The organism is Streptomyces sp. NPDC098781 (assembly GCF_044759995.1).
Classification (GTDB): domain Bacteria; phylum Actinomycetota; class Actinomycetes; order Streptomycetales; family Streptomycetaceae; genus Streptomyces.
The window spans coordinates 57,672-112,787 of sequence record NZ_JBIWAK010000004.1 but is presented as its reverse complement, the minus strand read 5'-3'; the positions used below and the strand labels follow the sequence as shown (position 1 = coordinate 112,787).

Sequence of the window (55,116 nt, the reverse complement as noted above, 5' to 3'; positions counted from 1 at the left end):
GATATGGGGCAGGCGGCGGCACAGAGTAAGGAGTTGGCGTGGGGGATGTGGCGGTTGGCGCACGGTCCGGGCACGACGGCGAGGAGCACCGCGGACACCCCGTGGGAGCAGCCGACCCGGCCGCGGACGGCGCCGTGACCTCCGGGAATGAGCCCGGGGAGACCGGCGGCGGCGCAGGGTCCGGCGGGCAGCCGCCGACCGACGGTCAGGGGTCCGGGGCGGCCCCCGCGCCGAAGAAGCAGCGCTCCTTCTGGAAGGAGCTGCCCATCCTGGTCGGTATCGCGCTGGTCCTCGCGCTGCTGATCAAGACCTTCCTGGTACAGGCGTTCTCGATCCCCTCCGACTCGATGCAGAACACCCTTCAGCAGGGTGACCGCGTCCTGGTCGACAAGCTCACCCCCTGGTTCGGCTCCGAGCCCGAGCGCGGCGAGGTCGTCGTCTTCCACGACCCCGACAACTGGCTGGCGGGTGAGCCCACCCCGGACCCCAACGCCCTTCAGACCTTCCTCAGCTGGATCGGCCTGATGCCGTCCGCGGAGGAGAAGGACCTGATCAAGCGCGTGGTCGGGGTCGGCGGTGACACGATCGAGTGCAAGAAGACCGGCCCGCTGCTGGTCAACGGCAAGGCGCTGAACGAGCCGTACGTCTACCCCGGCAACACGCCGTGCAGCATGGACGACCAGGGCGGCCAGTTCAAGGTCAAGGTCCCCGAGGGCTTCATCTGGGTCATGGGCGACCACCGCCAGAACTCCCGGGACTCGCGCTACAACCAGTCCGACAAGAACCACGGCATGGTCCCCGTCGACGAGGTCGTCGGCCGCGCCGTCGTGATCGCCTGGCCGGTGAACCGCTGGGACAACCTGCCGGTTCCGGACACCTTCGAGCAGAACCTGAACGCCCGGTCGGCCGCGCTGACGGTCGCGCCGCAGGGCCTCGCCCTGATGGGCGCGGTTCCGCTGGTGCTGTGGCGTCGGCAGCGGAACAAGGCGGCCCAGACGCGCTGAACGTCCTCGTGCCCGCTCGGCGCGCAATCGCTGGGCAAAGCTTTGCCGAGCCCCTGACCTCGGGGCCCGGGGAGGGGCTGCCCGGTGTCGGTACCGCCGGGTAGGGTGCGGATCCATGGGTGGCGAGAGCACGACACGTACGGCGCCGCGTGACAGCGGTGCGAGCAGGGGCCCGGCGGGCAGCCGGCTCGGACAGCGGTTGTCCGGGCTGGCCGTGGCGCTGGGCCTGGTGCTGTTCCTGGGCGGGTTCGCCTGGGGAGCGGTGGTCTACCGGCCGTACACCGTGCCCACCAGTTCGATGGCGCCGACGATCGGCGCCGGTGACCGGGTGCTGGCCGAGCGCGTCGAGGGCGCGGACGTACGCCGTGGTGACGTCGTCGTCTTCACCGACAAGACCTGGGTGACCAACGCGCCCGTCGTCAAGCGCGTGGTCGCGGTCGGCGGTGACACGGTCGCCGGCACCAACGGCAAGCTGACCGTCAACGGCAAGCGGATCGACGAGCCGTACCTGGCCCAGGACGACCTTGCCGAGCTCCAGAACTTCCCGACCGTGACGGTGCCGAAGGACCGGCTCTTCCTCCTCGGCGACGAGCGCAGCGGCTCCCTGGACTCCTCGGCGCACCTCACGGACGCCGCGAGCGGCACGGTGGCGCGCAGCGCCGTGTCGGCCCGCGTGGACGCCGTCGTCTGGCCCATGGACGGCATGCTGGAGCGTCCCACCGGCTTCGAGAAGCTCGGCGCGCTGTCCTCGCCGGGGCCGCTCGGCACGGTCGGCGTCCTGATCGTCGTGGGCGCGGTGCTGGTCCTGGGCGGCGGGGCGTACGGCCCGATCGCGCAGCGGCTGGGCAGCCGCAGCGGCAGTCGGACGGAGCCCGCGAGTGCCCGCTGAAGCGGCGCGGGACCAGGCGCGCGAGCTCCGGAAGGTCGCCCGGGTGGTGCTGCTCGACCCCGACGACCGCATCCTGCTCCTGCACGGCCATGAGCCGGAGGATCCGGCCGACGACTGGTGGTTCACGCCCGGCGGGGGACTGGAGGGCGACGAGACGCGCGAAGAGGCCGCGCTGCGGGAACTCGCCGAGGAGACCGGCATCACGGAGGTCGAACTCGGCCCCGTGCTGTGGCGGCGGATGTGCTCGTTCCCGTTCGCGGGCCGTCGCTGGGACCAGGACGAGTGGTACTACCTGGCCCGTACGACACAGACGGCGACCCGGGCCATGGGCCTCACCGAACTGGAGCGGCGCAGCGTCGCCGGTGCGCGCTGGTGGACGTGTCAGGAACTTGCCCGAGCACATGAGACGGTGTATCCGACCAGACTCGCCGAGCTGCTGCGCACACTGCTCGACGAAGGTCCCCCCGCCGGGCCCGTGACCCTTGACACCGAAATTGTCTAGGTGCTGACGGGACTGGCGCACAATGGGTGGATCGCACGGCTGAAGGGGAACATGCCATGAGCGCCGAGGACCTCGAGAAGTACGAGACCGAGATGGAGCTCAAGCTCTATCGGGAGTACCGCGATGTCGTCGGTCTGTTCAAGTATGTGATCGAGACCGAGCGGCGCTTCTACCTGACCAACGACTACGAGATGCAGGTGCATTCGGTCCAGGGTGAGGTGTTTTTTGAAGTGTCCATGGCCGACGCCTGGGTGTGGGACATGTACCGGCCGGCGCGCTTCGTGAAGCAGGTGCGGGTGTTGACGTTCAAGGACGTGAACATCGAGGAGCTGAACAAGAGTGACCTGGAGTTGCCGGGCGGGTGACGGTCGGCTGGGCGTGCGGACGCTTGTGTGCGGACTGCGGGTGGAGGCTTGTGTGCGGACTCGTGTGCGCTGACTCGTTGTGCTGGGACTCGAATGCACGGACTCGTGTGTGCCGACTCGTGTGGGTGACGGGTTTTTCCACAACCGGTAGGTAGTCCACCAAGATCAACTCGGTGGGCCGGTTCGCGTGATCGTTGGCGCCGGAGGTGGTGCCGACATGAACGCACGAAATGCACTCGGCAGGTACGGCGAGACCCTGGCCGCGCGGCGGCTGGTCGAGGCCGGGATGACGGTTCTGGAACGCAACTGGCGCTCGGGCCGGACCGGAGAGATCGACATCGTGGCGCGGGACGGCGACGTCCTGGTCGTGTGCGAGGTCAAGACCCGCAGGAAGGGTGCCTTCGAGCATCCGATGGCCGCGGTGACCCCGGAGAAGGCGCAGCGCCTGCGGGGCCTCGCGGAGAGCTGGCTGCACACCCACGGAGGCGCCCCACCGGGAGGCGTCCGCATCGATCTGGTCGGCGTCCTGCTGCCGGAGCGGGGCGCGCCCGTCGTGGAGCACGCGCGGGGGGTGGCCTGACATGGGCTTCGCTCGTACGTGCTCGGTGGCGCTGGTCGGCGTCGAGGGTGTGGTGGTCGAGGTCCAGGCGGATCTGGAGCCCGGCGTCGCGGCCTTCACCTTGGTGGGACTGCCGGACAAGAGCCTGACGGAGAGCCGGGACCGGGTCCGGGCCGCGGTCGTGAACTCGGGCGGTGAGTGGCCGCAGAAGAAGCTCACGGTCGGGCTCAGCCCGGCCTCGGTGCCCAAGGCGGGCAGCGGATTCGACCTGGCCGTCGCGTGTGCCGTCCTCGGTGCCGCGGAGCGCATCGATCCACGGGTTCTCGCCGACATCGTGATGATCGGCGAACTGGGACTGGACGGACGCGTGCGCCCCGTCCGGGGCATCCTCCCGGCCGTGCTGGCCGCCGCGGACGCCGGATACGAGCAGGTGGTCGTGCCGGAGTGCGCCGCCGCCGAGGCGTCCCTGGTGCCGGGGGTGTCGGTCCTCGGAGTGCGCAGTCTGCGCCAGCTGATCGCCGTTCTCGCCGACGAACCCGTGCCCGACGAGGAACCCGAGGAACAGGGCCGTCCGGACCCGCTCCTCGCGGGCCTGCGGATGCCGGGGACGGGCGCGGCCACGGGGATGCACAGCATGGGCGCGACCCAGCTCGACCAAGGGCACGACATGGCCGACGTGGTGGGCCAGATCTCGGCCCGTACGGCCGTGGAGGTGGCCGCGGCGGGCGGACATCACCTGTTCCTGGAGGGGCCGCCCGGCGCCGGCAAGACGATGCTCGCGGAGCGGCTGCCGGCCGTCCTGCCGCGGCTCAGGAGGGAGGAGTCGCTGGAGGTCACGGCGGTCCACTCGGTGGCGGGCCTGCTGCCCCCGGGCAAGCCCCTGATCGACGTCGCCCCCTACTGCGCCCCGCACCACTCGGCGACCATGCAGGCACTCGTCGGCGGCGGACCCGGCATCGCACGGCCCGGCGCGGTCTCCCTCTCCCACCGGGGCGTGCTGTTTCTCGACGAGACGCCGGAGTTCAACAGCCGAGCCCTCGACGCGCTGCGGCAGCCCCTGGAGGCCGGGCATGTCGTGATCGCGCGCAGTGCGGGCGTGGTGCGGTTCCCGGCGAAGTTCCAGATGGTGCTCGCCGCGAACCCCTGCCCCTGCGGCCGCTTCTCGCAGAACGACGCCCTGTGCGAATGCCCGTCCTCGGCGATCCGCCGCTACCAGGCGAGGCTGTCCGGGCCGCTGCTCGACCGGGTCGACCTCCGGGTCGAGGTGGACCGGGTCACCCGGGCCCAGCTGACCGAGCGCGGAGCCAGAGGCGAGTCCACGGCCACGGTCGCCGAGCGGGTCCGCGCCGCCCGCGAGCGAGCGGCCGCCCGGCTCGCCGGCACCCCGTGGCGGACCAACGCCGAGATCCCCGGACGGGAACTGCGCAGCCGCTGGTACGCGACGGTCGGCGCCATGGACGAGGCGGAACGCAACCTGGAACGGGGCGTACTGACCGCCCGCGGACTCGACCGAGTCCTGCGCGTCGCCTGGACCGTCGCCGACCTGGCCGGCCACGACCGGCCCGACGCGACGGACGTCGCCCTGGCCCTGCAACTGCGCACCGGTGTGCCGCGCGGCGTGCCCATGGCCATCGGGGCGCCGGCATGAGCCGGAACGAGGACCCGGACGGCGAAGTGCTCGGCCGGGTCTTCCTCAGCCGCGTGCTCGAACCGGGCGACGAACTCGCCGGGCGGTGGGTCCGGGAATTCGGGGTGGGCGAGGTGGTGCGGCGCTTGCGGGACGGGGCGGAGCCCTTGCCCGGGGTGACCTTCAAGCGGTGGGAGGGAATGCGGGCCCGGGCGGCGCACGCCCAGCCCGGCCGGGATCTTGAGGTGGCTCGGGACGCCGGGGTGCGGTTCCTGTGCCCACGGGACGTCGAGTGGCCCGGGCAGCTCGACGACCTGGGGGACGCGCGGCCCCTGGGGTTGTGGGTGCGGGGACGGGCCGCTCTGCGCATGTGGGCCCTGCGGTCCGTGGCCGTCGTCGGGGCCCGCGCCTGCACCGAGTACGGCGCCCATATGGCCGCCACCCTCGCCGCCGGGCTCGCCGAGCGGGGCTGGGTGGTCGTCTCCGGCGGCGCCTACGGGGTCGACGGCGCCGCACACCGGGGTGCCCTCGGCGCCGGCGGAGCCACCGTCGCCGTGCTCGCCTGCGGGGTCGACCGGCCCTATCCGCGTGGACACACGCAGTTGATCAACAGGATCGCCGAACAGGGACTCGTGATCGGGGAGCTGCCGCCCGGGGACCATCCCACGCCCAGCAGATTCATCGTGCGGAACCGGGTGATCGCCGCGCTGACCCGGGGCACGGTCGTCGTCGAGGCGGCCCATCGCAGCGGCTCACTGGTCACCGCACGGGCGGCCCAGCGGTTTGGCCGCCACACGATGGGCGTTCCCGGCGCGGCCACCAGCGGCCTCTCGGCAGGCGTCCACGAACTGCTGCGCGGGGACGCCGTCCTCGTCACCAACGCCGCCGAGGTCGTCGAACTGGTCGGCGACATGGGAGAGCTGGCCCCCGAGCGCCGCGGACCCGTCCTGCCGCGCGATCTGCTGGAGCCGGCGGCCCGGCGGATCCTGGCCGCGCTGCCCGGCCGACGCGCGGCGCGAGCCGACGAGATCGCGCGCGGCGCGCAGACCACCGAGGACGACGCGATCGCGAGACTGTACGAACTCCGCTCACTTGGCTACGTCGAACGACACGGCGACAGCTGGAAGTTGACACGCCAGGCGTTGATGTCCGTTCGGGCCGGTCGCGGCGGCCGCTGACCGAGCGTGTTCGGCCGTACGGGGGAACACGGACGCCCTTGAGAATTCCCCCAGTTGGGGTGTTCGGGTGATCACGCAGCGCGATCGCCATGCCCCGCCGGGGCGTCCGGCGGAACGTATCTCCGTACGGCATGCGCTCCGCTCTTCGCGCACCGCGACACCGCAGTCACGCTACGCTCACGAGGATTCCGGCTCAGACCGGCACCTCGGCACCGGAAGGTCCCCAGAACGGCACCAGAACGACATCAGACCGACAGCTCCCCCAAAGCACCCCCGCACTTCACGGCAGAACGGCACTAGGCAACGAATGCCCCAGCACACCTCCGGGTCCGACCGGGCGGCGATCCCCCCAGCCGCCCGTGACGATGGCAGCGTGCGGCCGCCCGCTCCCTCGACGCTCGACGAGCTGTGGCGGTCGTACAAGGCGACGGGGGACGAGCGATTGCGCGAGCAGCTGATCCTGCACTACTCGCCGCTCGTCAAGTACGTGGCGGGGCGGGTGAGCGTCGGTCTGCCGCCCAATGTGGAGCAGGCGGACTTCGTGTCGTCGGGGGTGTTCGGACTGATCGACGCGATCGAGAAGTTCGACATCGACCGGGAGATCAAGTTCGAGACGTACGCGATCACGCGGATCCGAGGCGCGATGATCGACGAGCTCAGGGCGCTGGACTGGATCCCGCGCTCGGTGCGGCAGAAGGCCCGCAACGTGGAGCGGGCGTACGCGACCCTGGAGGCGCGGCTGCGACGGACGCCGACGGAGGCCGAGGTGGCCGTCGAGATGGGGATCGCGGTGGAGGAACTCCACTCGGTCTTCAGCCAGCTGTCCCTGGCGAACGTGGTGGCGCTGGAGGAGTTGCTGCACGTCGGCGGGGAGGGCGGCGACGGGCTGAGCGTCATGGACACGCTGGAGGACCACGCCGCGGACAATCCCGTGGAGGTGGCCGAGGACCGGGAACTGCGCAGGTTCCTGGCGCGGGCGATCAACACCCTGCCCGAGCGGGAGAAGACCGTGGTGACCCTGTACTACTACGAGGGGCTCACGCTCGCCGAGATCGGGAACGTACTCGGGGTGACCGAGAGCCGGGTCAGTCAGATCCACACCAAGTCCGTGCTCCAGTTGCGGGCGAAGCTGGCTGGGTTCGGTCGCTGACCTGGCCGGACGGCGTGGGTTGCGGGGCGGGGTTCGGCGGAGACACTCCCGTCCGCCAGGGCACGTCCGTAAAGTGGTTGGCGTGCCAAGGATTCGAGCGGCCTCCGTGGCCGAGCACCGGTCGATGCAGCGAGCCGCCCTGCTGGACGCGGCTCGGTCCCTGTTGTCCGAGGGCGGGACGGAGGCGTTGACCTTCCCGGCTCTCGCCGAGCGGACGGGGCTCGCGCGCTCGTCCGTGTACGAGTACTTCCGGTCCCGGGCCGCGGTGGTCGAGGAACTGTGCGAGGTCGACTTCCCCGTCTGGGCAGCGGAGGTCTCCGCGGCCATGGAGCGTGAGGCGACGCCCGAGGGCAAGGTCGAGGCGTATGTGCGCCGGCAACTCTCGCTGGTGGGGGACCGGCGGCATCGGGCCGTGGTGGCGATCTCGGCGAGCGAACTGGACGCCGGCGCCCGGGAGAAGATCCGGGCGGCGCACGGCGGACTGGTCGCGATGATCGTCGAGGCCCTGGCTGAGATGGGCCACGCGGAACCCCGGCTGGCGGCGATGCTGCTCCAGGGGGTCGTGGACGCGGCGGTGCGCCGCATCGAACTGGGCGCGGCGGAGGAGCCTTCGGCGATCACGGAGGCGGCTGTGGCTATGGCGTTGAGGGGCGTTCGGGGCTGAGGTCGCGGTAGCGAGCGACCGACCGGGTGTTGGCTGGTTCCTGGCGGTGCGGGGTGGGGCCTGGGGGAGATGCGTGTGTCGCCAGGCGCGGGGTGGTGTCAGGCGGCGCGGTTGAGATCGGGGCGTCGAGTGGCCCGGTGTAGGCGGGTGCCGCTACTCCCGGTCGTGCAGCTCGACTGTGCTGGCCAGTGCCCGGCGGCGCGGGTAAGGCCGGGGCGTCACGCAGCCAGGTGTCGGCGGTGTGACGCTGCGCCCGACCGTGCCTCCCGGCGGCGCGACTGCCCGGAGCTACGCCGGCTGAAAGGCTGCGCACGCTCGATGGCCCCCACGCCGTCCGTGGCCGTGCCGCCTAGGTCGGCACCGGCACCCCCAGCACAGGCAGCAGCCTCGACGGTCCCCTGTACAGCAGCCACGGCGGCATGAGCGACAGCGGATCCAGGTATGTCTCGCCCCTCCGTACGCCCCAGTGCACGCATGTTCCCGTGCAGTGCGAGCCGCTCGCCTCCACCGTCCCCACCACCTCCCCGGCCTCCACCTCGTCGCCCTTCTTCAGTTCCGCCCGCACCGGTTCGTACGTCGTGCGCAACGGTGGATCGCCCGTCCCCGTCAGTTCCACCGACACGACGCCCTTCCCCGCCACCCGGCCCGCGAAGGAGACGCGCCCCGCCGCCACCGCCCTGACCGGTGTCCCGGCCGGCGCCGCCAGGTCCACGCCGCGGTGGCCTCGGCCGTACGTCGTCGCCGGAGGCTCCCAGCCGCGCAGGACCGGAGGGCGTACTCCCACGGGCCACGCCCGGGCGACCGGGGACAAGGCGGGATCCTGGGCCGGTGCGGTGGGCGCGCTCATGGACGTCGGGGTCAGTCGAGGGACCGGTGACAGCAGGGCGATCGCCGTCAACAGCAGCAGTGACACCAGCCGCCCGCATGCCCTCGCGACCCCTGCCGTCCTCGCGCATCGCTTCATTCGCATGCGAGAACCGTCCCGCACCCCCACGGATCATGGCCGGTATCTGTGGATAACTCCTGGGTTGTGGACAGCGGCGTCACCCGGTGCCTCCCGGGTCCCGTACACTTCTTCTGGCGATCCGGGTCACCGGGTCGACTTCGCACGCCCCGATACGAGGCCACCACCAGGCTCGTATCAGCGCCCCTCGGTCCTTTGTGGCACGGCGCATGTGGGCGTCAGGCGCGGGAGCCGTCCGGCACCTGCGGCACAACCGAGAAATTCAAGGAGATGCGGCCATGGCCGTCGTCACGATGCGGGAGCTGCTGGAGAGCGGCGTCCACTTCGGTCACCAGACCCGCCGTTGGAACCCGAAGATGAAGCGCTTCATCTTCACGGAGCGCAACGGCATCTACATCATCGACCTGCTCCAGTCGCTGTCGTACATCGACCGCGCCTACGAGTTCGTCAAGGAGACCGTCGCCCACGGCGGCACGGTCATGTTCGTCGGCACGAAGAAGCAGGCGCAGGAGGCCATCGCCGAGCAGGCCACCCGTGTCGGCATGCCCTTCGTGAACCAGCGCTGGCTGGGCGGCATGCTCACCAACTTCTCGACCGTCTACAAGCGCCTTCAGCGCCTGAAGGAGCTCGAGCAGATCGACTTCGAGGACGTGGCCGCCTCCGGCCTCACCAAGAAGGAGCTGCTGGTCCTCTCGCGCGAGAAGGCCAAGCTGGAGAAGACCCTCGGCGGTATCCGCGAGATGTCCAAGGTGCCCAGCGCCGTCTGGATCGTGGACACCAAGAAGGAGCACATCGCGGTCGGCGAGGCCCGGAAGCTCAACATTCCGGTTGTCGCCATCCTCGACACCAACTGTGACCCCGACGAGGTCGACTACAAGATCCCGGGCAACGACGACGCGATCCGCTCCGTCACCCTGCTCACCCGTGTGATCGCCGACGCTGTCGCCGAGGGCCTCATCGCCCGTTCCGGCGTGGCGACGGAGGGCAAGGGCGAGAAGGCCGCGGGCGAGCCGCTCGCCGAGTGGGAGCGCGACCTGCTCGAGGGCGAGAAGAAGGCCGACGAGGCTGCCGAGAAGCCGGCCGAGGCCGCTGCTGCCGAGGCCCCCGCCGCTGAGGCTGCTCCGGCCGCCGAGGCTGCCCCGGCCGACGAGGCTCCCGCTGCCGAGGCTCCGGCCGCCGAGGCTCCGGCCGCCGAGGGCGAGCAGGCCTGACACCGTCGGTGTTGACGGCGGGAGCGGCAACCGTGCCCGCGGCGCGGTGAAGTCCGCTCCCGCCGTTCACCCGTAGGTCGACGGAAGGTCAGCGGCCCCGGCTAATCCATGGGGCCGTAGACCCCCTAGATCTTCGATCTTCCAGACTTCGAGAAAGATTCACAGACTCATGGCGAACTACACCGCCGCTGACGTCAAGAAGCTCCGTGAGCTCACCGGCGCCGGCATGATGGACTGCAAGAAGGCGCTGGACGAGGCCGAGGGCAACGTCGAGAAGGCCGTCGAGGCGCTGCGCATCAAGGGCCAGAAGGGCGTCGCCAAGCGCGAGGGCCGCTCCGCCGAGAACGGCGCCGTGGTCTCGATCATCGCTGACGACAACTCCTCCGGTGTCCTCGTCGAGCTGAAGTGCGAGACGGACTTCGTCGCCAAGGGCGAGAAGTTCCAGGCCGTCGCCACCGCGATCGCCGAGCACGTCGCGAAGACCTCCCCGGCCGACATCGAGGCCCTGCTCGCCTCCGAGATCGAGGCCGGCAAGACCGTCCAGGCGTTCGTGGACGAGGCCAACGCCAACCTCGGCGAGAAGATCGTCCTGGACCGCTTCGCACAGTTCACCGACGGCTTCGTCCTCGCGTACATGCACCGCACGATGCCCGACCTGCCCCCGCAGATCGGTGTCCTCGTCGAGCTGGACAAGCCGAACGCCGAGGTCGCCAAGGGCATCGCCCAGCACATCGCCGCCTTCGCGCCGAAGTACCTCTCCAAGGAGGACGTCCCGGCCGAGGTCGTCGAGTCCGAGCGCCGCGTCGCCGAGGAGACCACCCGCGCCGAGGGCAAGCCCGAGGCCGCCCTGCCGAAGATCGTCGAGGGTCGCCTCAACGGCTTCTTCAAGGACGCCACGCTGCTCGGTCAGCCGTACGCGCTCGACAACAAGAAGTCCGTCCAGAAGGTCCTGGACGAGGCCGGTGTCACCCTGAAGCGCTTCTCGCGCATCAAGGTCGGCATCTGAGTCCGTGCCGCGATCGGCGCCCGACACCGATAGGGTCGAAGGCAGTCGTTGGCGGACTCCGGCACCGCGCACGCGCGCGTGACGGACGACAGCAGATCTGACGAGGAGGCCATTGCCGCGCATGGGATGCGAAACCCACCCCGCCCGGCAATGGCCTTCTTCGTATGTGCACCACGTAACAAAGGCGGGATCTCGATGACCACCAAGGCCCAGAAGAGCGACGACGGCAAAGTACGCGGCCGGTTTCTGCTGAAGCTGTCCGGAGAAGCCTTCTCCGGTGGCGGGGGCCTCGGCGTCGACCCGGACGTGGTGCACAAGATCGCCCGTGAGATCGCGGCCGTCGTGCGCGACGGCGCGGAGGTCGCGGTCGTCATCGGCGGCGGCAACTTCTTCCGCGGCGCCGAACTCCAGCAGCGCGGCATGGACCGGGCCCGCTCCGACTACATGGGCATGCTCGGCACCGTGATGAACTGCCTCGCCCTCCAGGACTTCCTGGAGAAGGAGGGCATCGACAGCCGGGTCCAGACCGCCATCACCATGGGCCAGGTCGCCGAGCCGTACATCCCGCTGCGCGCCGTAAGGCACCTGGAGAAGGGCCGTGTGGTCATCTTCGGCGCCGGTATGGGCATGCCGTACTTCTCCACCGACACCACCGCCGCGCAGCGCGCCCTGGAGATCGACGCCGAGGCGCTGCTGATGGGCAAGAACGGTGTCGACGGGGTCTACGACTCCGACCCGAAGACCAACCCGGACGCCGTCAAGTTCGACTCTCTCGGCTACGGCGAGGTCATCACGCGCGAACTCAAGGTCGCCGACGCCACGGCGATCACCCTGTGCCGCGACAACAAGCTCCCGATCCTCGTCTTCGAGCTTCTGGCGGAGGGCAATATCGCCCGCGCCGTCAAGGGTGAGAAGATCGGCACGCTCGTGGGTGAGCAGGGCGGTCGGGGCTGACGCTCCGACAACTCCGACAACAAACCCGTCCGGGGGACGGACGGGGCGGACCCTGACCGGGGGATGGACAATGTCCTGCCGGTCGGGAACCGTGCAGGAAGAAGACGCGACGCAGCCGGCCGCCGCCCCACCGAGGAACCGCAGCCGGGCCTTACTCAAGACGCAGGAGCAAGTGGTGATCGAAGAGACCCTCCTCGAGGCCGAGGAGAAGATGGAGAAGGCCGTCGTGGTCGCCAAGGAGGACTTCGCCGCGATCCGCACCGGCCGTGCGCACCCGGCGATGTTCAACAAGATCGTGGCCGACTACTACGGCGCACTGACGCCGATCAACCAGCTGGCTTCGTTCTCCGTGCCGGAGCCGCGCATGGCGGTCGTGACCCCGTTCGACAAGAGCGCGCTGCGCAACATCGAGCAGGCCATCCGCGACTCGGACCTGGGCGTCAACCCGAGCAACGACGGCAACATCATCCGAGTGGTGTTCCCCGAGCTCACCGAGGAGCGCCGGCGCGACTACATCAAGGTCGCCAAGGCCAAGGCCGAGGACTCGCGCGTGTCCATCCGCTCCGTCCGCCGCAAGGCCAAGGACGCCATCGACAAGCTGATCAAGGACGGCGAGATCGGCGAGGACGAAGGCCGCCGTGCGGAGAAGGAGCTCGACGACACCACGCACAAGTACGTCGCTCAGGTGGACGAGCTCCTCAAGCACAAGGAAGCAGAGCTGCTCGAGGTCTGATGAACGACTCTTCCTGGGGGGCGCCGACCGGGTCCGGGCAAGCCGGGTACTGGGGGGCCACCGCGCGTGGACCTGTCCAGGGGGCTGCCCCGGCGGGTCCCGCGTACGATGCGCCTGAGGCGCAGCAGACTCGCCCCATGCCCATCGTGCCCGACGTGCCCGCGTATGGCGGAGACCAGGATGACGACCGGGGGGCCGCGCGGACGGGCGGCCCCTTGTTCCACGGCCGGCCACCGCAGACGCGGTCTCACGACATGCCGCAGGCGCGGCCCTTCGAAGCGGCGCCGCAGAATCCGGAGCCCATGCCCGACGCACCACAGCCGGCGCCCCCGCCGCAGAAGAAGAGCGCGGGGCGCGACCTGAGTGCGGCCATAGGGGTCGGGGTCGGGCTGGGCGTGGTGATCGTCGCGTCGCTGTTCGTCGTCAAGGCCGTGTTCGTCGGCGTGGTCGCGGTCGCCGTGGTGGTGGGCCTGTGGGAGCTGACCAAGCGGCTGGAGGAGCGCAAGGGCATCAAGGCGCCGCTCGTGCCACTGGCGCTCGGCGGTGCGGCCATGGTCGTATCCGGATACGTCCGGGGTGCCGAGGGTGCCTGGGTGGCGATGGCGCTGACCGCGCTCGCCGTGCTGGTCTGGCGGATGACCGAACCGCCGGAGGGCTACCTCAGAGACGTCACCGCGGGTGTCTTCGCGGCGTTCTACGTGCCGTTCCTGGCGACCTTCGTCGCGATGATGCTCACCGCCGACGACGGCCCCTGGCGGGTCCTGACGTTCCTGCTCCTCACGGTCGTCAGCGACACCGGCGCGTACGCCGTCGGATGGCGCTTCGGCAGGACCAAGCTCGCCCCGCGCATCAGCCCCGGCAAGACCCGTGAGGGCCTGCTCGGCGCGGTGAGCTTCGCGATGGTGGCCGGCGCGCTGTGCATGCAGTTCCTGATCGACGACGGCACCTGGTGGCAGGGCCTGCTGCTGGGTCTCGCGGTGGCGGCCAGCGCGACGCTCGGTGACCTCGGCGAGTCGATGATCAAGCGGGACCTCGGCATCAAGGACATGGGCACCCTGCTGCCGGGTCACGGCGGGATCATGGACCGGCTGGACTCACTGCTGCCGACGGCACCGGTGGTGTGGCTGCTGCTGGTGCTGTTCGTGGGCTCGGGCTGACGTATCGGTCGTATCCGGGGAGCCTCCGCTCGTGCAGAGCGGAGGCTCCTTGGCATGTGGGACGATTTCGACGTACGCCCGAAAGGCATCAAAAGGGGGTCATCATGACCGCCATCCGAGAGATCATCGACGTCGACCGCCCCCCGAACGAGGTCTGCGCCTATCTCACCGACCCCTCCCACCTGCCGGAATGGCAGCTGAGCGCAGTCTCGACCGAACGCCTCGACGCGGGCCCGATCCGCCCCGGGTCCCAGGTGCGGGTCACCCGGCGGGTGGGCACCCGGCAGATCCCGACGACCGTGCAGTTCGACGACCTCGACCCTCCGCACAGCTGGGATCTGCACGGCATCGACGGCCCCGTCCGGACCCGTACCCACGGAGAGATCGAACCGCTCGACGACGGCCGCCGCAGCCGTGTGACGATCGACATCGACTTCGAGGGGCACGGTGCCGGCAAGATCCTTCTCCCTCTGGTGGTCCTCCCACAGGTCCGCAAGGAACTGCCACGCGACGAGCGGCTCCTCAAGGACCGGCTGGAGGGTGGGGCGGCCTAGTCCGGACCTCGGGCACGGCGGACCGGGGCGGTACGAGGTGGAGTCCTTTCGGGCGGCGACGAACGACTCGATGGGCTGGGCGGGGACGCCCGTGACGCGCTCGACGCCGTCAGCCGTGCCGTCGTCAGCGGTTGGCGCGGTGCGACCGGGCCGTGGTGGCCCGGGAGAATTCAGCGGCCGGCTCCGTCATGTCGACCGAGCCGGGTCCCGTCAGCTCGAAGACCTGCCCGATCTGCCGAGCGGGGTCGCGGAGCACGGTCGCGATGACCCGGGCGACGTCGGCGACCGGCGAGGTGCGTCCGGTGCCGAACGACACGAGCACCGCGGTCAACGGCGGGCACAATAGCGGCCACAGCGCGACCCCCTTCGTGCCCTTTTCCGCAGGTCAGCTCCCCCCTTTCTTCAGATCGCGCGGTGATTCCCCAGCTCAGAGCGCGGGTTCTGACGGAGTCCCGCTAACCGACACCGGCGGCCGTACCGGACCTCAGCGCCGGGCCAGCGTGAGCACGCTCAGACCGAACATCGCGACACCCAGGGGGAGATGGACCGACGGGACGTGAGCGATGCCCAGCACAACCTGGACCGAGGCGAGTACGAGAAAACCCAACGCGTGCCAGATGGGCCGGGGCGAGCCGCCGCCCGGCTTCCACGCCAGCACCGCCGCGAGCACATACAGCATCGAAGCCCCGTACATCACACGGGCGCCGACACTGTGCAGCACCTCTCCGTAGGACGAGGTCAGCAGCAGTCCGGCGGAGACCGCCTGAAGGAAGATGGTCAGCGTCTGAAGGGCGATCGCGATCTGGAGGAAAGAGGAGCTGCGCTGTGCGTTCGCCGTCGCCGTCACCTGAATGGCCATGCCACAGTCCCCTTTTCCGCCCTCGGGCAGTAGATCGATAAGGTCTCACCAGCCCGACGACGCGGGCCCGCGAAAGGTAAGGCGAGGGGGCGGCCGAAGGCATGGGGAGAGTCGGGACTGGCGCGGATGAGGTAGTCGACGAGCGACGCCAACTGATCAATGTCGCTTACCGATTGCTCGGTTCGGTGACCGAGGCCGAGGACGCCGTACAGGATGCCTACGCACGCTGGTACGAGCTGTCCCGAAGCCGGCAAGAGGAGATTCTGTCCCCAGGCGCCTGGCTGACGACGGTGACCAGCCGCATCTGCCTGGACCTGCTCGGCTCGGCACGGGCCCGCCGTGAACGCTATGTCGGCGCATGGCTGCCCGAGCCGCTGCCCGACCGCACCGAGTGGGACCATGCGGGTGGCGCCGATCCCACCAGCCCTGCCGACCCCGCCGACCAGATCGTCCTGGACGAGTCGGTGGCCATGGCCTTCCTCGTCGTCCTGGAATCGATGACGCCCGCCGAGCGGGTGGCGTTCGTCCTGCACGACGTCTTTCGTTACCCGTTCGCCGAGATCGCCGACGTTCTCGGCCGGACTCCTGCGGCCTGCAAGCAACTGGCGGCCTCCGCCCGGCGGCGGGTGAGCCTCTCGGGCGCTCCGGTGACGGCGACCGGCCAGGCCGACGTGGTGAGGCACGTCAAAGAGGCATGGGAGACGAAGGACATCGCAGCCCTCATCGGTCTCCTCAACCCGGCCGCGGTGATGACCGCCGACGGCGGAGGCATGGTCGGCACCGTCCTGCGCCCGGTCGAAGGCGGCGCGCGCATCGCCCAGTACATGGTCGCCATTGCCGATAAGTCTCCGGGGCTCGAACTCCTGGAGCGGTCGGTCAACGGTGTGCCGGGTCTGGTGGCTCAGCGTGCCGGCGTTGTCATGACCGTAGCCTCGTTCGACGTCGCCGACGGGCGTATCACCCGGATCTGGGCGGTCCGCAACCCTGAGAAGTTGCGGCCTTGGGCTCGGGAGCGCTAGCTGGATCGCGGCATAGGTGCCGGGCAGCGTCGCGGTTTGCGGCGGTGACACTCAGTGGCCCGGCCCGGCCCGGCCCGGCCCGGCATAGGACGACCAGCCCGGCCGGACAAGGCGTGTCTGCATCCGAATCCTGGCCGGATCGCCCCCAGTCCGTACGGTGCCGCCCTTGCGGGGTGGTCCGGGAGAACCTGGCGGAGACGGCCAGTGAGCTTGGGGGAGCCGTGCGAGACGGCTACCGAGGAGTAGCTAGGCCTGCACGAAGCGTTCGAGGAACTGGGGGCCTCCACCAGGTTGGTCCGTGTGTGGTGAGGGTGTCGTCGCCTGGGCTCGGTCGGCCCAGGGCTCACTGAGTGCTGGGCCGTCCCCGGACCGTGACCACCCCCACCCCACTCCGCCCCGGACCCGCACAGTTGATCTGCCACACTGGACGGGTTATGCCTGCACCCGGAGAACTGATGTGCTCCGGGCACGAAGAAGCCCCCTACCAGCGATGTTGTCGCCAGTAGGGGGCTGTTTGGTGCCCGGTGGGCCGTCCCTGGGCCGTCAGGGCTCCTGGGCCGTGCCGAAGACACCATCCAGGGCCCGTCGGGCACGCTCGGTGCTGCTGGGCATCAGGTGGGCGTACACCCGCAGTGTCATCGCCGGATCGGAGTGCCCGAGGTACTCGCTCACGGCCTTGATGCTCTCGCCCGCGTCCAGGAGGACCGAGGCGTAGAAGTGGCGAAGGGCGTGCATCCCGTGTTGCCGGGCGGAGGCGTACGGCTTGCCGGGTTCCGGCGTCGGGATGAGGCCGGCCGCCGCGATGGCGCGCTTCCACTCGTGGACGTTGAAGTTGCTTCGCCAGACGATCCCGTTGGCCGTGTTGGTGAAGATCAGATGCCGCTCGGTCAGCGGGCCGTCCGGCCTGATCCACGGCAGCTTGATCGCCACAGGCGGGTGAGTCTCGATGTGCCGGCGCAAGGCCGAAGCCACCGACGACGGCAGCGGTACGTCCCGCTCCTTGTTGCCCTTGGGCGGAGCGAAGACCGCGACGCCCCGGACCAGCTTGACCTGAGTGGTGACGCGAAGAGTGTCGCCGTCGAGCTGGGCGGTGTCCTCGGCCAGACCGATGATCTCGCCCTGGCGGAGACCGCAGCCGCTGCCGACGTCGACCATGGCTCGGTAGCGCTCGGGCAGGGCGTCACGGACCGCCCGCACCTGAGACGGAAGCCAGGGCACGACCCGGGCGGTGGAGACGGCTGGCGGGCGGACCGACGCGGCTGAGCACGGGTTGCGGGCGAGGTGGCCGTCATCCACGGCGGCCGACAGCACCGCGCGGACGTTGGCGTAGATGTTGCGGGCGTAGGTGCCGCCGATCGAGCCGTTCTCCAGGTCGCGAACGAACTCGCGAATGTGGACCGGACGGAAGGACCCGAGCGGACGCGCCCCGATACGAGGGAAGGCGTGCAGCCGAAGACGGGTTTCCGCTCCGATGCGTGTGTTCAGGTCGGTCGTTTGCCCGGCGAGCCAGCGTTCCGCGTACTGCTGGAAGGTGGTCCGGGCGGCCCTGGGGTCGACGTACTGGCCACGGGACATGTCGGCAGCGGTCTCGGCCAGCCACTCCTCCGCCCGGCGCTTCTGGCGGTCCGGGAAGGATCGGCTCTTCTCCGTGCCGTCTGGCCCGACGTACCGGGCCCGGTAGCGGAGGCCGTTGCCGTAGCGGTCGGTCTTGACCTTCACGGCCTTGCCGTCCGGACCCGACTCGGTCTTGTACCAGCGGTCTTGGATGTGCCCGGCCATTAGGCAGCCTCCCCGATCTGGGAGTCGACCCAGGCGCGTACGTCGTTGGGGTCGAAGCGCAGGTGCCGGCCGACGCGGAAGCCGCGGGGGCCGGTGCGCTTGCGGCGCCACTGGTAGACCGTTTCGACGCTGGGCAGTTCGAACATGTCCACCAGGTCGTCAGGGGTCAGGAAGCGGTTCGGCAGCTCGGTGGTCATGTCACCACTCCCTTTCATCGGCGGACTGGTCGCGCAGGGCTTCACGGGCGGTCTCGCGGTTGTGCAGGAGGCCGCGGGCGATGGTGGCGGCGAGGGCGGATTCGCCCGGGGTGTGGCCGTGTCCGGCGTACTGCCAGTCGGTCAGTACGAGGACGGTGTCCGGCTCGACGTCGTCCAGGCCGAGGGCTTCGCGTTCCTGGGCGGCGCGGAAGTCGGCGCGGGCCTGGCGGAGTTCGCCGAGGGTGGTGGAGTAGCGGCGGGACTTCGAGCTGAAGTGGCCGCGGAAGCCGAGCATGTGGGCCCAGGCCCAGAGGCGGCGGTCGGGGTAGAAGGGGTCGAGCAGCTTGCAGGCCTCGATGAGGCGGCGAGTGTGGTCGGGCACACCGTGGCGGTCGAGTTCGGAGAGTTCGCCGATGCGGCGGTCGAGGGTGCCGGTGTTTTCGGCGGCCTTGGTGGCGTACTTGGCGACGTAGGAGGCGACGGCTTGTTCGGTGATGTCGGAGCCATCGCCGAAGGCTTTGACGGGGCGGACGTCGAGTTGGGTGCCCCAGCGGAAGGTGCGGGCGGGCTGGTCCTCGACGGCCGGGACCGAGACCGAGGTGTACGAGTGCGCGGCGGCGGCGCGGATCGAGTCGGTGAGCAGTTCGACGGTTGCCCAGGCCGGGGGCGGGGTGTCCGGGCCGTCGGGGCCGTCGATCCGAATGACGGCGTGGAAGTGCAGGGCGCCGCGCTTCTGGAACTCCGCCACTTTGCCGTACGAGATACGCGCATGGTCGGCGAGTTCGCGACGGGTAAGTCCGGCGTGGGCGGCGATCTCGCGGCGCAGGCGAGTGGTGAAGCGCTGCCACAGGTTGCCTGCGTGGTTGTTGAAGAGGACGGCGCCCGCGTAGTCGTAGGTGGTGGGGTCGAGGGCGGTGCCGAGTGCGGGGTCGTCGGCGGGGTGGTGGGTGCCGCAGCGGCAGGTGCCGTGGTCGGGGCGGTTGTGGACGGGGCCGAAGGAGGGGGCGGTGAGGGTGGCGAAGACGCGGGGGTGGTCGCGGACGGTGGCGGGGATGTCGCGGTGGTCGTCTCCGGCGAGGCCTGCGCGGATGAGGTGGTAGGTGTCGCCTGCGTAGGTGAATGCGCAGGAGGGGCAGCGGGAGGCGCGGCGGTTGCCGCAGGCGAGGCGGAGGCGTCCGCCGGGCTCGCTCTCGGTGGAGTAGTGGTGCAGGGTCTCGCCGGTGGTCTTGTCTTTGGTGAGGGTCCAGCCGGTGAGGTGGATGGGGTCGGCGCAGCCGCCGGTGCGGCGGATCTGTTCGTGCCAGCGGTCGTAGTCGTCGGCCGAGGCCACCCTCAGCAGGTCGCCGAGGGTGGCCGGGTCGAGCAGCTGGTCAGGCACGGGCGCCCTCCTGCGCGCGGAGGGGGCGGGTGCCGGTGCCGTGGCAGGCCGGGCAGTGGGCGGTGATGGTCCGCAGGTGGCCGTGCCGGTCGCGGCCGCCGAGGGTGATGGCGGCGGAGGCCTGTCCGTCGCAGTCGGGGCAGATGCGGGGCGGCGGTGTGGTGCGGTGCGTCATGCTGGGGGTTCCTTCCGGGCCTTCGGGTTCGGAATGGGGCAGGGCTCCCGGGCGGCGGAGACTTGGCGGTTGAGGCCGCCCGGGGGCCGGTCAGCGCTGTTCGGCTTCGGTGTTGATGAGCGAGCGGATGACCAGGGCGCAGATGGCGACCGAGGCGCCGGTGATGGCGACCGCGAGGAGCATCGAGACCAGGACGGCGCCGACGACCAGGACCACGGCCGTGCCACCGCCGACCAGGGCGACAACGGCGCCCGGGGTGAGCTGGACGGTGGTCCGGGCAGCCGCCGGGGCGGGGGTGACCGGGGCCGGGGCGGTGTCCTGGTGCTGGATGACGGCGGTGGGCTCGACGACGGCGGGCGGGGTGATCAGGCCGGTCGGCTGGGGCATGGTCGGGACCTTGGGGCGGATCATGGTGGGTTTCCTTTCGTGGGCGGGTTACTTGATGGCGGTGTCGATGACGGGGGCGAGGAGGCTGTCGGCGATGAGGTAGCCGCCGAGGAGGAGCACCAGGACCAGCCAGAGCGGCGGGCGTATGAGCTTGCAGCCGAGGTAGCCGACGGCGGCGAGGGCGAACCAGAGGGGGACGTCCATGGGCGGTGGCCTCCTATCGGACGGTGCAGCGGTGGGTGCGGGCGGCGAGCTGGGCGGCACTCTGGCTGGAGTAGTCGGCGGACCAGCCGCAGCGGTCGTTGGTGCACACGGCGGCGTGCTGGGTGCGGCCGTTGCGGTCGCGGTGGGTGCCGATCTGCACGGGGCCGATCCGCATGACGGAGTGGAAGTAGTCGCGGGCAGGCATCGGGGTCGTGTCCTTTCAGATCAGGTGAGTTGGGCGGCGATGGCGGCGGCCAGATGCGGCGGGACGCCGAGGCGGGCGCGCAGGGTGTCGGTGTCGATCGGTGATCCGGTGCGGGTTTGGTGGTCGTCGGCGACCTTGCGGGCGTGGTCGACCAGCGCGGCCGGAACCGGCGGAGCCGCCGCAACGGGCGCAGCCGGGACGGGTTCGGTGGCCGGAAGCGCGGGGGCTTCCTCGGGCTCGATCACTGCGGCCGGGATGGTGTCCGGCTCAGCTGCGGCGGCCGGTTCGGGGTCGGGCGCAGCGGCCGGCACTTCCGGTGCAGGGTGGTCGGTGGGGGAGTGGGCGAGGAGGGTGCCGCCCATGAAGGCCAGGGCGGGCCAGGCGGCGACGAGGATGCGCAGCCAGGCAGGGACCTGCTGGAGGTCGAGGAGTCCGGCGGTGGCGACGTTGGCGCCGAGGGAGGCCACCAGCGCGATCACGAACCAGCACCAGGCCAGCCGGGACGGACCGTCGGAGCGCAGCCGCCGCCAGGAGGCGACCAGGAGCAAGTCGACCGAGACGGGGTAGGCCCAGGCCTTCCAGCCGTCTTGTCCGGCAGCGGCGGCGAGGTCGTGCAGGTGGGCGAAGGACAGTGCCCCGGCGATGACGGCCTGGACGAGTACGGCGTCGACGCGGAGGGCGGTGCGGGCCATCACGGTTCCCTTCCGGTGATGAGGCATGGCGGGGGTAGGGACCTGGCGCGAGGCGGTCGCGCCGACCGGTGGAGCGGGAGACGTCAGGCGGTGGCGGGGGCTGTCTTGGACAGCGGTGCCCAGGCCGGGGGCGGCGGGGCAACCGCGGGGCGGAAGGCCGCCAGGGCGGGCAGGTCCGGGACGCGGTGCGCGTGCTTGTTGCAGATGTTCACGGCCTCGCGCAGCGAGGTGTGCGGGGCGCGGATGCGGGCCCAGCCTCCGGAGGAGTCCCCGGCGATGGCGACGCCGCGCATGTCGGTGGGGATCTGGACGGCCGCCACGACGGCATCAGGGGAGATGTCTGCGAAGGCCATGTTGGCGGAGGTCTCGTCGTTGACGCGGTGGGCGGTACGGCCAGTGAGCTGGGAGCGGAGCATGGTGATGCTCTTGCCGAGTTCGGCGCCGAAGCGCTGCCCGCAGATCTCCAGGTAGATGCCGGCGGCGCGGCCGAGCTGGGCGAGGCGGACCAGGGCGGTGATGATGCGGTCCCGGCGCTTCTCCTCGTCCTTGGTGGCGAACAGGGCGAGTTCGGCGACCTCGTCGACCAGGACCACGACCGGAACCGGGCGCAGTTCGGCGGGCAGGTCCCAGATGTCGGCGGCGATCTCCGCATCCGGTATCGCGACACTGATGCGCTGCTGGGAGCGGATGAGCTGGTAGACCTCCGCCATGTGCGAGACGAGAGCTTCCAGAAGGTCAAGGGCGGTGTCCGGGTTGTCGGCGAGCGCGGAGAACCGGCGGGCCAGCGGGAAGAGCTCGACTCCCTGCTTGCAGTCGATGCCCACCAGCGCGACATCCATCGGAGCCAGCCCGGCGACCAGGTTGCGCTGATAGACGGACTTCCCCGACTCCGTGGCGCCCAGAGTCAGCCCGTGCGGAACCGCCCGGTAGTCGCGGTAGTGGACAGCACCGTCCTCACGCAGGGCGACCGGCACCCGCATGGGACCGCTGTCGGTCCTGGCGGGCATCTGCACCCGCTTGAGGACGTCATAGCCCGTCATGCGCACCTCGACGACGCCTGAGCGCAGTTCACGCGAGGTGACGCCGTACAGGTTGAAGGAGTGGCGCAGCCGGTCCGAGGCCGCCGCGACGTCGAAAGCGTCCTGCCCGGGACGCAGACCCAGCCGCAGGACCAGGCCGGTGCGGGTCGGGCGGATCCGCAGGATGCGCGGCGGACGGGACTGCGGGACAGGCCGGTTGGCCAGACGGGCCAATGCCAGCCGCCAGCGCGAGGGCGGGACCGTGAGGCCGCAGGCGTCCATGACGGAGGCGTAGCGGACCAGGACCCGCAGCGTGGCGAGGGTGATCCCGAAGGTCAGCCAGTACCAGGCGGGGCGCCGCCACCGCAGGATCACTGCGGCAGCGACGATCAGCACCAGAGCGACCATGAACCACGTCATGATCAGGCAGCCTCAGACTGCGAAGCCGTACCAGCCAGCGACGTCACGGCCACCGCGCGGAAGGCGATCCCGTGCCGCTTCTGACCGTTGAACTCGTTCTCCCACGCCGAAGCGACCAGACCGGTCAGCGCGACCGGGGTACCCATGGTCAACTCCTCCGAGACGCCCGGCTGCGGGACGGTGAGCTTGAGGATCTCGACCTCATCCGGCGTGGAGAACATGACCTCCACGGTCATCAGCGTGACGCCGTCCTTGTCGAGAGCGATCTCACCGGTACGGCGGTCCTTGACCTTGGGCTGCGGGGGCTTGGCGACCATCACGGTCGCGTTGGCGGTGTCGACGGGAATCTGACGCACAGCAGATCACTCCTCTATAGAGGCTGGACTTCGTCACTCATGTACATGAGTGACATGAAGAAGAGTGCATCACTCCTGTACATGAGTCAACCCGCCGCGAAGAAGAACTCGCGACGGGCTGCGGGGAGTTGAGCGTGCGTCAGTCCGCGGCCGGGATTCGGTACTCAAAGACGAACTGGTCAGCGGCCATGAGCGTGTCGCAGACCTCGACTACGAGACCCTCGGTCGTGCGGGCCTCACGGATCAGGTGAACCACCGGCGCACCGGGGCTGAGTGCCAGTTCGGACGCCTCCGCCTTGGAGGCCGGCCGCGCTTGCAGCGTCTCAACGAACTCGGCGAACTCGTGCCCGTGGTCTTCGAGTCGGGCGTAGATGCCACCGCCACCGGGGTTCTCGGCGAACAGCTCGGGGATCTCCTTGACGACGTCCCACGGGAGGTACGAGGTCGCGGTCTCGACGGGCGTGCCGTCGCGGAAGTAGAGGCGGCGCCGGGCGAGGACCTGGGTGCCGGCGGAGACGCCCAATCGCTGGGCGGCATCCTCGGGGGCCTCCATGGGGCCGATATAGAGGACGCTCACCTTGGCTGTAGCGCCAGACTGAGCCGACTCGGCGAGGTACGCGGCCCTACCGCCCTGCCGCAGGGAGCGCCGGAAGCGATCGGACGAGCGGTGCCGCACCGGGGGCCGATCCTTCACCATCGAGCCCTTGCCGTGCCGAGTTTCCACGAGCCCGCTCGCTCGGACCTCGACCATGGCCTTACGGATCGTCCCGCCCGAGACTCCGTAGCGGTCGACTAGTTCCGACTCGCTCGGCACCATCTCGCCAGGCTTGAGGACGCCCGCGCGGATCTGCTGAATGATCTCTTCGGCGATCTGCACATACCGGGGTACGGACCTCTCGCCTCCTACTGCGGTTCCCATAGTCCTTCTCTGCCTCCTATGCTCCTGTATATGAGTCAATCACAGGAAGCAACGCCTCCGCCGCTGCACTCCGTATCTGTGGCCGGAGTAGTCGTGCGCGAAGACGGCCGCCTCCTGGCGATCCGCCGGGCAGACAACGGCACTTGGGAGCTCCCGGGCGGCATCCTCGAACTCGACGAAACCCCCGAGGCGGGAGTCGCCCGCGAGGTCCTGGAGGAGACGGGCATCCACGTCGAGGTGGACGAGCTCACCGGCGTCTACAAGAACACGACCCGGGGCATCGTGGCCCTGGTCTTCCGCTGCAAGCCGTCCGGTGGCACAGAGCGCACGTCGAGTGAGTCGACGGCAGTCTCATGGCTTACGCCCGACGAGGTCGCGGAGCGTATGGCCGAGGTCTTCGCGATCAGGCTCTTGGACGCCTTGGATGGCAACGGCCCGCATGTCCGCAGCCATGACGGCCGGAAGCTCCTCGGCGTCCACTGACCTAGAGATCAAGCTGTCTGCCACGCATGGCGATGGCGAGCGACGGCGTAGATCCGCTCTACCTCGTCAGTGGTCAGCACACCGTTGAGAGGAGCTAAGGCTGACACCTCTCGTTCGCGGTACACCCTCACTGTGAGCTGAGTGGCAACGACCTTCAGATCCGTGACGCCGACGAAGACCAGAACAGGCTCCACGGGGATGGCGAAGCCGCAGTAGTGCTCAAGCACTCGTTGCACGCGTTTTGCCTCGGCCCGGCTCTTGCGAGCGTACGGCTCGGGGCGACCGTGGTTGACCTGCACTGCATCGTCGCCAACCCATACCGCCTTCCGCGAATGATTCTTCGTGTTGACACTGAACACCCCACCTGGTCCGATCAGCAGGTGGTCGAGGTCTACCTCGCGCGGCAGCGGTATGGAGTGCAGCACGCGCCACCCATGACGCCGCAGCCGATCGAGTTCAGCGCCTACACGGCGTTCGCCCGTCATGCCCTTGCGCCAGGAATCTCCGCTGGCCGGACGGCCCAGGATCCGAGCAAGGGCCCGCGTCGTCAGACCCGCTGAAGTCTCCGTGACCTTGGACCGCAGTGCAGTTCCAGGCGAGTTGGAGGCCAGGTCATCACCAGGGGCGAGGGGCGGCAGCACAGGTGTAGGGGCCGGGGCTTCGGGTGGTGCCGGCGCATCGGCCGCACTGGGTAAGTGCTCTCGCAGCACGGCCACGACTGCGTCACGATGCTCGCCTAGACGGACCGTGATTCTTCCCGTCTTGCAGTCGGCCCAGCCAGCAGCCGTGCCGTCGGGGAGATTCGCATACAGACGATCGTGCCCATGCCGCTTCCACCGCACAACCTTGAGCTCAGCCATGGTCCCTGCCTCCTCGACATCGATGCAGTCATGGCAGCAACCGGGCCTCAGATCCACAAGAGCGCGATCGGGATAGAACTTTCCCTACTTCATCAAGGCCCGCGCACGGCGCGGGCGCGCGCCGCCTCTGCGGCGCGGCCTGCCTCCTGTCTTCGCCCCGGCTGGCCGCGCCCGGCGGCGCGCTCGGCGGCTGCGGGCATGAAGTGGGGAAACACCCTCTGTGGCTGGGGCGGTCGGCTCCACGGCTTTAGGCAGCCACTTTGGGGCGAGCCTCTAAGATCATGGCCCCAACGTCGTGCTTTAGCGGGCAGGTCCACAGACTGCCCGACGCGCCGGAAGCTTACGGGGCCATGATCACTCGCCCCAAAGCAGCTCCAGCCCAAAGCCGCTCCGCCGACCTCGTTCTTCCTGAATTCGAGTCGGTGCCTATTTCAAACGACTTCCGTTATGGATGATCTGTCAACCTGAGCAAGTGACGCATCCTCCACATTTCTTGAAGTGTGTGGGGTGCACTGGACGACCACTTTCGGTCCGCACTGTCGCCACTTTCCCAGTTTTGCACAATATCCATCACGTATTTTTTCTGAAATGGAATCCATTTCGTATCTTGAGCTTCAAAAAGACTGTGTGAAGAAAGTAGCCGTTCATTCACCTCGCGCTTCGAGAGGTGTGTCCGGACTTGCGCATAGACTTTAAACTGAATCGTTTTTACCTCGTACCCTACCCATGAAATGTTGATTCCGCTGTAATCCACGGGTTCGAGGTTTAGTTCCTCTCTCAAGCAGCGTTCGCCTAAGTCGAAGAAGTCTTCCGGTGGATCTCCCGGTGTTGTGTGCCTGGCAAGTTTCATGCCCTCGTTTGGTCCGACTGTCCATACGCCGCGCTTGAAGTCGACAGCGCCTGAGCGCTGCACTGCGAGGAACTCGTTATCCAGATTGAGGACGGCGACATTGATTTTGATCGACGTCGGTGGCGATGTTCGGGCGAAGGCGATAATGTCCCCATCTGCAAAGCTAGCGCGGATCCTGGATTGCGCCTCCGGGTGACGTCGCAAATATTCGACCGTCGCCAAGTGTTCACTATAGTCGCATGGAGTGATGGTGTATCGAAAGTCCTCTCCCTCGCGGCTTTCCCGGTGATCAATCGAGGCGTCGGTTAAGAAACCGATATCTCCGGTGTAGCGGCGGTGGAACTCGTCCGCGATTCGTTGCCATTCGCTTTCGTTGAACCACTGCTGCTGTGGGCGCGTCTCCGTCACTGAGACCTGTAGGTGATTTCTCTGTAACGGCCTTGCGGTCGTCCAGCGATTTAAGGGGAAAAGACCCACTTCAGCCGGGGTGAATCCTAGTGGTTCGTATTTTGGTTGCCTGATTCCTTCTGCTAGCGACCTCAGGCGTCCCCTTCGGACCCAAATGATATTCGTTAGCAATCCTGAGATAACGCCTAGGGCGAAGCCGATCAATTCAGACACGCCGCTAGTGTATTGAAGTAACTCGCAGAGGGCCAGAAGGCGGGCGAAGTTCCCGCAGGTGTATTTGCGTTCTATGTGTTCTCTTGTCACTGTTTGCGGCTATCCGCCTAGGGCAGGCTGATCGACATCCAACCCCATGCAGATGATCGCTTCCGGGCCGTCCCTGGGCCGTCCGAAGCCACCCAACGCTGACAGTCGGCACCCACAGGTGACCACCCCCACCCCGCTCTGGCCTGGGCCCCCGGAGTTGATCTGCCACACTGGACGGGTTATGCCTGCACCCGGAGAACTCACATTCGTCGCCCCCCGCGGAGCCAAGAAGCCCCCGCGGCACCTTGCTGATCTCACGCCCGGTGAGCGTAAGGACGTCGTCGCTGCTGTCGGGGAGAAGCCGTTTCGTGCCAAGCAGCTGTCGCAGCACTACTTCGCGCGGTACACGCACGACCCCGAGCAGTGGACCGACATCCCGGCCGGGTCGCGGGCCAAGCTGCGGGAGGAGCTGTTCCCGGAGCTGATGACCGTCGTGCGGCATCTGTCGACCGACCAGGGTGAGACGCGCAAGACGCTGTGGCGGCTGTTCGACGGGACGCTCGTGGAGTCGGTGCTGATGCGGTACCCGGACCGGGTGACCATGTGCATCAGCTCCCAGGCGGGGTGCGGGATGAACTGCCCGTTCTGTGCCACGGGGCAGGCGGGGCTGGACCGGAATCTGTCCACCGCCGAGATCGTGCACCAGATCGTGGACGGGATGCGGGCGCTCAGGGACGGCGACGTGCCCGGTGGGCCCGCTCGGCTTTCCAACATCGTCTTCATGGGGATGGGGGAGCCGCTCGCCAACTACAACCGGGTCGTGGGCGCGATTCGCCGGCTCACCGATCCCGAGCCCGACGGGCTGGGGCTCTCGCAGCGTGGGATCACCGTCTCGACCGTCGGTCTGGTCCCGGCGATCCACCGGTTCGCCGACGAGGGCTTCAAGTGCCGGCTCGCGATCTCGCTGCACGCGCCCGACGACGAGCTGCGCGACACCCTCGTCCCCGTGAACACGCGGTGGAAGGTGCGCGAGGTCCTGGACGCCGGGTTCGAGTACGTCGAGAAGAGCGGCCGTCGGCTGTCCATCGAGTACGCCCTGATCCGGGACATCAACGACCAGGCCTGGCGTGGTGACCGGCTCGGGCGGCTGCTCAAGGGCAAGCCGGTGCATGTCAATCTGATTCCGCTGAATCCGACTCCGGGCTCGAAGTGGACTGCCTCCCGCCCCGAGGACGAGAAGGCGTTCGTCGAGGCGATCGCCGCGCATGGTGTACCGGTGACGGTCCGGGACACCCGTGGTCAGGAGATCGACGGGGCCTGCGGCCAGCTCGCGGCCACCGAGCGGTAATCTGAGCGCGTACGCCCGTACCTACATCTTCATATTCCGACAGGGGAGCGCCACAGCGCTGAGAGTGCGGCAATCGGGCCGCAGACCCTCTGAACCTCGCCCAGGTCATTCTGGGTAGGAAGTTCGGTCATCACTCAAGCTGTTGCGCCCTGCCCGGGAGCCGAAGAGGGCTCTCGGGCAGGGCCGCGTCTCTTCCTGGTCAACCCCAGGAGGAATCAAGTGAGCATCACCAGGAAGGCCACGGTCTTCGTCGTCGGGCTCGGCCTCGTCACGCTGTCCGCGTGCGGTTCGTCCGACTCCGGCAGCGGCGACGGCGCGTCCACGAGCAAGACCGTGACGCTCGTCAGCCATGACTCGTGGGCCGTTTCGAAGAGCGTCCTCGCCGCGTTCGAGAAGCAGTCCGGCTACAAGGTCAGGGTCCTTCAGGACGGCGACGCCGGGCAGGCCGTCAACAAGGCGATCCTGACCAAGGACAACCCGCAGGGCGACGTCTTCTTCGGCGTCGACAACACCCTGCTCTCCCGCGCCCTCGACAACGGGCTGTTCCAGTCGTACGAGGCCAAGGATGCCGACCTGATCCTGCCCGAGTACCGGGTCGACCAGGACCAGCACCGGGTCACGCCCGTCGACACCGGCGACATCTGCGTCAACTACGACAAGGCGTACTTCAGCGAGCACAAGCTGACGCCGCCCAGCTCGTTCGACGATCTCGTCAAGCCCGAGTACAAGGACCTTCTCGTCACCGAGAACGCCTCCACCTCCTCGCCCGGTCTCGGCTTCCTGCTGGGCACCGCCGCCCGGTACGGCGATGGGGGCACCTCCCGCTCGAGCGAAGCCGAGAGTGGGGGAGGCTGGCAGGACTACTGGAAGAAGCTCAAGGCCAACGGCGTGAAGGTGGTCGACGGCTGGGAGCAGGCGTACAACGAGGAGTTCTCCGGGTCGGCCGGCGGCAAGAAGGCCAAGGGCGACCGTCCGCTCGTCGTCTCGTACGCCTCCTCGCCGCCCGCCGAGGTGATCTACGCCGATCCGAAGCCGGCCACCGCGCCGACGGGTGTCGCGACCGGTACCTGCTTCCGGCAGGTCGAGTACGCCGGACTGCTCGCGGGCGCCGGGAACACCGAGGGCGGCAAGGCACTCCTCGACTTCCTGCTGACCAAGACCTTCCAGGACGACATGCCGCTGAACATGTTCGTCTACCCCGTGCGTGAAGCCGCCCAGGTGCCCGAGGAGTTCACGAAGTACGGCCCGCAGGCCGAGAACCCCGAGACCCTGGACCCGGCGAAGATCGCCGACAACCGTGACGACTGGGTCAAGTCGTGGACCTCGCTCGTACTGAAGTAGCGGCCCCGGCTTCGGCATCCCGCAAGAGGGGCGCGGCGGCGCGGCTCGGCCTCGTCGCCGTGCCCGTCGCGTTCTTCGCGGTCTTCTTCGCCTACCCCGTCACGGCGATCGTCGCGCGCGGTCTGAACATCGACGGGGTGTGGCGGTTCGGGCGGCTGTGGGACGTGCTCGGGCAGTCCGACATCCGGCACGTCCTGTGGTTCACCACCTGGCAGGCGCTCGCCTCCACCGCGCTGACCCTGCTGATCGCGCTGCCGGGTGCCTATGTCTTCGCCCGCTTCGACTTCCCCGGCAAACAGGTCCTGCGGGCCGTGGTGACCGTGCCCTTCGTGCTGCCGACGGTCGTGGTCGGTACGGCGTTCCTCGCGCTCGTCGGCCGCGGCGGGCTGCTCGACGAGCTGTGGGGCGTACGCCTCGACACCACCGTGTGGGCCATCCTGCTCGCGCATGTCTTCTTCAACTACGCCGTCGTCGTACGGACGGTGGGAGGGCTCTGGGCGCAGCTGGATCCTCGGCAGGAGGAGGCCGCGCGCATGCTGGGCGCCTCGCCGCTGAAAGCCTGGCGGCAGGTCACCCTCCCGGCCCTCGCGCCCGCCGTGGCCGCCGCCGCGCTCATGGTCTTCCTGTTCACCTTCACCTCCTTCGGCGTGGTGCAGATCCTCGGCGGACCGACCTTCTCCACCCTGGAGGTGGAGATCTACCGGCAGACCTCCGAGATCTTCGACCTGTCCACGGCCGCGGTCCTGACGATCATCCAGTTCCTGGCGGTGGCGGCGATCCTCGCCGTGCACGCCTGGACGGTACGGCGGCGGGAGAGCGCCCTGCGTCTGGTGGACGCGTCGGTGACGGCGAGGCGGCCGCGCGGGGCGGGGCAGTGGGCGCTGCTGGCCGGTGTCCTGGCCGTCATCGCCGTACTCCTGCTGCTGCCGCTGGCCGTGCTGGTGCAGCGGTCCCTCGACGCCCCCGACTTCGGCTACTACCGCGCGCTGACCAGTGCCGACGGCGGCGTCTTCCTTGTCGCGCCGATCGAGGCGATCGGCAACTCGCTGGAGTACGCGGTCGTCGCCACGCTCATCGCCGTGCTCATCGGTGGTCTCGCCGCCGCCGCGCTGACCCGACGGGACGCGGGCCGGTTCGTACGGGGCTTCGACGCGCTGCTGATGCTGCCGCTCGGGGTGTCCGCGGTGACGGTCGGGTTCGGGTTCCTGATCGCTCTGGACGAGCCGCCGCTGGATCTCCGGAGTTCGTGGATCCTCGTGCCGCTAGCCCAGGCGCTGGTCGGGGTGCCCTTCGTGGTACGGACCATGCTGCCGGTGCTGCGGGCCGTGGACCAGCGGCTGCGTGAGGCGGCGTCGGTGCTGGGGGCCTCGCCCTGGCGGGTCTGGCGTGAGGTGGATCTGCCGATGGTGCGGCGGGCGCTGCTGATCGCCGCCGGGTTCGCCTTCGCCGTGTCGCTGGGGGAGTTCGGGGCGACGGTGTTCATCGCGCGGCCGGACAACCCGACGCTACCGGTCGCGGTGGCGCGACTGCTGGGCCGGGCCGGGGAGCTCAACTACGGCCAGGCGATGGCCCTTTCGACGGTGTTGATGATCGTGTGCGCGGTGGCGCTGCTGGTGCTGGAGCGGCTCCGTACGGACAGAACGGGGGAGTTCTAGATGCTGTTGAGCCTGGCGGGTGCGACCGTACGCTTCGGGGGTCGGGCCGTGCTCGACGCCGTCGACCTCGATGTCGCCGAGCACGAGATCGTGTGCGTGCTCGGGCCGAGCGGCAGCGGCAAGTCGACGCTGCTGCGGGCGGTGGCGGGGCTGCAACCCCTCGACGCCGGAGGCGTGTCGCTGGACGGACGGGACCAGGCCGCGGTGCCCGCGCACAAGCGGGGCGTCGGGCTGATGTTCCAGGACCATCAGCTCTTCCCGCAGCGTGACGTCGGCGGCAACGTGGCCTTCGGAGCCCGGATGCACGGCGCCTCGAAGACGGAACAGGCCGAGCGGGTACGGGAGTTGCTCGACCTGGTCGGTCTGCCGGGCGCGGCCGGGCGAGCCGTCGCCTCCCTGTCCGGCGGGGAGCAGCAGCGGGTGGCGCTGGCCCGTGCGCTCGCGCCCCGGCCCCGGCTGCTGATGCTGGACGAGCCGCTGGGCCAGCTCGACCGCTCGCTGCGGGAGCGGCTCGTCGTCGAACTGCGGGAGCTGTTCGGGCGGTTGGGCACCACCGTGCTGGCCGTGACGCACGACCAGGGCGAGGCCTTCGCGCTGGCCGACCGGGTCGTGGTGATGCGGGACGGCCGGATCGCCCAGACCGGGACGCCCCTCGAGGTGTGGCAGCGACCGGTGGACGAGTTCGTGGCACGCTTCCTCGGCTTCGACAACGTGGTCGAGGGCACGGTCGCCGGAGAGGCCGCGGACACCCCCTGGGGCAAGCTGCCCGTCGGCGAGGACGCCGCCCAGGGGACGCGCACGCTGCTCGTGCGGCCGGCCGGGGTCCGCCTCGTCGCGCCTGATGAGGGGCTGCGCTGCACGGTTGCCGCGCGGACGTTCAAGGGGACGCATGTCGCCGTGCATCTCCAGCCGGAGGAGGCGCCGCGTCTGGAAGCGGCCTGTGCGCTGCGGGATGCGCCGGAGGTCGGGGGCACGGTCGGGGTGGCGTTCGACGCGGCGGAAATTGTCGTGCTCGGCTGATCACGGGGCGCATAGGGTGCCGGTCATGACGCTGATCGCGCACGACCGCTACTGCGACGAGATCGCCCACCAGGTCGGCCTGTTGAGGGCCGTGGTGACGTCCGGTGCCGATCTGTCGGCGACCGTGCCGACCTGCCCGGACTGGTCGCTGGAACAGCTGGTGCGGCACACGGGCGGCGCCCTGCGCTGGGTGGAGCTCATGGTGCGGACGCGGGCACCGGAGGAGATCCCGGAGGTGCGGGTGCCGCTCGGCGCCGGACCGGAGGGCGAGGGCGACCCTGCGGCGCTCGACGCCTGGCTGGCGGAGACCGGTGAGATGATCGTCGGCACCCTGAAGGAGGCGGGGCCGGACGCCGAGGTGTGGGGCTGGGCCGGGGTGCGCGACGCCGGGTTCTGGGTCCGCCGTATGACACACGAACTCACCGTCCACCGCGCCGACGCGACCCTCGCCGCCGGACTGCCGTACGAGGTCGCGCCCGACATCGCCGCCGACGCGATCGACGAGTGGCTCCAGATCGTGGAGTGGGCCCAGCGGACGCTGCCGGACGACCCGGCGAGGGAACTGCGCCGGCCGGGCGCGAGCATCCACCTCCATGCCACGGACGGCACGCCCGAGGTGGACGCGGAGTGGTTCGTCGACCTCTCCGCCGACGTCATCTCCTGGCGTCGCGGCCACGAGAAGGCCACCGTCGCGCTGCGCGGCCCGCTCACCGCCGTACTGCTCGCCTTCTACCGTCGACTGCCGCTGGACAGCCCCGGGTTGGAGGTGCTGGGGGAGCGGGAGCTGCTGGAGTTCTGGCTGGCGCGGGCGACGTTCGGCTGACACGCGGACGGCCCGCCCCCCGGGAAGGGGACGGGCCGCAAAGGTGTTGCCGCGAAGGAAGCGTCAGCGGTTGCTGTTCGCCCCGCGCCGGCGCAGGCCGAAGAAGACCGCGCCGCCGCCGACCGCGACCAGGGCGACCGCGATGCCCGCGATCACGCCGGTGTTGGAGTTCGCACCGGTCTCGGCGAGGTTGGAGTCACCGGCCGCGGGGGACGGAGCGCTGCTCGCGGGTGCGGTGCTGCTCTCGCTCTCCGACGGGGTCGGGGCCGGGCTCTCGGTCTCCTCGGCCGGGGTCGAGGCGGAGTCCGACGGGGTGGGGGTGTCGGACGGAGCCGGCGGCTCCTCCTCTTCCTTCTTGCAGGCCGTGGACGGCGTCGTCAGGTTCGGCTTGATGTCCTCGTCGACATAGCTGCCGGCCTTGACGTGGATCCGGTACTCGGCGTCCGGCTTCCAGTCCTCGGCGAAGGTGATGGTGACGCCTTCGCGCGAGCCCTTGACGACCTGCTCGCCGACCTTCTTCAGGTCGGCGCCGTTGTTCTGCAAGTACACCGTCACGGTGGCCGGGATACCGGCGGGGTCCACGTCGGTGACGGTGATGACGCCCTTGTCGCCGTCGCACTTGGCTTCGGCGGAGAATTCACTGATGTTGCACGCGGCGGCGGTGCCCGCGACGGAGAGCGCGAGAGCGGCCGACGCGGAGGCGACACCCAGGGCACGCACGGAGCGTGCAACAGTACGGCGGTTTATGGACACGTTTGTCCTTTACGGGAGTTGCACCACGGAGGGGGGGTTGAGAGGGCCGGTGGTGTGACACCAACGACCCCAGGAGACTCACAGGTTTATAAGCGTGGCATAAGGAGTGTCAACGCATATGCCGCCTACAGACGTTGGCTTTGCCCTCTTATTAACCAGCGAGACGTTTCAACGCCTCCGGCGCCTCCTCGATCCGGTCGACCAGCGCGATCCGCGCCTCCATCGACCGCTCCCGGGCAAGGGACTTCAGCAGCGGCCAGGCCGGCAGCCGCTCCGTCCAGTGCGCGCGGTCGACCAGGACCATCGGGGTCGGCTCACCGCGCGACTCGTAGTAGTTCGGCGTCGCGTTGTCGAAGACCTCCTGTACGGTCCCGGCGGCGCCCGGCAGGAAGACGACACCCGCGTTGCAGCGGGCCAGCAGGCCGTCCTCGCGGGTCGCGTTGGCGAAGTACTTGGCGATGTGCGAGGCGAAGGGGTTCGGCGGCTCGTGGCCGTAGAACCAGGTCGGGATGCCGACGGAACGGCCGCCCTTGGGCCAGCGGCCCCGCACCTCGAAGGCCGCGGCCGCCCAGTCGGTGACCGACGGTGTGAAACCGGGGGCCTTCGCCAGCAGCCGGAGGGCCTCGCCGAGCATCTCGTCGTCGTACGGGGCGGCGTACGCACCGAGGTTGGCCGCCTCCATCGCACCCGGGCCACCGCCGGTCGCCACGGTGAGCCCCTCGCGGGCCAGCTCCCGGCCGAGCCGCGCGGCACCCTCGTACCCCTGTGTGCCGCGCCGCATCGCGTGGCCGCCCATGACGCCCACCACCCGGGCGCCGGACAGCAGTTCGTCCAGGGCGTCCGAGATGGAGTCGTCGTGGACCGCGCGGAGCATGGAGGCGTACACGTCGCGGTCCGCCTTGGTCCGCTGGAACCAGGCGTAGGCGTGGGCGTCGGGCGTGTTCTCGTAGCCGTCGGCCAAGGAGGCGAAGAGCTCGTCGGGGGAGTAGACAAGGCCCCGGTACGGCTCGAACGGGAGGCCCGGGACCGGTGGGAAGACCAGGGCGCCGTCGGTGCGGAGCTTCGCGGCGGCTTCCTCGCGCATCGGGCAGCCGAGGAAGACGGCGCCCGCCGTGTCCGTGCCGAGCAGTTCGCGGGTACGGTCCGTCAGGTCCACTGCCTGGACCCGGAATCCGGCCAGGGAGCCGCGCGCCGAGACGGTCGCGTCGAACTCCTCCAGCGTCTCTATCTCACGGTCGTCGTGGTGGGCCGCATGGGCGGGCATCGTCTGCACCCGCCCATGCTAGGCACCGTGCGAAACGCGGCGGACCTCAGCCCTCGACGGCCGACGGGTCCATCCACACGACCTCCCAGGTGTGGCCGTCCAGGTCGTCGAAGGCGCGGCCGTACATGAAGCCCATGTCCTGCACCTTGTCCGACGCGGTACCACCGGCGGCGATGGCCTTTTCGACCAGCTCGTCCACCTTGTCGCGGCTCTCGGCACTCAGACAGATCAGCACCTCGCTGGTCGTCGTGGCGTCCGCGATCTCCTTCTTGGTGAAGGTCGAGTAGAACGGCTTGGTGAGCAGCATCGCGACGATGGTGTCGCTGATCACGACCGAGGCGGCGTTCTCGTCGCTGAACTGGGCGTTGATCGAGTAGCCGAGCTCCGTGAAGAACTTCTTCGACGCGTCGAGGTCGTTCACGGGCAGGTTCACGAAGATCATCTGCTGGTAGGCGGGGGCGGTCATCGCGGTCTCTCCCATCGGGGTGGTTGCTGTTCGGTGGGGTAGACCGGGGGTCCGACCGGAACTCATCGCCGGGCGGAGACTTTTTCGTACGGCTCCGCCGGCGGCGTCAGCGCGCCAGGGGCAGTGCCGCGAGTTCCGCCACGACCAGGGTCAGCGGACAGAAGAAGGCCAGCAGGGCACCGGCGCGCAGGGCGGCCGCGCTGCGCAGCATCGACGTGGGGGCACCGAGGCGCAGCAGTGCGGCCGTGGTGTCGGCGCGGGCCTGTCTGGCCTCCACCGCCGTGATGAGGAGCGTGGCCACGGTGCAGCCGGCGATCACGGTGGCGCCCAGGGTGCTGAGCGGGCCGACGGCGGCCGTGGCCGCGGAGCCGGAGAGCGGTGCCATGGCGTACGCGGCCGAGGCTACGGCGCACACGACGCCGAGGGGGCGGCCGATACGGGTGGCCTCCGCCATGAGGCCGCGGCCCGCCAGCAGACGCAGCGGACCCGGCCGTACGGACTGGAGCAGGCGCCCACAGAGGTGCGTCAGGCCGGGGGCGGCGAGCGCCAGGCCGAGGGCGGCGAGGACCCAGCCGACCAGGACTCCGGCGGGGCCGACGGGAAGCGCGGCCGGGACGGTGAGGGGGGCGTCCGTGGCGGTGCGGCCGGCGTAGGTCTCCACGGCCAGGCCGGCGGTGAGGATGGTGATGCCCCAGGGGAGGCCGGCGGGAGGCTTGCGGGGGACCGGGAAGCCGGCCAGGTCGTCCAAGGTCCGCGGGGCGTCCGCGGTGTCGTCCGCGTGGGCACTCGGCTCGGCGGTCTCGGTGCCCTGCGCACTCCGCCGCTCCTCCGGGGCACTGCCGCCGCCCGGGACCTCCCGCCCGGAGTCGCCCTTGCCCCCCGTGCCCCGCAACCGCGCCCCGAACCGCCCGTACGCCCCGAACGTCTCCCGTCGCGCCGACCCGCCGTACGCCCCGAAGCGGCCGAACGGTCTCCCCGCGCCCGTCGCCCCGGTGGCCCCGAGCTCCTTGGGGCGCAGCAGCAGCGCCACCGTCACCGACGCCAGTGCCGGTGCCAGGGCGAGCAGCGTCAGGGCGGCCGGCAGCGGCAGCGGGCTGTCCGCCGCCAGGAAGGCCGTGCCGTCGCCGTCGAAGGGCAGGCCCGTCAGATCGCCCCGCAGGTGGAGGAAGACCAGCAGGGCCACCATCGAGCCGAGCGTGCAGGCGAGGGCCGTGGTGGTGGCCGAGACGATCATCAGGCGGCCCGGTCCGAGGCCGATCGCCGCGAGGCCGGGCCGGGGCCTGGTGCCGGGGTCCGTGCGGGCCACCGCCACCGCGAGGTGGATCGTCGCGGCCAGCGGGGGTACGCACCAGGCCAGCCGGAGCGCGGCGGCGCCCGGCGAGTCCGGGTGGGACATCGCGAAGCCCAAGGCGGACAGCAGCAGAAAGCCCGTGCCCGCCGACCCGGCCGCCACGAGCAGGCGGCGCAGCTGTACGGCGGGCTGGGCGACGCGGGTCAGACGGAGAGCGAGCACGCGGCCCGGCCTTCCGTCTCGGCGACCGGGGGCAGGTGCACCGTGTTCACGCGCCGTCCGTCGAGGAGCGTGACCGTACGGTCGGCCATGGCTGCCGTGTCCGCGTCATGGCTGGCCAGGACCACCGTGATGCCGTGCGACCGGGCGGCGGTCGTCAGCGTGCGCAGCACATGGGTGCGGTCGGCGCGGTGCAGCGGAGCCGTCGGCTCGTCGGCGAACAGCACCATGGGGGAGGGGGCGAGCGCCCGGGCGATGCACACGCGCTGGCGTTCGGCCTGGACCAGCTGGTGCGGGCGCTTTCCGGCCGCGTCGCCGACGTCCAGGCGCTTGAGCCACTCCATGGCGGCGGTCTTGGCGCGGCGGCGGCTCGTGCCGCGCAGCATCAGGGGGAGGGCGGTGTTCTCCCAGACGTTCAGCTCCGGCACGAGCGACGGTGTCGGATCGACCCAGGCGAAGCGGTCGCGGCGGAGCCGCTCACGGGCCCCCGGTCCCATCGTGTGCACCGGCACGCTGTTGAACCAGATTTCGCCGCGTCGTGCCTGGGCCAGGCCGGAGAGACAGCGCAGCAGGGCGGTCTTGCCGCTGCCGCGCGGACCGAGGACGGCGAGGATCTCGCCCTCCTGGACACCGAGTGAGACGCCGCTCAGCGCGGGCGAGCCGTCGTTGTACGAGAAGTGCAGGGCGCGTGCCCAGAGCACGTCGTTGTCCGGCGGGGCCACCATGGCGTACACCTCGGTTCTGATCGTCATTTCTTCTTGCCAATCCCCCTTGCGGGGGAACGAAGGCAGGACCGATCGGTTACACGGGCACGCTAAGGAGCCGGGGGCGGATCACCGGACAGCACGCGGCCCGGGCACACCGTTCTCACTCGTACGGGTGCACCCGGGCCGGGGAACTCGGACGGACCGAAAGCCGGTCCGAACGTCGAAGGCTAGAGCTTCGTCCACGCCTCCGAGAGGGTCTCGCGCAGGATCTGCTCGATCTCGTCGAACGTCTCCTGGTTGGAGATCAGCGGCGGGGCGAGCTGGATGACCGGGTCACCGCGGTCGTCGGCCCGGCAGTACAGGCCGTTCTCGTACAGCTTCTTGGACAGGAAGCCGTACAGAACCCGCTCGGTCTCCTCGTCGTTGAACGACTCCTTCGTCGCCTTGTCCTTCACCAGCTCGATGCCGTAGAAGAAGCCGTTGCCGCGGACGTCGCCGACGATCGGAAGGTCGTACAGCTTCTCCAGCGTGCCGCGGAAGGCGCCCTCGTTGTCGAGGACGTGCTGGGGCAGGCCCTCGCGCTCGAAGAGGTCGAGGTTGGCCAGGCCCACCGCGGCCGAGACCGGGTGGCCGCCGAAGGTGTAGCCGTGCAGGAAGGTGTTGTCGCCCTTGTAGAAGGGCTCGGCGATGCGGTCGGAGACGATGCAGGCGCCGATCGGGGAGTAGCCCGAGGTCATGCCCTTGGCGCAGGTGATCATGTCCGGGACGAAGCCGAACTTGTCGCAGGCGAAGATGGTGCCCAGGCGCCCGAAGGCGCAGATGACCTCGTCCGACACCAGCAGCACGTCGTACTGGTCGCAGATCTCGCGCACCCGCTGGAAGTATCCGGGCGGGGGCGGGAAGCAGCCGCCCGCGTTCTGTACCGGCTCCAGGAAGACCGCGGCGACCGTGTCCGCGCCCTCGAAGAGGATCTGCTGCTCGATCTGGTCGGCGGCCCAGCGGCCGAAGGCCTCCGGGTCGTCGCCGTGGATCGAGGCGCGGTAGATGTTGGTGTTCGGGACCTTGTGCGCGCCGGGCACCAGCGGCTCGAACGGCGCCTTCAGGGCGGGCAGGCCGGTGATGGACAGGGCGCCCTGCGGGGTGCCGTGGTAGGCGACGGCACGCGAGATGACCTTGTGCTTGGTCGGCTTGCCGGTGAGCTTGAAGTACTGCTTGGCGAGCTTCCAGGCGGTCTCCACCGCCTCACCGCCGCCGGTGGTGAAGAAGACCTTGTTGAGGTCGCCGGGCGCGTGGTGGGCGAGGCGCTCCGCCAGCTCCACGGCCTTCGGGTGCGCGTAGGACCACACCGGGAAGAACGCCAGCTCCTGCGCCTGCTTGAAGGCGGTCTCGGCCAGCTCGACGCGGCCGTGGCCTGCCTGGACCACGAACAGGCCGGCGAGACCGTCGAGGTAGCGCTTGCCCTGGTCGTCGTAGATGTAGGTGCCCTCGCCCCGGACGATCGTCGGGACGGGGGCCTTCTCGTACGAGGACATACGCGTGAAGTGCATCCACAAGTGGTCGTACGCGGTCCTGCTGAGGTCCTGAGGGCTGTTGGTGCTCACGGTTATCGGGTCCTCACGGTTATCGGGTTCCCCACATGTAGGTCTGCTTCTTGAGCTTGAGGTAGACGAAGCTCTCCGTCGAACGCACTCCGGGGAGGGCCCGGATGCGCCCGTTGATGACCTCCAGGAGGTGGTCGTCGTCCTCGCAGACGATCTCCACCATCAGGTCGAACGAACCGGCGGTCATCACCACGTACTCGCACTCGGACATGGCGGTCAGCGCGTCGGCCACGGACTCCACGTCGCCCACGACGTTCACACCGACCATCGCCTGCCGGCGGAAGCCCACGGTGAGCGGGTCCGTGACGGCGACGATCTGCATGACGCCCTGGTCGAGCAGCTTCTGGACGCGCTGGCGCACGGCCGCCTCGGAGAGGCCGACGGCCTTGCCGATGGCGGCGTACGGCCGGCGGCCGTCCTCCTGGAGCTGTTCGATGATGGCGAGGGAGACGGCGTCCAGCTGGGCACCGCCGCCGTTCCTGGACTCGCGGGAGTCCCTGTGCTCTGCGCTTCGACTGGCCACGACGTCACTGTGCACGACGTCTCGACAGTTCCGCAAGGTCGAGGCGATGAAATTCGTTGTTTACGTGACCGAGACCTGCGGATTTCGCAGAAGGGGCCCCAGTGGGGGTGTTGAAAACGTGGGTCTGCCGATTAGGGTGGGTGTCTCAGAGAATGGACAGTTCGACCTGACAGGAGGCCGGCAGTGAGCACCGAGCTGCGTCGTCTGCGCAACTACATCGACGGTGAGTTCCGGGACGCCGCCGACGGACGGACCACCGAGGTGGTCAACCCCGCGACGGGCGAGGCGTACGCGACCGCGCCGCTGTCCGGGCAGGCGGACGTGGACGCCGCGATGGAGGCCGCCGCACGCGCCTTCCCCGCCTGGCGTGACACGACCCCCGCCGAGCGTCAGAAGGCCCTGCTGAAGATCGCGGACGCGTTCGAGGAGCGGGCCGAGGAGCTCATCGCGGCGGAGGTGGAGAACACGGGCAAGCCGATCGGGCTGACCCGCACCGAGGAAATCCCGCCGATGGTGGACCAGATCCGCTTCTTCGCGGGTGCGGCGCGGATGCTGGAGGGCCGCTCGGCCGGTGAGTACATGGAGGGCCTGACCTCCATCGTGCGCCGTGAGCCGGTCGGCGTCTGCGCGCAGGTCGCGCCGTGGAACTACCCGATGATGATGGCCGTGTGGAAGTTCGCGCCGGCCCTCGCGGCGGGCAACACGGTCGTCCTCAAGCCGTCGGACACGACCCCCGCGTCGACCGTCCTGATCGCCGAGATCATCGGCTCGATCGTGCCGAAGGGCGTCTTCAACGTCGTCACCGGCGACCGTGACACCGGCCGCATGATGGTCGAGCACCCGACCCCGGCGATGGCCTCCATCACCGGTTCGGTACGGGCCGGCATCCAGGTCGCCGAGTCCGCGTCCAAGGACGTCAAGCGCGTCCACCTGGAGCTGGGCGGCAAGGCGCCGGTCGTCGTCTTCGAGGACACCGACATCGCCAAGGCCGTCGAGGACATCTCGGTGGCCGGCTTCTTCAACGCCGGGCAGGACTGTACGGCCGCCACGCGCGTGCTCGTCCACCAGTCCATCCACGACGAGTTCGTGCAGGCGCTGGCGAAGGCCGCCGCCGACACCAAGACCGGTCAGCCGGACGACGAGGACGTGCTGTTCGGCCCGCTCAACAACCCGAACCAGCTCAAGCAGGTCTCCGGGTTCATCGAGCGGCTGCCGGCCCACGCCAAGGTCGAGGCCGGCGGTCACCAGGTCGGTGACAAGGGGTACTTCTTCGCGCCGACCGTGGTGTCCGGGCTGAAGCAGGACGACGAGATCATCCAGAACGAGGTCTTCGGGCCGGTCATCACCGTGCAGTCCTTCGCCGACGAGGCGCAGGCCGTCGCGTGGGCGAACGGCGTGGAGTACGCGCTGGCGTCGTCGGTGTGGACCAAGGACCACGGGCGGGCCATGCGGATGTCCAAGGTGCTGGACTTCGGGTGCGTGTGGATCAACACGCACATCCCGCTGGTCGCGGAGATGCCGCACGGCGGCTTCAAGAAGTCGGGCTACGGCAAGGACCTCTCGGCCTACGGGTTCGACGACTACACGCGGGTCAAGCACGTCATGACGTCGCTGGACGCGTAGGTCGTCGCACGGGCGGACTGACGCCTGGGTGCGTCGCGGCCCCGGACGGGAGCAAGTGCCGTCCGGGGCCGCGTTGTTCCGACGGGCCGCTCCGTTCGCACGTTTCTGATCGACAAGGTGTCCGGCGGATGTCGTTTCACTCGACGGGGCGTCGATTGCCCGCGCCCGTGACGCGGCGGCATGCTGCGGCAATGGCCCTCCCCCCGATGAACTCCCCGCTGTCCCGCCGGACCCTGCTGCGCACCCTCGGCGCGGGCGCGCTGCTGGGCGGGCTCGCCGGCTGCGGTGTGCCCGCCGCCTACGTGCCACCGGCCGAACGGGCCGCCGCCGATCTGTCCGCCACCGACAAGCGGCTGACCTGGGCGAACTGGCCGCTGTACATCGACACGGACGACGAGGACCAGCGGCGGCGGCCGACGCTGGAGGCGTTCGGGAAACGCACCGGGATCTCCGTCGAGTACGTCGAGGAGATCAACGACAACGACGAGTTCTTCGGCAAGATCAGCCCCTCCCTGATGAACCATCAGCGCACAGGCCGCGATCTCATCGTCATCAGCGACTGGATGTGCGCCCGGTTCGTACGGCTCGGCTGGGTGCAGGAGATGGACCGGGCGCGACAGCCGAACGTGACGAAGTACCTGGACCCGCTGCTGCGTTCGCCGGCCTTCGACCCCGGGCGGAAGTACACGGTGCCGTGGCAGTCCGGCATCACCGGCATCGCGTACAACCACCGCAGGCTCGGCCGCGAGATCCGCCATGTCTCCGACCTCTGGGCGAGCGACCTGAAGGGCCGGATCACCCTGCTCTCCGGTCTGGACGAGGCCTTCGCGCTGCTCATGCAGGGCAACGGCGTCGACATCACCCGGTGGACGGCGGACGACTTCCACACCGTCTGCGACCAGGTCGAGGACCAGGTCCTCAAGGGCCAGATCCGCCGCTTCACCGGCAACGACTACATCAAGGACCTCTCCAGCGGCGACGTCCTCGCCTGCCAGGCGTACTCCGGCGACGTCATCCAACTCCAGGCCGACGACCCCGACATCCGCTTCGTCGTCCCCGAGGAGGGCGCCGAGCTCTGGTCGGAGTCCCTGATGATCCCCAACCTGGCCCGCCACAAGACCAACGCCGAGCGGCTGATCGACTACTACTACGAGCCCGAGGTCGCCGCGGAACTGGCCGCGTGGGTGAACTACGTCTGCCCGGTCCCGGCCGCCCAGGACGTGCTCGCCTCCGCCAAGGACGAGGAGACGGCGGCGCTGGCGGAGGATCCGCTGATCTTTCCGGATGCGGTGATGCGGGAACGGTTGGTCGTCGCCCGGGACATCACCTCCGGGGAGCGGGTGGGGTTCGCCAAGCGGTGGAATGCGATCGCGGGGTTGTAGTGCGGCGCTCCAGCTGGCGAGGGCGTGCCGCGGCGGCGGTCCGAGGCGGTATCAACATCGGGGCAGCACTCCCTGCTCGAAGGCCGCCAGCAGGTCATCCGCGGGGCTCCTGCCGCGGCTGACGTACCGTTCGACGAACGACTCCACGTACTTGATGATCAAGCTGGACGCCGATGATCGGCAGAGGGCCGCTTGTGCCGCTTCGAAGCACACCAGGGCGGCTTCCGCGAGGCCCGGGTCCGCGAGTCCGTCTCTCGCCGATCGGATCCACAGGTCGATGGGACGTTCGCTGCCCCGCCAGACGGCCTCGACGGCGCACAGGGCGGCGTCCAGTGCCTTGCTGTCGTCCAGCAGGGCCTTCACCACCGCCAGCGGAACGATCCAGTCGTCGCCCGGCTGTGCGTCGATCATCCGGAACTCGAGATGGCCCCGTGGCCGGACCGGAGGGAAGAGCGTCGACATGTGGTAGCGGAGGTCCCCGATGGTGGGGACGCGTGGTCGACGGTGGCGTACCCAGTCTCTGAAGGTCAGGTCGGCGGGAGCCGTCCAGGGGGCGCCCTCGCCACGGCGGATGCACACGACGTGTGCGTCCAGGACGTACCGGGCCCACGTCACTCGCGGGTCGCGGCCGATCGGTGGCGGCTCCGTGCGGCTCGGGTCGATCGCGAACCACTCTGCTTGGCGCGTCGAACGCCAACCGGTGGCACGTGAGTGGCGAATCGGCGAATTGGCGAAGGCCGCACAGAGCACGGGCCCGAGCGCGTGCGCGGCCTCCCAGCGGCGGCGGTAGCCGTGGTCCGAAGACCGCTCGTCGCCCGCGTCCAGCGATACCTGCACGGACGCGGTGCTGTAGAGCATCCAGCGTCCAGAAGTGTTCGCTCGGTCGAACGACCGTTGCATGGCTTCGTACCGTGGCAGATCCAGGTGTCGGTGCGGTGAGCGTTCCAGGTCCATTCCACGGCCGGCCAGCATGAGATTCTCAACAGCCAGCCGGGACCGAATGGCGGACATGTCCGAGACCGAACGCGTCACACAATTCTCCAGGGACCCTGGGAGGGAGCTCAGTTCGAGCTGGCCGCCCGGTTCGATGGAGCGAAAACCGCTCAACTTCAACGACCCGATCGCGGACGACACGCGTTGGGGGGACACCGGAAGAGCGGTATTGAAAGTGTCGTGGACCAGCCACTCCAGCTCGACACCCACCAGTTGGGGTGATGCGAGGCTGAAAGCGCTGCGACCGACCAGGGACTCCGCCTCGGCCTCATTCATGAGCCTGTCCTCGTCGGACACACCGAGATGGTCCATAGGCGGACCCAGGCTCCAGCCGCTTTTGTCAGTCGCCATTTACCCACCTTCGTCTGGCCGGTCGGGCTCGGACTCCCGGAGTGTTCGCCGCGCACACCAGGCCTCCCATGTCCGGCAATGGTGATGACTCTTGCGATCAGACACCAGCCCCAGGACACTGAGTTCCGAAGTGTGAGCTGTGCTTGGCCCTCCGGAAGGCCGGGCCCTGGGGGAGAGGCTGCGAACATGCTCGTACGCCAGGATGCGCTGTCGTCCGAGGCTTTGGGCAAGCTCGTCGATGGTGAGGCGCTGGCCGTGCAGGTTCCTGCATACCATTCCCCTGAGCTCTGTGAGGAGATAGCAGGCCGCGTCCTGGCGCGATTAGGCTCCGGCTACCAAAGGATCTACGAGAGCAACGTCCGAGCGTTCACCGAGACCAACGGGGACGTTGACGCACGCCGTGAATACCTTGCCGAATCGGCGTCTTTGATGTCAGACGTGCGCGAGTCATGCCACCCACTGGCCTCCCCGATCGACAAGCTGCGTTGCGAACTCGACGAACTGTGGCCGGGAGGTGCGCGGCTGCTCCGGCACGAGGCGAGGGCACTCGTGTTCGGAATGGTTCGTGTGTGGCGAAACGGAGCCGAGGCCCGCCCTCATCTGGATGTGCTGCGCGAATCCGCCCCCGATGTGCTGGAGGCCCAGAAATTCACCGACCAGATCGGGGTGAACATCTATCTGCGGGTGCCCGAGGGCGCCGGTGACGGCGAGGGTGCCCTGGAACTCTGGGACCTGGGGCTCGCCGACAGCGAGCTGATCGGCGACGGGCTGTGGGGGACATACGGGTACCGGCGGGAGGCCCTGCCGAGTCCCGAAGTCGTCGTCCGCCCCCAGGTCGGGGATCTCGTGATGCTGCGAACCACCCGCATGCATGCGGTGCGGCCCACCTGTTCGGGAGAGCGGGTGACGTTCTCCGGGTTCATCGGACACAGCAGTGGAAGTGATCCCCTGCTGTTGTGGAGTTGACCCGGGTCGCGTCGGGCGCCCGTCAGTTCGGGGGCCACGGGCTGGTCTCCGTCATTTTGACGGCGTTGGACCGCACGATGTCGAGACTGAACTCGGCGGCACGGATCTCGCTGGAAATCACCGACAGCCGTTCTCGGTCGGCCCGTTGTCGGTACTGGGTGGCCAGAGGCTGCATCAGCAGCTTCGAACCGTTGCGGAACTTCAGCACACCCTGGTCCACGACATGCTCTTGATGATGCTCCGGCACCCACGAGCGAAGGACGACCCAGGTGTCGATCCCCGCGGCAACCTGTGAGCGCACGACTTCTTCGAGAATCGGGTCCTCGGCGTGCGGGAAGACGAAAATCCGCTCCACTGTGAGGTCGAACCGTTCGATGGCCGAACGCTGCATGTCGAGATAGCGCTGGCCGAAGGAACCCCTCCAGAATTCGAAGGGCCCCATACTGACGGCTCGATAGAGCGAGACGTCGTCGAAAGAGCGGGCCCGGACGCTGTACGGCCCGTCGATGCTCACGGTCACAGCGCCGTTGGAGAGATCCCGCATGCAGTCGAGCAGCTCTTCGCCTTTGCTCCGTCGGATGTCCGCGAAGACAGCGACATCGCTGTGCTGTTCGATTGCCTGATAGGAGCGCACGTAGTCGAGGACGAACTGCTTGCAGGGCGGCGGGGATTCGATGACAGGCGTGACTCCGCGCACCGCCGCTGAAATCTCGGCGGCCTGGGTCGCCAACTCCTGACGCACTTCGCTCGACATCTGTTCGGTCTTTGTGGATTGCTCCACGAGGAGGGCGATCGAGACACCCGCGAGACTGATGACGATGCCCAGCTGTAAGGCCGTCGAAGAACCGACCAAAGGGGGAACGATGGCCAAGGCCAAGGAGGCGATGAGTCCGCAGATCCAGAGAGTTCGACGTATTCGCGTTGCGCGCGGCGCAGACGGGGAGGGTGGTTCGTCGGATGCCACTCATGCATTATCACAGATCGCCACATCCATGGCTACAGAGAGGGATGAGGTGTAACTCCCGGGCCGGGATGGGCTGATGGCCGGGTGCCGGCTGACTTCACCTCCGTCCTGGGCGTGGGCAATCCGCCGACCCGCCTCCCCGCGTTCGCTCCCGGCTCCTCCAATGAAGTGAGGGCCGGGAGCGGCCTGTCTCCAGCCGGTGGTGACGACGTTTCACCTGTCCGAGGCGCCCGCCGTTGCCGTGGCCGTAGCGGGTGCCGGCGCCGTGCTGCTTCCGGTCAGGCGCCGGGCGAGCGGAACCAGAGCGATCGCCGCCGCGCCCACCAGCCCGGCCAGGGCGAAGGAGGTGAAGCCCCAGCTCTGGTTGCCGTTCGTGGCGAGCGTGCCGATCAGCCAGGGGCCGACGACCGCGCCGGTGCGGCCGACTCCGGTGACCCAGCCGAGGCCCGCCGCGCGCTCGCTGTCGCGGTAGACGGTGTCGGTGGCGGCGTAGACCATGACCTGCGCGCTGAACAGCCAGACGCCGGTGACGGCCACGACGACGTAGGTGATGCCCAGCGGGAGGTGGGTGCTGAGCAGCAGCGCTCCGGCCGCCGTCAGGACGAACCAGATCGCCGAGACGCGCACCGCGCCGAACCTGTCGGCCGTGCGGCCGGCGATCAGCAGGCCCACGATGCCGCCCGCGTTGATGACCATGAGGAAGCTGACCGAGGAGGTCAGACCGTAGCCCTCGGCGCGCATCATCTGCGGCAGCCAGGTGCTCACGCCGTACACCAGGAGCAGACCGCAGAAGGAGGCGAGCCACAGCAGCGGGGTCGCCCAGCGCGACCGCGGGTGGAACAGCGCCCGTACCGCGGCGAGGCGACCCGCCGCACCGGCGGCCGGGGCGGCCACGGCGGTGGGCCTCGGCAGACCGTAGCGGTCGGCGACCGCGTGGGCCTTGTCGCGCTCGCCGCGCGCCAGCAGGACACCGGGCGACTCCGGCAGCAGCTTCAGCAGGAGCGGTACGGCGACCAGGGCCGGGAGTACGCCGGCCCAGAACACCCAGCGCCAGCCCGCGGCCGGGGCCAGGGTGAGGCCGAGGCCGGTCGCCGCCATGCCGCCGAAGTGGTACGAGGTCATCAGCAGGCCGGTGGTCAGGGCCGCCCGGCGCGGCGGCGCGAACTCCATCACCATGGCCAGACACAGCGGCATCAGACCGCCGAGGCCGAGCCCGGAGACGAAGCGGCCGAAGCCGAACAGGCCGACGCCGCCGGCCACCGCGCAGATCGCCGAGCCGACGGAGAACAGGGTCACGCTGGACACCAGCATCAGCCGCCGGCCGAGCCAGTCGGTGAGGTTGCCGGCCGTGAGCGCGCCGATGAGCATGCCGAACGTGGTCCAGCTGCCGATGGTGCCGGCGGTGGCCGGGGTCAGTCCGAGGCCGGAGTCGTCGAGCATGTGCGGCATGACGGCGCCGTAGATGTTGACGTCCATGCCGTCGAAGAACACCGCCAGCCAGCACAGGGCGATGACCGGGAACACGGTGCGGAAGGTGTGCGGGGGACTGGGTGCGGCGGACGTGGGGGAGTCGTTCATCTGCGTCCTCGGAGATGGTGACGGGCGGACGAAGCAGGAGCGGAACACAACCCCTTGTTCGTCAGGTGAAATGTGGTTCACTTGGGTGGCCATGAGTCTCGGGGCGCGATGAGCGGGTGTCAATGGTGTTGCGTGAGGAGTCGTCCATGTCCGAGAGCGAGTTTCCGCAGACCCGCACGACGGCCGGTGCGGTGCGTGGCCGGCGCGAGGGCGGCCTGGCGGTGTTCCGCGGGATCCCGTACGCGCAACCACCGGTCGGCCCGGCGCGCTTCGCGGCGCCGCGGCCGGCGGACCGCTGGGACGGAGTGCGCGAGGCCCTCTCCTTCGGCCCGCCTCCCCCGCAGGAGGCGGCCTTCACCGACGGCGCACCTGCCGGTCCCGTCCCGGCCGGCGACGACTGGCTGACCGTCAACGTCTGGACGCCGGAAGCGGATCCGGCGGCGCTCCGGCCCGTCATGGTGTGGATCTACGGCGGTGCCTACAAGATCGGCTCCGCGGCCGACCCCGGCTACGACGCCGGCCGGCTGGCGCGGGACGGCGACCTGGTCGTCGTCACCCTCAACTACCGCGTCGGCATGGAGGGGTTCGCCGCCATCGAGGGCGCTCCCGCGAACCGGGGGCTGCTCGACCAGGTCGCGGCGCTGGAGTGGGTGCGCGAGAACATCACGGCGTTCGGCGGCGACCCCGGCCGGGTCACCGTCTTCGGTGAGTCGGCCGGCGCCGGATCCATCGCCGCGCTGCTCGCCATGCCCCGGGCGCGCGGGCTGTTCGGGCGAGCCATCGCACAGAGCGTGCCGGGCACCTACTTCTCGGACGCGCTGGCCGCGGACATCGGCGAGGCGCTCGCCGGTGAACTGGGTCTACGCCCGACGGTGGCCGACCTGTCCGGTGTGGACCCGCGCAAGCTGCCCGAGGCGAGCGTCGCGCTGAGCGCCCGGATGCGCGAGTACGCCCACCGCTGGGGAGCGGTAGCCCTCACCCCGACGCCGTTCTCACCCGTCGTCGACGGCGATGTCCTGCCCGTCACTCCGTGGGAGGCCCTGGCGGCCGGCGCCGCACGCGACGTGGAGCTGATCGCCGGGCACAACCGCGACGAGTACCGCCTGTTCCTGATGATGGGCGGGCTGCTCGGCCGGGTGGACGACGCGATGGCGGCCCAGGCCCTGGCGACGTTCGGGCCGGTGCCGGACCCCGGGTCGGCCTACCGCGCCGCCTACCCGGACGCCTCGGCGGAACGGCTCTTCGAACTCGTCCACTCCGACTGGCTGTTCCGTATGCCCACCGTGCGTCTCGCCGAGGCCCACATCGCCGCCGGCGGCCGGGCCCACCTCTACGAACTCACCTGGTCCGCCCCGGTGAACGGCGGCGCCCTCGGCGCCTGCCACGGCCTTGACGTACCGCTGACCTTCGGCGTGCGCGGCGGCCTCGGCGCCCTGCTGATCGGCCCCGAGCCGCCCGCCGACGCCGAGTCCCTCTCGGCCCGCTTCCGCACGTCCTGGACGTCCTTCGCCACGACCGGCGACCCGGGCTGGGCCGCGTATGACACCGACCGGCGGCTCGTCCAGGTCCTGGACGTGGAGCCGACGGTCGCCGCCTACCCGGAGGAGGCTTCCCGCCGGCTGTGGGAGCGGCACACGTTCGCGGCGTTGCCGCTGACGGCGGCGTAACGACGGAGCCGCGGCGGCCCTGGCGACGCGGCCGCCGACCCGATGGGGCCCGCACCACGCCCCACCGGCGCACCCGCCAGCGCCTAAGCTCCCCGCCGATGCACCGCCGTCCGCCCCACAGTCGCCGCCAGCTTTCGCAGCCGTCGCCAGTCCAGGCGGGGGGCCGGTGGGGGGACGCCGGGGCGTTTGCGTGGGACTCGGACGCGTAGGGCGCCGGGGATGATGCGGCAGTGGACCGGGGCGGGCAGGACGAGGGCCTCGCCGTCGATGCCGGCCTCGATCTCCTCGCGGTCGGCCTCGATGATCACCTCGGGCGCGGTGAGGATGGTGAGCCCGGCCGGGTCGGGGTCGAGCAGCAGGGCCGCCGCCTCCGCCGCGCTGTCCACCCGGATGCCGAGCACACCGAGGACCGCGGCGTCGAGACGGTCACGGCGGCCGAGTCCGAAGGGGTCGTCCGTGCGGTACGGGTTGTTGCTGACCAGCACGGCATGCGGAGCCTCCAGCGTGGTGCCGGCCGCGCGGGCGGTCAGCAGCGGGCCCTGCTGGCGGGTGAGCAGGTCGGGCAGCAGGTCCAGGCTGGTGCCGATCTTGTCGTCGCGGTACCCGGGGCTCTGCACGATCGCCGCGTACGCCCCGAAGGACGCGTTGTTGACAAAGGGCCGGCCGCCCGCGTAGCAGAGGTCCACGCGCAGTTCCACGCCGTCGGTGAGCGCGTCGAGGCAGGCGGCGGGGTCCTCGCGGTCGAGGCCCAGGTCCATCGCGAAGTGGTTGCGGGTACCCGCGCTGATCACCAGGAACGGGATGTCGTACGCGGCGGCGACGGCCGCGACCAGCGCCTGCGTACCGTCACCGCCCGCGACGCCCAGCAGGTCCGCGCCCTCGGCCACGGCCTCCCGGGCCAGCGCGGTGACGTCCTGTTCCTCCTCCGGGTCGAGCAGCATCACCCGGGCGCCGAGTCGCTCGGCCTTCTCCTGGAGAGCGTGCCGGACCACCTTCCCGCCGCCGGAGCGAGGGTTCATGATCAGATACGGCCGTTTCGGCGGCAGCGCCCTGCGCTCCCGCATCACCCGCACCCGGGAACCGCCCGTGCCCCGCAGCGCATAACGGCCGCTCCACACGGCCACCGTCCACAGCGCCACGGACACCAGCAGCGCCCAGAACAGCGTGGCCGCGAACAGCGTGATCACCGCCGCCGGCACCGCCAGGGCCAGCACGGCCGCCGCCCAGCGCAACGGCCCGCGCAGCGTCAGCGTCCACCACGCCGCGACCACACCGAGCCCCAGACCCGCCGCGCCGGCCACCAGCAGCACCACGCCGCCGACACCGCCGTAGGCGAGCGGCACCAGCACCGCGAGGCCCGCGGCGGCCAGTGCCGCCCGGGCCGCCCACCGCTGCGCCCGGTAGGCCCGCTGGCTCAAGTCCAGGCCCATGCATCCTCCCTCGTCGGCGGACATCGTAGGGCCGGCAGGTAGCGCGCTGGGGGGCCGGTGGCGGGCTCGACCGGGAGACACCTCTTTTCAACGTCTTCTGAACGCCTTTTGAACGTGTTCAACTTCAGGCGTACGCTACCCCCATGAGCGACAGAGCCGCCCTGCTCAAGGGCATCCGTGTCTGGCTGGCCTTCTTCGTCGTCTGCCTGGTGCTCAGCGGCGCCACGGCCTTCCCCCTCGTCCACGAACTGCGCTGGACCGAGGACCTCCTGCGCGGACTGTCCGTGCCGGAGCACCTGCCCGGCCTGATGGACTGGATCGAGCGCGTCCGGCACGGACTCGACACCGCCGACGCCGCATACCCGTTCCTGCTCTACGGCACCGACTGGCTGGCCTTCGCCCATCTCGTCATCGCCGTCGCCTTCTACGGCCCCTACCGTGACCCCGTCCGCAACATCTGGGTCGTCGAGTTCGGGATGATCGCCTGCGCCGGGATCATCCCGCTGGCCCTGATCTGCGGACCGATCCGCGACATCCCGTTCTGGTGGTCGGTGATCGACATGTCCTTCGGCGTCCTCGGGGCGATCCCGCTGTACGTCGTACGGAAGAGGATCAAGCGGCTGGAGGCGCTGACCGCGTCGCCGGCGCCTCCAGCCGCGACGGCCGCCGTCAGCGGTTGAACGCCGGGAAGGCGAAGCGCTGGACGATGGCCAGACCGTCGCCCTTGGCGTCGGTGGAGTTGACCGAGTAGACGAGCGTCCGGGACAGGTCACGTGTGGCCGCGACCACGGTGTGATAGCCGGGACGGGCGCCCGTCTTGCCCCAGATCTCCTTGCCGTTCAGCTCGAACCGCTCCAGCGAGGCGCCCATGGTGGCCCCCTCGATGTCCGGGACCGTGAACATCTCCCGCAACTGCGGATCGGGCACCACCCGACCGCGGAACAGGGCGAACACCAGACGCTCCAGGTCGGCCGTCGTCGAGATCAGGTCGCCCGCGGCGAACCGGTCCGACATGTTCCACTCGGTCACGTCGACCAGCCTGCCGTCGATCCAGTCGTAGCCGCGGTTGTGCGGACCGTGCACCCGCGGGTCCGGTCCGGCCGGGAACGACGTGTGCCGCATACCGAGCGGACGGAAGATCCGTACGGCCGCCTGATGGGCGTACGAATCGCCGGTGACCTTCTCGATCAGCAGGCCCAGCACGGTGTAGTGGATGTTGCCGTACCGCTGGAACTCGCCGGGCGCGTGGTCCGGGTCGGGCCCCTTGGCGACCGACGCGGCCACCACCTCCTCGGGGGTCAGCGTCTCGAAGCGGTGCTCGTAGCCGGTGTCGACGTCCTCGCCGAGGGAGGCGCCCGGCTGGAGGCCGCTGGTGAAGTTCAGCAACTGCCGTACGGTGATGGGCGCGAAGTCCTTCGTGAGCAGTCCGGGCAGGTATTGCTGCACCGTTCCGTCCAGTGAGATCCGCCCCTCGGCGGCCAGTTGGAGCACGATCGACGCGGTCACGATCTTCGTGGTCGAACCGGCCCGGAACCGGGCGTTCTCCAGCGCCGGGGCGCCGGTTCTCATGTCGCGCACCCCGGCGGCCCCGTGCCAGCTCCCCTTGCCGCCCACGCGGATCAGCGCGGCCGTCGCGTCCCTGTCGGGCAGCCCGGCGAGCGCCGCGCACAGGGCCTTGACGTCGGGGCCGTCCGGGTCGGCTGCCTCGATCGCCCGCACGGAACAGGACGCCGGCGACGCGGGCCGCGCGGCGGCCGTCCCGGCCAGTGGCAGCGCGGTCAGGCTCAGGACGAGGGCGGAGGTGAGGAGGGCGGGAAGTGGGCGTACGGGCATCTGCGGCTCCTGGGTAGGTCGGTGGGATGTCCGTGATCATCGTCGGGGCGGAGAGCCGTCGGCCGGATCGTCGGCGAGGAGGGGACCGACCCTGGGGTGAGCCCGGAGCAAGTGCCGTACAGAACAGGGGTGTTGTGGGGGTTCGCCCTTACGGGCCCGGCACCGGACTCCCGCCGTCGGCTGCCCGCTGCACACATCCCGCATCCTGCTTGGGCGAAAAAGTGTTATCGCCGCTCTCTCCGCCGCGTCTCCACCCCGGAAGCGGAAGGTGATCCCCGGCCTGGGCAATCGTGCTGGTCGGGCTGGAAGGTGCGGGCGGGGCGGGGAACGACCCGGGAGAGGACGTACGTGGACGAGGCGGCCGGCCGGCAGTGGCGCTCCACCATCGCGGCGGCGCAGGCCGGGGACCGGGCGGCGCTGGACGAACTGGTGGAGGGCTGGCTGCCGCTGGTCTACAACGTGGTCGGGCGCGCCCTGAACGGCCATGCCGACGTCGACGACGTCGTGCAGGAGACCATGCTGCGCGCCGTCGGCCATCTCGGCTCGCTGCGGGACCCGGACAGCTTCCGCTCCTGGCTCGTCGCCATCGCCATGCGCCAGATCCGGGACCGGGCGCGGCGCCGGCAGCCGGCCCCGCTGGACGAGTCGGCCGCGCGGGAGGCCGCCGACTTCGCCGAACTCACCGTGCTGCGACTCCAGTTGGAGGGGCAGCGGCGCGAGGTCGCGGAGGCGGTGCGCTGGCTGGACGACGAGGACCGGCACCTGCTGTCGCTGTGGTGGCTGGAGGTCGCGGGCGAGCTGACCCGGCGCGAACTCGCCGCCGCGGCCGGGATCAGCCGGCAGCACGCGGCGGTGCGCGTGCAGCGGGTGAAGGAACGGCTGGAGACCGCGCGCGGCATCGTCCGGGCCCTCGACGGGGCCTGCCCCGAGCTGCGCGAGCTGACCGTCCGCTGGAACGGCCGCCCCGAATCGGTCTGGCGCAAGCGGCTGGCCCGGCACATCAGGGGCTGCGCCTACTGCGGCGACACCCGCGAGGCCGTCGTACCGGCGGAACGCCTGCTCGTCGGCATCGCGCTGGTCCCGGTCCCGGTCGGCTTCACCCTCTCCCTGGCCCTCGGCGGCAAGACGGCGGTCGCGGCGACGGCCGCCTCCGTCGGGTGGTCGGCGAAGGTGATGGCGGCCCTCACCCAGCCCGCCGTGGCGATGGCGGCCGGCGCGACACTCGTCGCGGGCGGCGCGTACGTCGTCACCCAGACCCCGGACGCCCTGCCGCGCGCCGCCGTCCCCACCGCGGCGAGCACGGCCCGCCCGCCGGAGCCGACCCAGCCCGTGGCACCGACGGCAACGCTCGCACCGTCCCCGTCACCCTCGCCGTCCGCGGCGCAGTCGACGAAGGCCCAGCTGTACGGCACGGTCGTCGACGCCGTCGACCGGGCCCCGGACCCGAACGCCCGGCCCGCCGCCCTGCCGCACCGCCCCGAGTCCGGCGTCACCAGTACCTGGGGCGCGAAGGCCGTCATGCAGCACCGCGGGGAGAAGGTGACGCTCAGCGGGCAGGGCTACATCCTGGTGCGCTGGCAGATCTCCCCGCAGTCACGGCCCGGCGCGCTGGTCATGCCGACCTGGACCGGCCTGAAGGGCAGGCTCTTCCATGTCGCCTCCGGCGGCGGACGCCGCATGGACGACACCACCGGCCCCGGCACCACCGGCATGGGCGGCCCCGACACCGGCTACACGGTCCTGCCGGACGGCACCCAGCAAATGTGGCAGAACGAGTACTTCTACATCGACGGTTCGGTCACCCTCAACCAGAACGAACGGGGCGCCGACTACGGCGTGATCGTCTTCCCCTCGACCTGGGAGGCGGCCGAGCAGGACGTGCGTACGGGCCCCGACCAGGGCGCGCTTCGCTACGGCCAGGTCCGCGACAACGGCAAGGACACCGCACCGGTCCCGCAGTACGTCACCCGCGCGACCCCGGCGGATCCGGCGACGGTGCCTCTTGGCTCGCGCGTCTAGCGGTTTCCGGCGTCGGAACGGGCAGCCAGGAGGACGTCGAGGCGGTTGGTCGTGATCGAGTCGACGCCGGCGTCCAGCAGACGGCGCATCGAGCGGCGGGTGTCCGGGGTCCAGACGGAGAGCAGATGGCCGCCGCGGTGGACGCGCTCGGCGAGGGCGCGGTCGACCAGGCCGAAGCGGTAGTTGAGCCAGCGCGGGCGCACCACGTCCAGCAGAGCGGGGCGCGGCGGCGCCAGCGTCGTCCAGGTCAGGGCGATCTCGGCGGCCGGGTCGGCGGCACGCACCGCGAGCATGGCGGGGGCGCCCGCGCAGTAGTACACGCGGTCCTC

General features: G+C 69.9%; 58 protein-coding genes and 1 riboswitch (2 of these 59 running past the window's edge). Of the genes, 29 read left to right on the top strand and 29 right to left on the bottom strand.

From position 1 onward, the window contains the following. The 10 genes from lepB (ACIQWG_RS17420) to ACIQWG_RS17375 form a co-directional block, all read left to right on the top strand. Positions 1-151, top strand: partial view of a signal peptidase I gene (lepB, locus tag ACIQWG_RS17420; protein WP_404096124.1) — the end only. 941 nt of this gene lie to the left of the window's left edge; 151 of the gene's 1,092 nt are visible here — the last part of the coding sequence; its start codon lies off the left edge, out of view; its stop codon occupies positions 149-151. After that, positions 39-1,004: a signal peptidase I gene (gene lepB, locus ACIQWG_RS17415; protein ID WP_404096121.1), complete on the top strand. Its 966-nt coding sequence runs from the start codon at positions 39-41 to the stop codon at positions 1,002-1,004. Before lepB (ACIQWG_RS17420) ends, lepB (ACIQWG_RS17415) begins: the two co-directional genes overlap by 113 nt. A gap of 115 nt (positions 1,005-1,119) precedes the next feature. Continuing rightward, positions 1,120-1,893 carry a signal peptidase I gene (lepB, locus tag ACIQWG_RS17410; RefSeq protein WP_404096119.1) on the top strand — a complete coding sequence of 258 codons (774 nt, stop codon included), beginning with the start codon at positions 1,120-1,122 and terminating at the stop codon, positions 1,891-1,893. Next, positions 1,883-2,395, top strand: a complete 513-nt coding sequence (locus ACIQWG_RS17405) for an NUDIX hydrolase (RefSeq protein ID WP_404096116.1) — start codon at positions 1,883-1,885, stop codon at positions 2,393-2,395. Before lepB (ACIQWG_RS17410) ends, ACIQWG_RS17405 begins: the two co-directional genes overlap by 11 nt. A 56-nt stretch (positions 2,396-2,451) precedes the next feature. Next, positions 2,452-2,760, top strand: a complete 309-nt coding sequence (locus tag ACIQWG_RS17400; RefSeq protein ID WP_003965949.1) for a DUF2469 domain-containing protein — start codon at positions 2,452-2,454, stop codon at positions 2,758-2,760. A gap of 217 nt (positions 2,761-2,977) precedes the next feature. Next, positions 2,978-3,340 carry a YraN family protein gene (locus ACIQWG_RS17395; RefSeq protein WP_404096114.1) on the top strand — a complete coding sequence of 121 codons (363 nt, stop codon included), beginning with the start codon at positions 2,978-2,980 and terminating at the stop codon, positions 3,338-3,340. A 1-nt stretch (position 3,341) separates the two neighbouring features. Further along, positions 3,342-4,967 (top strand): YifB family Mg chelatase-like AAA ATPase, encoded by a 1,626-nt coding sequence (locus ACIQWG_RS17390; RefSeq protein WP_404096112.1) that lies wholly within the window; start codon positions 3,342-3,344, stop codon positions 4,965-4,967. Beyond that, positions 4,964-6,124: a DNA-processing protein DprA gene (dprA, locus tag ACIQWG_RS17385; RefSeq protein ID WP_404096109.1), complete on the top strand. Its 1,161-nt coding sequence runs from the start codon at positions 4,964-4,966 to the stop codon at positions 6,122-6,124. The genes ACIQWG_RS17390 and dprA overlap by 4 nt, the downstream gene beginning before the upstream one ends. 307 nt (positions 6,125-6,431) lie before the next feature. Next, entirely contained in the window at positions 6,432-7,274 is an 843-nt protein-coding gene (gene whiG / locus ACIQWG_RS17380; protein ID WP_404096106.1) for an RNA polymerase sigma factor WhiG, read from the top strand. 106 nt (positions 7,275-7,380) lie between these two features. Continuing rightward, positions 7,381-7,938 carry a TetR/AcrR family transcriptional regulator gene (locus tag ACIQWG_RS17375; RefSeq protein WP_404097696.1) on the top strand — a complete coding sequence of 186 codons (558 nt, stop codon included), beginning with the start codon at positions 7,381-7,383 and terminating at the stop codon, positions 7,936-7,938. Positions 7,939-8,287: 349 nt separating this feature from the next. Here ACIQWG_RS17375 and ACIQWG_RS17370 read toward each other — a convergent pair whose 3' ends face one another. Further along, on the bottom strand, positions 8,288-8,785 hold the full coding sequence (locus ACIQWG_RS17370) for a M23 family metallopeptidase (RefSeq protein WP_404097693.1): 498 nt from the start codon (positions 8,783-8,785) through the stop codon (positions 8,288-8,290). Between the two features lie 395 nt (positions 8,786-9,180). Here ACIQWG_RS17370 and rpsB point away from each other — a divergent pair, with 395 nt between their 5' ends. From rpsB to ACIQWG_RS17340, 6 genes are all read left to right on the top strand, one after another. Next, positions 9,181-10,113 (top strand): 30S ribosomal protein S2, encoded by a 933-nt coding sequence (gene rpsB / locus ACIQWG_RS17365; protein ID WP_404096103.1) that lies wholly within the window; start codon positions 9,181-9,183, stop codon positions 10,111-10,113. A 169-nt stretch (positions 10,114-10,282) separates the two neighbouring features. Next, the gene (gene tsf / locus ACIQWG_RS17360) at positions 10,283-11,119 is read left to right on the top strand and encodes a translation elongation factor Ts (RefSeq protein WP_404096102.1); all 837 of its coding nucleotides are present in this window, start codon (positions 10,283-10,285) and stop codon (positions 11,117-11,119) included. A 195-nt stretch (positions 11,120-11,314) separates the two neighbouring features. Next, positions 11,315-12,073: a UMP kinase gene (pyrH, locus tag ACIQWG_RS17355; protein ID WP_404096100.1), complete on the top strand. Its 759-nt coding sequence runs from the start codon at positions 11,315-11,317 to the stop codon at positions 12,071-12,073. A 175-nt stretch (positions 12,074-12,248) separates the two neighbouring features. After that, entirely contained in the window at positions 12,249-12,806 is a 558-nt protein-coding gene (gene frr, locus ACIQWG_RS17350) for a ribosome recycling factor (protein WP_404096099.1), read from the top strand. Continuing rightward, entirely contained in the window at positions 12,806-13,963 is a 1,158-nt protein-coding gene (locus ACIQWG_RS17345; protein WP_404096097.1) for a phosphatidate cytidylyltransferase, read from the top strand. The genes frr and ACIQWG_RS17345 overlap by 1 nt, the downstream gene beginning before the upstream one ends. A 104-nt stretch (positions 13,964-14,067) precedes the next feature. Next, on the top strand, positions 14,068-14,517 hold the full coding sequence (locus ACIQWG_RS17340) for an SRPBCC family protein (protein ID WP_404096095.1): 450 nt from the start codon (positions 14,068-14,070) through the stop codon (positions 14,515-14,517). Between the two features lie 124 nt (positions 14,518-14,641). Here ACIQWG_RS17340 and ACIQWG_RS17335 read toward each other — a convergent pair whose 3' ends face one another. Then, entirely contained in the window at positions 14,642-14,848 is a 207-nt protein-coding gene (locus ACIQWG_RS17335) for a hypothetical protein (RefSeq protein WP_404096093.1), read from the bottom strand. Positions 14,849-15,001: 153 nt separating this feature from the next. Then, entirely contained in the window at positions 15,002-15,376 is a 375-nt protein-coding gene (locus ACIQWG_RS17330; protein WP_404096091.1) for a hypothetical protein, read from the bottom strand. Between the two features lie 101 nt (positions 15,377-15,477). Between ACIQWG_RS17330 and sigJ the strand changes: the two genes are divergently transcribed. Continuing rightward, positions 15,478-16,395 (top strand): RNA polymerase sigma factor SigJ, encoded by a 918-nt coding sequence (gene sigJ / locus ACIQWG_RS17325; RefSeq protein ID WP_404096089.1) that lies wholly within the window; start codon positions 15,478-15,480, stop codon positions 16,393-16,395. Positions 16,396-16,938: 543 nt separating this feature from the next. Here the strand turns inward: sigJ and ACIQWG_RS17320 are convergent. From ACIQWG_RS17320 to ACIQWG_RS17270, 11 genes are all read right to left on the bottom strand, one after another. After that, positions 16,939-18,174: a tyrosine-type recombinase/integrase gene (locus ACIQWG_RS17320; RefSeq protein ID WP_404096088.1), complete on the bottom strand. Its 1,236-nt coding sequence runs from the start codon at positions 18,172-18,174 to the stop codon at positions 16,939-16,941. After that, complete coding sequence (locus ACIQWG_RS17315; protein ID WP_093746062.1) at positions 18,174-18,371, bottom strand: AlpA family transcriptional regulator; 198 nt, start codon at positions 18,369-18,371, stop codon at positions 18,174-18,176. The genes ACIQWG_RS17320 and ACIQWG_RS17315 overlap by 1 nt, the downstream gene beginning before the upstream one ends. A gap of 1 nt (position 18,372) precedes the next feature. After that, positions 18,373-19,749 (bottom strand): replication initiator protein RepSA, encoded by a 1,377-nt coding sequence (gene repSA / locus ACIQWG_RS17310; protein ID WP_404096085.1) that lies wholly within the window; start codon positions 19,747-19,749, stop codon positions 18,373-18,375. Continuing rightward, positions 19,742-19,924, bottom strand: coding sequence for a hypothetical protein (locus tag ACIQWG_RS17305; protein WP_404096083.1), 183 nt, complete (start codon positions 19,922-19,924; stop codon positions 19,742-19,744). The genes repSA and ACIQWG_RS17305 overlap by 8 nt, the downstream gene beginning before the upstream one ends. Before the next feature lie 90 nt (positions 19,925-20,014). After that, positions 20,015-20,335, bottom strand: a complete 321-nt coding sequence (locus tag ACIQWG_RS17300; RefSeq protein ID WP_404096080.1) for a SpdD-like protein — start codon at positions 20,333-20,335, stop codon at positions 20,015-20,017. Positions 20,336-20,359: 24 nt separating this feature from the next. After that, positions 20,360-20,515, bottom strand: a complete 156-nt coding sequence (locus ACIQWG_RS17295) for a hypothetical protein (RefSeq protein ID WP_399368159.1) — start codon at positions 20,513-20,515, stop codon at positions 20,360-20,362. 13 nt (positions 20,516-20,528) lie between these two features. Further along, positions 20,529-20,720: a mobile element transfer protein gene (locus ACIQWG_RS17290; protein WP_093746057.1), complete on the bottom strand. Its 192-nt coding sequence runs from the start codon at positions 20,718-20,720 to the stop codon at positions 20,529-20,531. A 20-nt stretch (positions 20,721-20,740) separates the two neighbouring features. After that, positions 20,741-21,412: a DUF2637 domain-containing protein gene (locus ACIQWG_RS17285; RefSeq protein ID WP_404096074.1), complete on the bottom strand. Its 672-nt coding sequence runs from the start codon at positions 21,410-21,412 to the stop codon at positions 20,741-20,743. A gap of 83 nt (positions 21,413-21,495) precedes the next feature. Further along, a complete protein-coding gene (locus ACIQWG_RS17280) occupies positions 21,496-22,851 on the bottom strand; it encodes an FtsK/SpoIIIE domain-containing protein (protein ID WP_404096072.1) in 1,356 nt (451 codons plus the stop codon). Between the two features lie 2 nt (positions 22,852-22,853). Continuing rightward, positions 22,854-23,207: a hypothetical protein gene (locus ACIQWG_RS17275; protein ID WP_404096070.1), complete on the bottom strand. Its 354-nt coding sequence runs from the start codon at positions 23,205-23,207 to the stop codon at positions 22,854-22,856. Positions 23,208-23,346: 139 nt separating this feature from the next. Further along, positions 23,347-24,126 carry a GntR family transcriptional regulator gene (locus ACIQWG_RS17270; protein WP_404096068.1) on the bottom strand — a complete coding sequence of 260 codons (780 nt, stop codon included), beginning with the start codon at positions 24,124-24,126 and terminating at the stop codon, positions 23,347-23,349. An 18-nt stretch (positions 24,127-24,144) separates the two neighbouring features. Between ACIQWG_RS17270 and ACIQWG_RS17265 the strand changes: the two genes are divergently transcribed. Then, complete coding sequence (locus ACIQWG_RS17265; RefSeq protein ID WP_392860769.1) at positions 24,145-24,609, top strand: NUDIX hydrolase; 465 nt, start codon at positions 24,145-24,147, stop codon at positions 24,607-24,609. A gap of 8 nt (positions 24,610-24,617) precedes the next feature. Here the strand turns inward: ACIQWG_RS17265 and ACIQWG_RS17260 are convergent, their stop codons facing one another. Continuing rightward, positions 24,618-25,469: a nuclease-related domain-containing protein gene (locus ACIQWG_RS17260; RefSeq protein ID WP_404096065.1), complete on the bottom strand. Its 852-nt coding sequence runs from the start codon at positions 25,467-25,469 to the stop codon at positions 24,618-24,620. Between the two features lie 445 nt (positions 25,470-25,914). Beyond that, positions 25,915-26,940, bottom strand: coding sequence for a hypothetical protein (locus tag ACIQWG_RS17255; RefSeq protein WP_404096062.1), 1,026 nt, complete (start codon positions 26,938-26,940; stop codon positions 25,915-25,917). Between the two features lie 271 nt (positions 26,941-27,211). Between ACIQWG_RS17255 and rlmN the strand changes: the two genes are divergently transcribed. From rlmN to ACIQWG_RS17230, 5 genes are all read left to right on the top strand, one after another. After that, positions 27,212-28,318: a 23S rRNA (adenine(2503)-C(2))-methyltransferase RlmN gene (gene rlmN / locus ACIQWG_RS17250; protein WP_404096059.1), complete on the top strand. Its 1,107-nt coding sequence runs from the start codon at positions 27,212-27,214 to the stop codon at positions 28,316-28,318. Between the two features lie 31 nt (positions 28,319-28,349). Then, positions 28,350-28,457: riboswitch (TPP riboswitch) on the top strand. Between the two features lie 80 nt (positions 28,458-28,537). Continuing rightward, positions 28,538-29,659, top strand: a complete 1,122-nt coding sequence (locus ACIQWG_RS17245) for a thiamine ABC transporter substrate binding subunit (protein ID WP_404096056.1) — start codon at positions 28,538-28,540, stop codon at positions 29,657-29,659. After that, positions 29,635-31,314, top strand: coding sequence for an ABC transporter permease (locus ACIQWG_RS17240; RefSeq protein WP_404096054.1), 1,680 nt, complete (start codon positions 29,635-29,637; stop codon positions 31,312-31,314). The genes ACIQWG_RS17245 and ACIQWG_RS17240 overlap by 25 nt, the downstream gene beginning before the upstream one ends. Beyond that, on the top strand, positions 31,315-32,334 hold the full coding sequence (locus tag ACIQWG_RS17235; RefSeq protein ID WP_404096052.1) for an ABC transporter ATP-binding protein: 1,020 nt from the start codon (positions 31,315-31,317) through the stop codon (positions 32,332-32,334). It begins immediately after the preceding gene. 25 nt (positions 32,335-32,359) lie between these two features. Then, positions 32,360-33,157, top strand: a complete 798-nt coding sequence (locus ACIQWG_RS17230; protein ID WP_404096049.1) for a maleylpyruvate isomerase family mycothiol-dependent enzyme — start codon at positions 32,360-32,362, stop codon at positions 33,155-33,157. Between the two features lie 63 nt (positions 33,158-33,220). Here the strand turns inward: ACIQWG_RS17230 and ACIQWG_RS17225 are convergent, their stop codons facing one another. The 7 genes from ACIQWG_RS17225 to ACIQWG_RS17195 all read right to left on the bottom strand — a co-directional run bounded on the left by ACIQWG_RS17225 (position 33,221) and on the right by ACIQWG_RS17195 (position 39,996). Beyond that, positions 33,221-33,877, bottom strand: a complete 657-nt coding sequence (locus tag ACIQWG_RS17225; RefSeq protein WP_404096046.1) for an LAETG motif-containing sortase-dependent surface protein — start codon at positions 33,875-33,877, stop codon at positions 33,221-33,223. A gap of 184 nt (positions 33,878-34,061) precedes the next feature. Then, positions 34,062-35,183: an LOG family protein gene (locus tag ACIQWG_RS17220; RefSeq protein WP_404096044.1), complete on the bottom strand. Its 1,122-nt coding sequence runs from the start codon at positions 35,181-35,183 to the stop codon at positions 34,062-34,064. A 37-nt stretch (positions 35,184-35,220) separates the two neighbouring features. Further along, entirely contained in the window at positions 35,221-35,640 is a 420-nt protein-coding gene (locus ACIQWG_RS17215) for a VOC family protein (RefSeq protein ID WP_404096042.1), read from the bottom strand. A 106-nt stretch (positions 35,641-35,746) separates the two neighbouring features. Continuing rightward, complete coding sequence (locus ACIQWG_RS17210; protein WP_404096040.1) at positions 35,747-37,153, bottom strand: hypothetical protein; 1,407 nt, start codon at positions 37,151-37,153, stop codon at positions 35,747-35,749. Further along, positions 37,135-37,875: an ABC transporter ATP-binding protein gene (locus ACIQWG_RS17205; RefSeq protein ID WP_404097691.1), complete on the bottom strand. Its 741-nt coding sequence runs from the start codon at positions 37,873-37,875 to the stop codon at positions 37,135-37,137. Before ACIQWG_RS17205 ends, ACIQWG_RS17210 begins: the two co-directional genes overlap by 19 nt. A 209-nt stretch (positions 37,876-38,084) precedes the next feature. Then, positions 38,085-39,458, bottom strand: a complete 1,374-nt coding sequence (locus ACIQWG_RS17200; protein WP_404096037.1) for an aspartate aminotransferase family protein — start codon at positions 39,456-39,458, stop codon at positions 38,085-38,087. A gap of 19 nt (positions 39,459-39,477) precedes the next feature. Beyond that, positions 39,478-39,996 carry an Lrp/AsnC family transcriptional regulator gene (locus tag ACIQWG_RS17195; protein ID WP_404096034.1) on the bottom strand — a complete coding sequence of 173 codons (519 nt, stop codon included), beginning with the start codon at positions 39,994-39,996 and terminating at the stop codon, positions 39,478-39,480. Between the two features lie 168 nt (positions 39,997-40,164). Here ACIQWG_RS17195 and ACIQWG_RS17190 point away from each other — a divergent pair, with 168 nt between their 5' ends. Together ACIQWG_RS17190 and ACIQWG_RS17185 are read left to right on the top strand one after the other, a co-directional pair. Further along, positions 40,165-41,604 carry a gamma-aminobutyraldehyde dehydrogenase gene (locus ACIQWG_RS17190; protein ID WP_404096032.1) on the top strand — a complete coding sequence of 480 codons (1,440 nt, stop codon included), beginning with the start codon at positions 40,165-40,167 and terminating at the stop codon, positions 41,602-41,604. Between the two features lie 191 nt (positions 41,605-41,795). Beyond that, a complete protein-coding gene (locus tag ACIQWG_RS17185) occupies positions 41,796-42,986 on the top strand; it encodes a spermidine/putrescine ABC transporter substrate-binding protein (RefSeq protein ID WP_404096029.1) in 1,191 nt (396 codons plus the stop codon). Between the two features lie 51 nt (positions 42,987-43,037). Here the strand turns inward: ACIQWG_RS17185 and egtA are convergent, their stop codons facing one another. After that, positions 43,038-44,276 (bottom strand): ergothioneine biosynthesis glutamate--cysteine ligase EgtA, encoded by a 1,239-nt coding sequence (gene egtA, locus ACIQWG_RS17180; RefSeq protein WP_404096026.1) that lies wholly within the window; start codon positions 44,274-44,276, stop codon positions 43,038-43,040. Positions 44,277-44,516: 240 nt separating this feature from the next. Between egtA and ACIQWG_RS17175 the strand changes: the two genes are divergently transcribed. Next, entirely contained in the window at positions 44,517-45,296 is a 780-nt protein-coding gene (locus ACIQWG_RS17175; protein ID WP_404096023.1) for a 2OG-Fe(II) oxygenase, read from the top strand. Between the two features lie 22 nt (positions 45,297-45,318). Here ACIQWG_RS17175 and ACIQWG_RS17170 read toward each other — a convergent pair whose 3' ends face one another. Together ACIQWG_RS17170 and ACIQWG_RS17165 are read right to left on the bottom strand one after the other, a co-directional pair. Further along, positions 45,319-46,260, bottom strand: a complete 942-nt coding sequence (locus ACIQWG_RS17170) for a hypothetical protein (RefSeq protein ID WP_404096020.1) — start codon at positions 46,258-46,260, stop codon at positions 45,319-45,321. Positions 46,261-46,473: 213 nt separating this feature from the next. Further along, positions 46,474-47,838, bottom strand: a complete 1,365-nt coding sequence (locus ACIQWG_RS17165; RefSeq protein ID WP_404096017.1) for an MFS transporter — start codon at positions 47,836-47,838, stop codon at positions 46,474-46,476. A gap of 146 nt (positions 47,839-47,984) precedes the next feature. Between ACIQWG_RS17165 and ACIQWG_RS17160 the strand changes: the two genes are divergently transcribed. Next, the gene (locus ACIQWG_RS17160; RefSeq protein ID WP_404096015.1) at positions 47,985-49,505 is read left to right on the top strand and encodes a carboxylesterase/lipase family protein; all 1,521 of its coding nucleotides are present in this window, start codon (positions 47,985-47,987) and stop codon (positions 49,503-49,505) included. A gap of 83 nt (positions 49,506-49,588) precedes the next feature. On the opposite strand, the gene ACIQWG_RS17155 is transcribed toward ACIQWG_RS17160, so the two are convergent. Beyond that, complete coding sequence (locus tag ACIQWG_RS17155; protein ID WP_404096012.1) at positions 49,589-50,935, bottom strand: diacylglycerol/lipid kinase family protein; 1,347 nt, start codon at positions 50,933-50,935, stop codon at positions 49,589-49,591. A 143-nt stretch (positions 50,936-51,078) separates the two neighbouring features. Here ACIQWG_RS17155 and ACIQWG_RS17150 point away from each other — a divergent pair, with 143 nt between their 5' ends. Next, positions 51,079-51,615 carry a hypothetical protein gene (locus tag ACIQWG_RS17150; protein WP_404096011.1) on the top strand — a complete coding sequence of 179 codons (537 nt, stop codon included), beginning with the start codon at positions 51,079-51,081 and terminating at the stop codon, positions 51,613-51,615. On the opposite strand, the gene ACIQWG_RS17145 is transcribed toward ACIQWG_RS17150, so the two are convergent. After that, the gene (locus tag ACIQWG_RS17145; RefSeq protein ID WP_404096008.1) at positions 51,605-52,768 is read right to left on the bottom strand and encodes a serine hydrolase domain-containing protein; all 1,164 of its coding nucleotides are present in this window, start codon (positions 52,766-52,768) and stop codon (positions 51,605-51,607) included. The genes ACIQWG_RS17150 and ACIQWG_RS17145 overlap by 11 nt on opposite strands. 348 nt (positions 52,769-53,116) lie before the next feature. On the opposite strand from ACIQWG_RS17145, the gene ACIQWG_RS17140 reads away from it, so the two are divergent. Further along, positions 53,117-54,787, top strand: coding sequence for a sigma-70 family RNA polymerase sigma factor (locus ACIQWG_RS17140; RefSeq protein ID WP_404096005.1), 1,671 nt, complete (start codon positions 53,117-53,119; stop codon positions 54,785-54,787). On the opposite strand, the gene ACIQWG_RS17135 is transcribed toward ACIQWG_RS17140, so the two are convergent. Next, a protein-coding gene (locus ACIQWG_RS17135) for a glycerophosphodiester phosphodiesterase (RefSeq protein ID WP_404096002.1) crosses the window boundary here: on the bottom strand, positions 54,784-55,116 show its 3' end. 363 nt of this gene lie beyond the right edge of the window; the window shows 333 of its 696 coding nt (coding positions 364-696); its start codon lies beyond the right edge, outside the window; its stop codon occupies positions 54,784-54,786. The two genes, ACIQWG_RS17140 and ACIQWG_RS17135, sit on opposite strands and share 4 nt — an antisense overlap.

What these genes read in the sequence shown, in the direction of transcription:
- lepB (WP_404096119.1), top strand. Translation starts at nt 1,120, where the DNA reads ATGGGTGGCGAGAGCACGACACGTACGGCGCCGCGTGACAGCGGTGCG.
- ACIQWG_RS17400 (WP_003965949.1), top strand. Translation starts at nt 2,452, where the DNA reads ATGAGCGCCGAGGACCTCGAGAAGTACGAGACCGAGATGGAGCTCAAG.
- ACIQWG_RS17395 (WP_404096114.1), top strand. Translation starts at nt 2,978, where the DNA reads ATGAACGCACGAAATGCACTCGGCAGGTACGGCGAGACCCTGGCCGCG.
- ACIQWG_RS17390 (WP_404096112.1), top strand. Translation starts at nt 3,342, where the DNA reads ATGGGCTTCGCTCGTACGTGCTCGGTGGCGCTGGTCGGCGTCGAGGGT.
- dprA (WP_404096109.1), top strand. Translation starts at nt 4,964, where the DNA reads ATGAGCCGGAACGAGGACCCGGACGGCGAAGTGCTCGGCCGGGTCTTC.
- whiG (WP_404096106.1), top strand. Translation starts at nt 6,432, where the DNA reads ATGCCCCAGCACACCTCCGGGTCCGACCGGGCGGCGATCCCCCCAGCC.
- ACIQWG_RS17370 (WP_404097693.1), bottom strand. Translation starts at nt 8,785, where the DNA reads ATGAGCGCGCCCACCGCACCGGCCCAGGATCCCGCCTTGTCCCCGGTC.
- rpsB (WP_404096103.1), top strand. Translation starts at nt 9,181, where the DNA reads ATGGCCGTCGTCACGATGCGGGAGCTGCTGGAGAGCGGCGTCCACTTC.
- tsf (WP_404096102.1), top strand. Translation starts at nt 10,283, where the DNA reads ATGGCGAACTACACCGCCGCTGACGTCAAGAAGCTCCGTGAGCTCACC.
- pyrH (WP_404096100.1), top strand. Translation starts at nt 11,315, where the DNA reads ATGACCACCAAGGCCCAGAAGAGCGACGACGGCAAAGTACGCGGCCGG.
- ACIQWG_RS17345 (WP_404096097.1), top strand. Translation starts at nt 12,806, where the DNA reads ATGAACGACTCTTCCTGGGGGGCGCCGACCGGGTCCGGGCAAGCCGGG.
- ACIQWG_RS17340 (WP_404096095.1), top strand. Translation starts at nt 14,068, where the DNA reads ATGACCGCCATCCGAGAGATCATCGACGTCGACCGCCCCCCGAACGAG.
- ACIQWG_RS17330 (WP_404096091.1), bottom strand. Translation starts at nt 15,376, where the DNA reads ATGGCCATTCAGGTGACGGCGACGGCGAACGCACAGCGCAGCTCCTCT.
- sigJ (WP_404096089.1), top strand. Translation starts at nt 15,478, where the DNA reads ATGGGGAGAGTCGGGACTGGCGCGGATGAGGTAGTCGACGAGCGACGC.
- ACIQWG_RS17320 (WP_404096088.1), bottom strand. Translation starts at nt 18,174, where the DNA reads ATGGCCGGGCACATCCAAGACCGCTGGTACAAGACCGAGTCGGGTCCG.
- ACIQWG_RS17315 (WP_093746062.1), bottom strand. Translation starts at nt 18,371, where the DNA reads ATGACCACCGAGCTGCCGAACCGCTTCCTGACCCCTGACGACCTGGTG.
- ACIQWG_RS17305 (WP_404096083.1), bottom strand. Translation starts at nt 19,924, where the DNA reads ATGACGCACCGCACCACACCGCCGCCCCGCATCTGCCCCGACTGCGAC.
- ACIQWG_RS17300 (WP_404096080.1), bottom strand. Translation starts at nt 20,335, where the DNA reads ATGATCCGCCCCAAGGTCCCGACCATGCCCCAGCCGACCGGCCTGATC.
- ACIQWG_RS17295 (WP_399368159.1), bottom strand. Translation starts at nt 20,515, where the DNA reads ATGGACGTCCCCCTCTGGTTCGCCCTCGCCGCCGTCGGCTACCTCGGC.
- ACIQWG_RS17290 (WP_093746057.1), bottom strand. Translation starts at nt 20,720, where the DNA reads ATGCCTGCCCGCGACTACTTCCACTCCGTCATGCGGATCGGCCCCGTG.
- ACIQWG_RS17285 (WP_404096074.1), bottom strand. Translation starts at nt 21,412, where the DNA reads ATGGCCCGCACCGCCCTCCGCGTCGACGCCGTACTCGTCCAGGCCGTC.
- ACIQWG_RS17280 (WP_404096072.1), bottom strand. Translation starts at nt 22,851, where the DNA reads ATGACGTGGTTCATGGTCGCTCTGGTGCTGATCGTCGCTGCCGCAGTG.
- ACIQWG_RS17270 (WP_404096068.1), bottom strand. Translation starts at nt 24,126, where the DNA reads ATGGGAACCGCAGTAGGAGGCGAGAGGTCCGTACCCCGGTATGTGCAG.
- ACIQWG_RS17265 (WP_392860769.1), top strand. Translation starts at nt 24,145, where the DNA reads ATGCTCCTGTATATGAGTCAATCACAGGAAGCAACGCCTCCGCCGCTG.
- ACIQWG_RS17260 (WP_404096065.1), bottom strand. Translation starts at nt 25,469, where the DNA reads ATGGCTGAGCTCAAGGTTGTGCGGTGGAAGCGGCATGGGCACGATCGT.
- rlmN (WP_404096059.1), top strand. Translation starts at nt 27,212, where the DNA reads ATGCCTGCACCCGGAGAACTCACATTCGTCGCCCCCCGCGGAGCCAAG.
- ACIQWG_RS17235 (WP_404096052.1), top strand. Translation starts at nt 31,315, where the DNA reads ATGCTGTTGAGCCTGGCGGGTGCGACCGTACGCTTCGGGGGTCGGGCC.
- ACIQWG_RS17230 (WP_404096049.1), top strand. Translation starts at nt 32,360, where the DNA reads ATGACGCTGATCGCGCACGACCGCTACTGCGACGAGATCGCCCACCAG.
- ACIQWG_RS17215 (WP_404096042.1), bottom strand. Translation starts at nt 35,640, where the DNA reads ATGACCGCCCCCGCCTACCAGCAGATGATCTTCGTGAACCTGCCCGTG.
- ACIQWG_RS17205 (WP_404097691.1), bottom strand. Translation starts at nt 37,875, where the DNA reads ATGGTGGCCCCGCCGGACAACGACGTGCTCTGGGCACGCGCCCTGCAC.
- ACIQWG_RS17185 (WP_404096029.1), top strand. Translation starts at nt 41,796, where the DNA reads ATGGCCCTCCCCCCGATGAACTCCCCGCTGTCCCGCCGGACCCTGCTG.
- ACIQWG_RS17175 (WP_404096023.1), top strand. Translation starts at nt 44,517, where the DNA reads ATGCTCGTACGCCAGGATGCGCTGTCGTCCGAGGCTTTGGGCAAGCTC.
- ACIQWG_RS17165 (WP_404096017.1), bottom strand. Translation starts at nt 47,838, where the DNA reads ATGAACGACTCCCCCACGTCCGCCGCACCCAGTCCCCCGCACACCTTC.
- ACIQWG_RS17160 (WP_404096015.1), top strand. Translation starts at nt 47,985, where the DNA reads ATGTCCGAGAGCGAGTTTCCGCAGACCCGCACGACGGCCGGTGCGGTG.
- ACIQWG_RS17155 (WP_404096012.1), bottom strand. Translation starts at nt 50,935, where the DNA reads ATGGGCCTGGACTTGAGCCAGCGGGCCTACCGGGCGCAGCGGTGGGCG.
- ACIQWG_RS17150 (WP_404096011.1), top strand. Translation starts at nt 51,079, where the DNA reads ATGAGCGACAGAGCCGCCCTGCTCAAGGGCATCCGTGTCTGGCTGGCC.
- ACIQWG_RS17145 (WP_404096008.1), bottom strand. Translation starts at nt 52,768, where the DNA reads ATGCCCGTACGCCCACTTCCCGCCCTCCTCACCTCCGCCCTCGTCCTG.